Source organism: Selenomonas sp. FC4001, from assembly GCF_000701565.1.
GTDB lineage: Bacteria > Bacillota > Negativicutes > Selenomonadales > Selenomonadaceae > Selenomonas_A > Selenomonas_A ruminantium_B.
On sequence record NZ_JNJF01000004.1, the window covers coordinates 284062 to 341732 of the forward strand.

The 57671-nt window shown below is 50.9% G+C and carries 58 protein-coding genes (2 of these 58 only partly in view); 7 read left to right on the forward strand and 51 right to left on the reverse strand.

Annotated features, from left to right (window positions below; all coding sequences use genetic code 11):
• From T320_RS01410 to T320_RS01490, 17 genes are all read right to left on the reverse strand, one after another.
• Positions 1 to 1016, reverse strand: partial view of a carbon starvation CstA family protein gene (locus tag T320_RS01410; RefSeq protein WP_037352225.1) — the 5' portion only. The gene continues 664 nt to the left of window position 1, outside the view; the window shows 1016 of its 1680 coding nt (coding positions 1-1016); its start codon is at positions 1014 to 1016; its stop codon lies beyond the left edge, outside the window.
• Positions 1017 to 1253: 237 nt separating this feature from the next.
• Positions 1254 to 2438 (reverse strand): pyridoxal phosphate-dependent aminotransferase, encoded by a 1185-nt coding sequence (locus T320_RS01415; RefSeq protein WP_037352228.1) that lies wholly within the window; start codon positions 2436 to 2438, stop codon positions 1254 to 1256.
• 120 nt (positions 2439 to 2558) lie between these two features.
• Positions 2559 to 3050 carry a siroheme decarboxylase subunit beta gene (locus T320_RS01420; protein ID WP_081824742.1) on the reverse strand — a complete coding sequence of 164 codons (492 nt, stop codon included), beginning with the start codon at positions 3048 to 3050 and terminating at the stop codon, positions 2559 to 2561.
• A gap of 13 nt (positions 3051 to 3063) precedes the next feature.
• Positions 3064 to 3522, reverse strand: coding sequence for a siroheme decarboxylase subunit alpha (locus T320_RS01425; protein ID WP_037352231.1), 459 nt, complete (start codon positions 3520 to 3522; stop codon positions 3064 to 3066).
• A 91-nt stretch (positions 3523 to 3613) separates the two neighbouring features.
• On the reverse strand, positions 3614 to 4237 hold the full coding sequence (yihA, locus tag T320_RS01430; RefSeq protein WP_037352234.1) for a ribosome biogenesis GTP-binding protein YihA/YsxC: 624 nt from the start codon (positions 4235 to 4237) through the stop codon (positions 3614 to 3616).
• 679 nt (positions 4238 to 4916) lie between these two features.
• Positions 4917 to 7220 carry an endopeptidase La gene (lon, locus tag T320_RS01435; protein ID WP_037352237.1) on the reverse strand — a complete coding sequence of 768 codons (2304 nt, stop codon included), beginning with the start codon at positions 7218 to 7220 and terminating at the stop codon, positions 4917 to 4919.
• A 73-nt stretch (positions 7221 to 7293) separates the two neighbouring features.
• On the reverse strand, positions 7294 to 8559 hold the full coding sequence (clpX, locus tag T320_RS01440) for an ATP-dependent Clp protease ATP-binding subunit ClpX (protein ID WP_026760609.1): 1266 nt from the start codon (positions 8557 to 8559) through the stop codon (positions 7294 to 7296).
• Positions 8560 to 8570: 11 nt separating this feature from the next.
• Positions 8571 to 9182: an ATP-dependent Clp endopeptidase proteolytic subunit ClpP gene (gene clpP / locus T320_RS01445; protein ID WP_037352243.1), complete on the reverse strand. Its 612-nt coding sequence runs from the start codon at positions 9180 to 9182 to the stop codon at positions 8571 to 8573.
• Between the two features lie 27 nt (positions 9183 to 9209).
• Complete coding sequence (gene tig, locus T320_RS01450; protein ID WP_037352245.1) at positions 9210 to 10496, reverse strand: trigger factor; 1287 nt, start codon at positions 10494 to 10496, stop codon at positions 9210 to 9212.
• Positions 10497 to 10667: 171 nt separating this feature from the next.
• Complete coding sequence (locus T320_RS01455; protein ID WP_037352248.1) at positions 10668 to 11258, reverse strand: GerMN domain-containing protein; 591 nt, start codon at positions 11256 to 11258, stop codon at positions 10668 to 10670.
• A 26-nt stretch (positions 11259 to 11284) separates the two neighbouring features.
• Positions 11285 to 12337, reverse strand: a complete 1053-nt coding sequence (locus T320_RS01460) for an N-acetylmuramoyl-L-alanine amidase family protein (RefSeq protein ID WP_037352251.1) — start codon at positions 12335 to 12337, stop codon at positions 11285 to 11287.
• 18 nt (positions 12338 to 12355) lie between these two features.
• A complete protein-coding gene (locus T320_RS01465; protein WP_037352253.1) occupies positions 12356 to 12556 on the reverse strand; it encodes a DUF3006 domain-containing protein in 201 nt (66 codons plus the stop codon).
• Positions 12553 to 13485, reverse strand: a complete 933-nt coding sequence (locus tag T320_RS01470) for a ComEC/Rec2 family competence protein (protein WP_037352256.1) — start codon at positions 13483 to 13485, stop codon at positions 12553 to 12555. The genes T320_RS01465 and T320_RS01470 overlap by 4 nt, the downstream gene beginning before the upstream one ends.
• Positions 13486 to 13495: 10 nt before the next feature.
• Positions 13496 to 14299: a Cof-type HAD-IIB family hydrolase gene (locus T320_RS01475; protein ID WP_037352259.1), complete on the reverse strand. Its 804-nt coding sequence runs from the start codon at positions 14297 to 14299 to the stop codon at positions 13496 to 13498.
• Between the two features lie 113 nt (positions 14300 to 14412).
• Positions 14413 to 17613 (reverse strand): efflux RND transporter permease subunit, encoded by a 3201-nt coding sequence (locus T320_RS01480; protein ID WP_037352262.1) that lies wholly within the window; start codon positions 17611 to 17613, stop codon positions 14413 to 14415.
• Between the two features lie 13 nt (positions 17614 to 17626).
• Complete coding sequence (locus tag T320_RS01485; protein WP_231465821.1) at positions 17627 to 18823, reverse strand: efflux RND transporter periplasmic adaptor subunit; 1197 nt, start codon at positions 18821 to 18823, stop codon at positions 17627 to 17629.
• Between the two features lie 181 nt (positions 18824 to 19004).
• Entirely contained in the window at positions 19005 to 19286 is a 282-nt protein-coding gene (locus tag T320_RS01490) for a DUF1294 domain-containing protein (RefSeq protein WP_037352265.1), read from the reverse strand.
• Between the two features lie 413 nt (positions 19287 to 19699).
• On the opposite strand from T320_RS01490, the gene T320_RS01495 reads away from it, so the two are divergent.
• From T320_RS01495 to T320_RS01505, 3 genes are all read left to right on the forward strand, one after another.
• Positions 19700 to 19891, forward strand: coding sequence for a hypothetical protein (locus T320_RS01495; protein WP_037352268.1), 192 nt, complete (start codon positions 19700 to 19702; stop codon positions 19889 to 19891).
• Between the two features lie 36 nt (positions 19892 to 19927).
• Entirely contained in the window at positions 19928 to 20095 is a 168-nt protein-coding gene (locus T320_RS14170; RefSeq protein WP_081824743.1) for an N-acetylmuramoyl-L-alanine amidase family protein, read from the forward strand.
• 162 nt (positions 20096 to 20257) lie between these two features.
• The gene (locus tag T320_RS01505) at positions 20258 to 21298 is read left to right on the forward strand and encodes a PDDEXK nuclease domain-containing protein (protein WP_037352270.1); all 1041 of its coding nucleotides are present in this window, start codon (positions 20258 to 20260) and stop codon (positions 21296 to 21298) included.
• Positions 21299 to 21418: 120 nt separating this feature from the next.
• Here T320_RS01505 and argH read toward each other — a convergent pair whose 3' ends face one another.
• The 7 genes from argH to argC all read right to left on the reverse strand — a co-directional run bounded on the left by argH (position 21419) and on the right by argC (position 29500).
• Positions 21419 to 22837, reverse strand: coding sequence for an argininosuccinate lyase (gene argH / locus T320_RS01510; protein WP_037352273.1), 1419 nt, complete (start codon positions 22835 to 22837; stop codon positions 21419 to 21421).
• The gene (locus T320_RS01515) at positions 22834 to 24048 is read right to left on the reverse strand and encodes an argininosuccinate synthase (RefSeq protein WP_026760594.1); all 1215 of its coding nucleotides are present in this window, start codon (positions 24046 to 24048) and stop codon (positions 22834 to 22836) included. Before T320_RS01515 ends, argH begins: the two co-directional genes overlap by 4 nt.
• A 119-nt stretch (positions 24049 to 24167) precedes the next feature.
• Positions 24168 to 25097, reverse strand: coding sequence for an ornithine carbamoyltransferase (argF, locus tag T320_RS01520; protein ID WP_037352276.1), 930 nt, complete (start codon positions 25095 to 25097; stop codon positions 24168 to 24170).
• A gap of 11 nt (positions 25098 to 25108) precedes the next feature.
• Positions 25109 to 26311, reverse strand: coding sequence for an acetylornithine transaminase (locus T320_RS01525; protein WP_037352279.1), 1203 nt, complete (start codon positions 26309 to 26311; stop codon positions 25109 to 25111).
• An 11-nt stretch (positions 26312 to 26322) separates the two neighbouring features.
• Positions 26323 to 27207, reverse strand: a complete 885-nt coding sequence (gene argB, locus T320_RS01530) for an acetylglutamate kinase (protein ID WP_037352282.1) — start codon at positions 27205 to 27207, stop codon at positions 26323 to 26325.
• A gap of 12 nt (positions 27208 to 27219) precedes the next feature.
• Entirely contained in the window at positions 27220 to 28431 is a 1212-nt protein-coding gene (gene argJ, locus T320_RS01535) for a bifunctional glutamate N-acetyltransferase/amino-acid acetyltransferase ArgJ (protein WP_037352285.1), read from the reverse strand.
• 34 nt (positions 28432 to 28465) lie between these two features.
• On the reverse strand, positions 28466 to 29500 hold the full coding sequence (gene argC, locus T320_RS01540) for an N-acetyl-gamma-glutamyl-phosphate reductase (RefSeq protein ID WP_026760589.1): 1035 nt from the start codon (positions 29498 to 29500) through the stop codon (positions 28466 to 28468).
• A gap of 184 nt (positions 29501 to 29684) precedes the next feature.
• On the opposite strand from argC, the gene T320_RS01545 reads away from it, so the two are divergent.
• Positions 29685 to 30527 carry a transglycosylase domain-containing protein gene (locus tag T320_RS01545; protein ID WP_037352288.1) on the forward strand — a complete coding sequence of 281 codons (843 nt, stop codon included), beginning with the start codon at positions 29685 to 29687 and terminating at the stop codon, positions 30525 to 30527.
• A 64-nt stretch (positions 30528 to 30591) separates the two neighbouring features.
• On the opposite strand, the gene T320_RS01550 is transcribed toward T320_RS01545, so the two are convergent.
• From T320_RS01550 to T320_RS01565, 4 genes are all read right to left on the reverse strand, one after another.
• On the reverse strand, positions 30592 to 31158 hold the full coding sequence (locus T320_RS01550; RefSeq protein ID WP_026760587.1) for a hypothetical protein: 567 nt from the start codon (positions 31156 to 31158) through the stop codon (positions 30592 to 30594).
• A 107-nt stretch (positions 31159 to 31265) separates the two neighbouring features.
• A complete protein-coding gene (locus T320_RS01555) occupies positions 31266 to 32144 on the reverse strand; it encodes a diacylglycerol/lipid kinase family protein (RefSeq protein WP_037352290.1) in 879 nt (292 codons plus the stop codon).
• A gap of 3 nt (positions 32145 to 32147) precedes the next feature.
• Entirely contained in the window at positions 32148 to 33824 is a 1677-nt protein-coding gene (locus T320_RS01560; protein WP_037352292.1) for a putative polysaccharide biosynthesis protein, read from the reverse strand.
• A 136-nt stretch (positions 33825 to 33960) separates the two neighbouring features.
• On the reverse strand, positions 33961 to 34221 hold the full coding sequence (locus tag T320_RS01565) for a hypothetical protein (protein WP_026760584.1): 261 nt from the start codon (positions 34219 to 34221) through the stop codon (positions 33961 to 33963).
• Positions 34222 to 34411: 190 nt separating this feature from the next.
• On the opposite strand from T320_RS01565, the gene T320_RS01570 reads away from it, so the two are divergent.
• Positions 34412 to 34801: a hypothetical protein gene (locus T320_RS01570; RefSeq protein ID WP_037352295.1), complete on the forward strand. Its 390-nt coding sequence runs from the start codon at positions 34412 to 34414 to the stop codon at positions 34799 to 34801.
• Positions 34802 to 34852: 51 nt separating this feature from the next.
• Here the strand turns inward: T320_RS01570 and T320_RS01575 are convergent, their stop codons facing one another.
• The 18 genes from T320_RS01575 to ilvN all read right to left on the reverse strand — a co-directional run bounded on the left by T320_RS01575 (position 34853) and on the right by ilvN (position 49224).
• A complete protein-coding gene (locus T320_RS01575) occupies positions 34853 to 35554 on the reverse strand; it encodes an SIMPL domain-containing protein (protein ID WP_037352298.1) in 702 nt (233 codons plus the stop codon).
• Positions 35555 to 35587: 33 nt separating this feature from the next.
• Positions 35588 to 36667, reverse strand: coding sequence for a M24 family metallopeptidase (locus tag T320_RS01580; RefSeq protein WP_037352300.1), 1080 nt, complete (start codon positions 36665 to 36667; stop codon positions 35588 to 35590).
• Positions 36668 to 36690: 23 nt separating this feature from the next.
• Complete coding sequence (aroQ, locus tag T320_RS01585; protein ID WP_026760580.1) at positions 36691 to 37128, reverse strand: type II 3-dehydroquinate dehydratase; 438 nt, start codon at positions 37126 to 37128, stop codon at positions 36691 to 36693.
• A 12-nt stretch (positions 37129 to 37140) separates the two neighbouring features.
• On the reverse strand, positions 37141 to 37422 hold the full coding sequence (locus tag T320_RS01590) for an acylphosphatase (RefSeq protein WP_037352302.1): 282 nt from the start codon (positions 37420 to 37422) through the stop codon (positions 37141 to 37143).
• A 388-nt stretch (positions 37423 to 37810) separates the two neighbouring features.
• Positions 37811 to 39043 (reverse strand): peptidase U32 family protein, encoded by a 1233-nt coding sequence (locus T320_RS01595; RefSeq protein ID WP_037352304.1) that lies wholly within the window; start codon positions 39041 to 39043, stop codon positions 37811 to 37813.
• The gene (locus T320_RS01600; protein ID WP_051608529.1) at positions 39040 to 39639 is read right to left on the reverse strand and encodes an O-methyltransferase; all 600 of its coding nucleotides are present in this window, start codon (positions 39637 to 39639) and stop codon (positions 39040 to 39042) included. Before T320_RS01600 ends, T320_RS01595 begins: the two co-directional genes overlap by 4 nt.
• 92 nt (positions 39640 to 39731) lie before the next feature.
• Entirely contained in the window at positions 39732 to 40865 is a 1134-nt protein-coding gene (mltG, locus tag T320_RS01605) for an endolytic transglycosylase MltG (protein ID WP_037352306.1), read from the reverse strand.
• Between the two features lie 75 nt (positions 40866 to 40940).
• The gene (locus tag T320_RS01610) at positions 40941 to 41270 is read right to left on the reverse strand and encodes a DUF1292 domain-containing protein (RefSeq protein ID WP_026760575.1); all 330 of its coding nucleotides are present in this window, start codon (positions 41268 to 41270) and stop codon (positions 40941 to 40943) included.
• Between the two features lie 45 nt (positions 41271 to 41315).
• Positions 41316 to 41732: a Holliday junction resolvase RuvX gene (ruvX, locus tag T320_RS01615; protein WP_026760574.1), complete on the reverse strand. Its 417-nt coding sequence runs from the start codon at positions 41730 to 41732 to the stop codon at positions 41316 to 41318.
• Positions 41729 to 41983: an IreB family regulatory phosphoprotein gene (locus T320_RS01620; RefSeq protein WP_026760573.1), complete on the reverse strand. Its 255-nt coding sequence runs from the start codon at positions 41981 to 41983 to the stop codon at positions 41729 to 41731. Before T320_RS01620 ends, ruvX begins: the two co-directional genes overlap by 4 nt.
• Before the next feature lie 66 nt (positions 41984 to 42049).
• Positions 42050 to 42532: a hypothetical protein gene (locus T320_RS01625; protein ID WP_026760572.1), complete on the reverse strand. Its 483-nt coding sequence runs from the start codon at positions 42530 to 42532 to the stop codon at positions 42050 to 42052.
• On the reverse strand, positions 42529 to 42942 hold the full coding sequence (locus T320_RS01630) for a UPF0158 family protein (protein ID WP_037352309.1): 414 nt from the start codon (positions 42940 to 42942) through the stop codon (positions 42529 to 42531). The genes T320_RS01625 and T320_RS01630 overlap by 4 nt, the downstream gene beginning before the upstream one ends.
• Positions 42943 to 43071: 129 nt before the next feature.
• Complete coding sequence (gene ilvB / locus T320_RS01635) at positions 43072 to 44736, reverse strand: biosynthetic-type acetolactate synthase large subunit (RefSeq protein WP_037352312.1); 1665 nt, start codon at positions 44734 to 44736, stop codon at positions 43072 to 43074.
• Positions 44737 to 44738: 2 nt separating this feature from the next.
• A complete protein-coding gene (gene leuB / locus T320_RS01640; RefSeq protein WP_037352558.1) occupies positions 44739 to 45806 on the reverse strand; it encodes a 3-isopropylmalate dehydrogenase in 1068 nt (355 codons plus the stop codon).
• Between the two features lie 12 nt (positions 45807 to 45818).
• Entirely contained in the window at positions 45819 to 46307 is a 489-nt protein-coding gene (locus tag T320_RS01645; RefSeq protein ID WP_026765401.1) for a 3-isopropylmalate dehydratase small subunit, read from the reverse strand.
• Positions 46307 to 47569 carry a 3-isopropylmalate dehydratase large subunit gene (leuC, locus tag T320_RS01650; RefSeq protein WP_037352315.1) on the reverse strand — a complete coding sequence of 421 codons (1263 nt, stop codon included), beginning with the start codon at positions 47567 to 47569 and terminating at the stop codon, positions 46307 to 46309. The genes T320_RS01645 and leuC overlap by 1 nt, the downstream gene beginning before the upstream one ends.
• A 127-nt stretch (positions 47570 to 47696) precedes the next feature.
• Positions 47697 to 48713, reverse strand: a complete 1017-nt coding sequence (gene ilvC, locus T320_RS01655; RefSeq protein ID WP_026760566.1) for a ketol-acid reductoisomerase — start codon at positions 48711 to 48713, stop codon at positions 47697 to 47699.
• Positions 48694 to 49224 carry an acetolactate synthase small subunit gene (gene ilvN, locus T320_RS01660; RefSeq protein WP_026760565.1) on the reverse strand — a complete coding sequence of 177 codons (531 nt, stop codon included), beginning with the start codon at positions 49222 to 49224 and terminating at the stop codon, positions 48694 to 48696. The genes ilvC and ilvN overlap by 20 nt, the downstream gene beginning before the upstream one ends.
• A gap of 369 nt (positions 49225 to 49593) precedes the next feature.
• Here ilvN and mutY point away from each other — a divergent pair, with 369 nt between their 5' ends.
• A complete protein-coding gene (gene mutY / locus T320_RS01665) occupies positions 49594 to 50700 on the forward strand; it encodes an A/G-specific adenine glycosylase (RefSeq protein ID WP_037352319.1) in 1107 nt (368 codons plus the stop codon).
• A gap of 95 nt (positions 50701 to 50795) precedes the next feature.
• Positions 50796 to 52838, forward strand: a complete 2043-nt coding sequence (locus tag T320_RS01670) for a methyl-accepting chemotaxis protein (RefSeq protein ID WP_037352322.1) — start codon at positions 50796 to 50798, stop codon at positions 52836 to 52838.
• A 106-nt stretch (positions 52839 to 52944) separates the two neighbouring features.
• Here T320_RS01670 and pyrE read toward each other — a convergent pair whose 3' ends face one another.
• The 5 genes in view from pyrE to carB are tightly spaced (at most 33 nt apart) and all read right to left on the reverse strand, a layout consistent with a single transcriptional unit that may run on beyond the window.
• On the reverse strand, positions 52945 to 53523 hold the full coding sequence (gene pyrE, locus T320_RS01675) for an orotate phosphoribosyltransferase (RefSeq protein WP_037352324.1): 579 nt from the start codon (positions 53521 to 53523) through the stop codon (positions 52945 to 52947).
• Between the two features lie 2 nt (positions 53524 to 53525).
• Positions 53526 to 54242, reverse strand: coding sequence for an orotidine-5'-phosphate decarboxylase (pyrF, locus tag T320_RS01680; protein ID WP_037352326.1), 717 nt, complete (start codon positions 54240 to 54242; stop codon positions 53526 to 53528).
• Positions 54243 to 54275: 33 nt separating this feature from the next.
• Complete coding sequence (locus T320_RS01685) at positions 54276 to 55205, reverse strand: dihydroorotate dehydrogenase (protein ID WP_037352329.1); 930 nt, start codon at positions 55203 to 55205, stop codon at positions 54276 to 54278.
• Entirely contained in the window at positions 55202 to 55969 is a 768-nt protein-coding gene (locus tag T320_RS01690) for a dihydroorotate dehydrogenase electron transfer subunit (protein WP_051608530.1), read from the reverse strand. The genes T320_RS01685 and T320_RS01690 overlap by 4 nt, the downstream gene beginning before the upstream one ends.
• Positions 55962 to 57671, reverse strand: the 3' portion of a protein-coding gene (gene carB / locus T320_RS01695) for a carbamoyl-phosphate synthase large subunit (RefSeq protein ID WP_037352332.1). It continues 1518 nt past the right edge of the window; 1710 of the gene's 3228 nt are visible here — the last part of the coding sequence; its start codon lies off the right edge, out of view; the stop codon is at positions 55962 to 55964. Before carB ends, T320_RS01690 begins: the two co-directional genes overlap by 8 nt.

Here is a 57671-nt window from a genome sequence, read left to right on the forward strand (position 1 = left end):
CCAAGCAAAGACTCAACGAGCATTGCGCCGTAGCCAACAGGCAGCATATCCTTTTCATTGGCAATGGCCTTGGAAGAAGTTCCCGAAGATACCAGACTATGGAAGCCGGAAACAGCACCACAGGCAATCGTGATAAAGAGAATTGGGAACAAGGACTGACCCTTAACCGTAAAGCCCACAAAGGCCGGCATATTAATAACAGGATTGGCCACAAGAACGCCAACCACACCACCGAACACCATGCCCAACAGCAGGAAGGAACTCAAGTAGTCGCGCGGCTCCATCAAAAGCCACATGGGCAGAACCGAAGCGATAAAGCAATAACCAAAGGTCACATAACGCCAGCCCGTGGCATCAAGATATAGCGGAAACTGCATTCCCACAGCAAACATCGCTACAACCAGAACAACTGCCACCAGGAACTTTACGAGGCCACTGGGCTGTACCTTGCGGATAAATACCCCAAAGCCCATTGCAACGACAATGTAGAGCATGGAAATCGTAGCGGCCTGCGCTCCCGGTACATTGAGGGCACCGCTTTTGGTAAAGCCGTTAAAGGTATTGGCCAGAATATCGGCAAAGGCTGCCAGTACGAGCAACGTGAACAACCAGCAGAACAGCAGGAACAACCGGCGGCCCGTGCGGCCTACATACTGTTCAATCAACATGCCCATGCTCTTGCCCTGATTCTTGACCGAAGCATAAAGCGCCGTGAAATCCTGCACCGCACCGAAGAAGATACCGCCAACCAAGAGCCAGAGCATCGCCGGAGCCCAACCGAACATCGCAGCAATAATCGGCCCGGTCACAGGGCCTGCACCAGTAATGGAGGAAAACTGATGCGCAAACACCGTAAACCGCGAAGCCGGAGCAAAATCCCCGCCATCTTCGAGAGCAACCGCCGGCGTCTTGGCCGCAGGGTCAATGCCCCAGGTCTTTACCAGCCATCGTCCATAGAGAAAATAGGCCGCCACAAACGCCACCATGGCGAACCCCACCAACATTAAACCATTCATACATAAGACCTTCTTTCTCCAAGCAATATAATGTATTATTGCAGTTGGATAATTGTACAATGTGTATACTACCACTTTGTAAAGTATGTGTCAACTTGTAAATTTACACATTTTATAAAAAGGCGTGCATTATTTCATCTTTTATTGCATATCATTACACTGAAATTATAATTTTGTCCGCCAAATAAAAACGCCACCGGAATACTCCGATGGCATTTTTACATTTATTTGCTTATCTTATTTGTATTCTGCAGCCAGTTTTTTGAACAGGGGCAGGGATTTTTCGATGGTTTCCGTCTTGATGCAATAGGCGGCGCGGAAGTAGCCGGGGCAGCCGAAGTCGGTGCCGGGCACGAGCAGCAGGTCATATTTCTGTGCTCGTTTGCAGAAGGCATAGTCGTCCTCTTCGAGGCACTTGGGGAAGAGATAAAACGCGCCCTGGGGCTTCACACATTCAAAGCCTGCATCCACGAGGCCCTGATAGAGAAGCTGGCCGTTTTTGACATACGTACTGATGTCCGAAGGCATGTTGGCACAGCGGCCCACCACCAGCTGCCACAGAGAAGGTGCATTGACATGGGTCAGCACTCTGGCAGCACCGGCAATGGCACCATAGACCTTCTCGAAGTTCGCGACGGTGTCCGGCACGACAATATAGCCGATACGCTCACCGGGCAGGGAGAAGGATTTGCTATAGGAGTAGCAGACCAGTGTGTTATCGTAGTATTTCGGAATATACGGCACAGTATATCCTTCAAAGGCAATTTCCCGATAGGGTTCATCCGCGATGATGAAGATGGGATGATGGTATTCCTTTTCCTTGGCCTGCAGAATCTGCGCGAGCTTCTTGATGGTTTCCTCGGAGTATACGGCACCGCTGGGATTGTTGGGGCTGTTGACGATAACGGCTTTGGTATGGTTATTCACTAAGCGTTCAAAGGCCGCAAAGTCAATCTGCCAATCCTCTGGCTGGGCTGGCACAACCACGAGCTTACCGCCAACGGATTCCACAAAAGCCCGGTATTCCGGGAAGAAGGGCGCAAAGGTGATATACTCATCCTCCGGCTGGGACAGCGCTTTGAAGCAAATGGTAATAGAGGCAGCAGCGCCTGCCGTCATAAACAGATTTTTCTCCGTGATATGCATGCCAAAACGGCTGTTAATGCTGTCGGCCAATGCCTTGCGTACCTGCGGATTTCCCGGAGCCACGGTGTAACCATGAATCGCGGATGGTTCTATATTGGTCAGGATATCCACCGCCGCTTCCTTGATAAAGTCCGGCGTGGGCACATTGGGATTGCCCAGACTGAAATCATAGACATTTTCCTCCCCCACTTCGGCAGCCCGTTTTCTGCCGAACTCGAAGATGGTGCGGATGGTGGATTTTTTCGTACCCAGTTCATACATTTTGTTATTGACCATATGGATTACCTCGCTTATAAGTGAAAATTGTATTTATTGACGAAACACTGTTTACATATTAGCATATTTTTATGATAAAATAAAGTAAAAGAGACAAGTTTGGCGCTTGTCTCTTTTACTTTATTCACAAAAATATTTCATCGCCGTCTTTTTCCACTCATGTTTAGAGTAGAGCATCACATGCTTGCTAACGTTACATTCCTGACCTAAATCCCGTACTACCTGCTCACATTCTTCACGGGTGCGGCCATGTACCATGGTATAGAGGTTATAGGGCCAGTTCTCGGCGGTATTTCTATCGTAGCAATGCGTTACGAAGGGGCTGGCGGCCATGTGGCGGGCGATTTCGTCCAGGCGCTGCGCAGGTACTTCCCAAGCCACTAAAACATTGGCCTTAAAGCCCACCTCACGATGGCAGAGCACGGCGCCCATCTTGCGGATTTTTTTCGTCTGCTGCATGGACTTGACCCGTTCCATGAAAATCTCTTCGCTGACTCCTACCTGTTCGGCCAAAGTCTTATAGGGTTCAGCCACCAAAGGGAACTCGCCCTGCAGGGCACGGACAATGCGTTTGTCTAATTCGCTTAATTCATCGATAACTTCTGCTGCCATAAAACTGTCCCCCTTAATGCAATTTGAACTGTACGTTGATTTTGTATTTCTTATTAGCCTTGAGGTTCAGCATATCCTCCACGCCGTTTAAGGACTGCACCTCATCCAAAATCTTGGCTTCGGTTTCAAGATTCGGAGACAGCAGGGTAAACCAGAGATTGTAGCGTCCCTCACGCTCATAGTTATGGGTCGCTCCAGGATAACGGTTAACGGCCTCGGCTACAGTCTGCATTTTGGCAGGGTCAACCTTCAGGGCCACCAACGTGCCCTTATAGCCCAGGTTATTGGAGTCAAAAAACGTGCCGATACGGCGCAGGTATCCCTCTGCTTTCAACTCCTGCACCCGGCTGAGCACCGTCTGCTCATCGGTGCCCAGCTCCTCTGCCAGCTTGGCAAAGGGGTGACTGCATACAGGCAGATTCCCCTGCAGCAAATTCAGCAAATCTTTGTCAAATGCCGTTAATTCCATCATGGTTATCCCTCTCCCCTAAATCGCTATCATGATTCCCGCGTAATACACATTGTTTCTGCGTAATATGAATCCGATTCACATTTCTCTATTATTATTCTAACAAAGAATCACCGATAACGTCAAGTAAATCTGAACGGCCTTCATTTTTTAATGAGGAATACGGCAGTACGGAAATTTCTTTAATGCCAAGCTTGCGTTTGATGGCGGCGATCTTTTTCGCCCGTTCATTCTTGCCAATCTTGTCCACCTTGGTGGCGATAATCAGCACAGGAATGCCATTATCCACCAGCCAGTTGAACATATCGACATCGGATGCCATCGGCTCATGACGGCTGTCAATAAGCTGGCAGACAAAGGTCAGGCGCGGGGAGTTCAGCAGATACTCCTCGATAAATTTCGACCAGATTTTGCGCTTTTCCTTGCCGGTCTTGGCGTAACCATAACCGGGCAGGTCCACGAGGTAAAAGGCCTTGCGTTCCTCGACCTCGGCAATCTTGACACCGACTTCAAAGAAGTTGATGGTCTGTGTCTTGCCGGGCTGGGAGGACACGCGGGCCAAATTATTGACACGGGTCAAAGAATTAATCAACGAGGACTTGCCTACATTGGAACGCCCGATAAAGACGATTTCCGGCAGGTCAGCTTCGGGGTATTGGTCTTGTTTGACCGCAGAAGCCACATACTGTCCTTGCGTGATAATTACTCTATCCTTCATACATTCATCTCCTTTACATATAAATTGCAGTTTGTCGGGGAGTTCAGTTCGTGGTAAAGGTATCTTGTTCATACTTAGTTTGGGGCCAGACGGGGGAGTAATTTTTCTGTTTTCCGCTAAACGACCCCTTCGCAAAGTAGAGCTGTCTAGCTACTCGCGCCGGGCAGGCCAACGGCGCTGCTTTCAGCGTATTTGCTTAGTTGCTTCCTACAGTGGCCGGCCTTCACTGCGTTCAGGCAGTCGCTCCCTACAGAAAAATCACTCCCCCGTCCGACCCAATTTACGGCCTATACTATTGCCACGAACTCGTTGCTCCCGTTACAAGAACATCGATGTACTTGTCGCTTATCATCGAGAAAAATACATTTAATGCAGATGCAACTTAGGGCGGAGGTGGTGATGCTTTTTGCCGTGGAACGACTGTCCGAACGCAGTGAGGACTGGCCCACAAACAGTAGTTCCTAAAAATTGAGCTGAACATACGCGCCGCCGGTCTTGCCCGGCGCAGGTATCTAGAAAAGACCAGACTATTGTTGGTGGGTCATTTAGTGCAACGGCGAAAAGTATTACCACCTCCGCCCCTACTGAGCTGTAACAAAAAATTTCAGCACGTACTAGCAAACTGCAACTTACTTAAAAGCCCGTTGACTTTTCGTCAGCGGACTTTTTAAGGGAAGCACTATTTTAACAATGCTATTTTCAGCACTTCATCCATGGATTCCACAGGTCTGAATTCCAGTTTCTCCCGCACGGTTTCGGGGATATCTTCGATATCCTTTTCGTTGTCCTTGGGCAGAACGATGGTCTTCATGCCTTCGCGGTAAGCGGCGAGCACTTTTTCCTTGAGGCCGCCGATGGGGAGCACATTGCCCCGCAGGGTGATTTCGCCGGTCATGGCTACATCACTTCTGACCTTGCGGCCGGTCAGGGCAGAAATCATGCCCGTAGCCATGGTAATGCCAGCCGAAGGGCCGTCTTTTGGGATGGCTCCTTCGGGCAGATGGATATGGATATCTTCCTTTTCATAGAAGTCATCTGCCAGCTTCAGCTTATCGGAACGGCTGCGTACATAAGTAAGCCCCGCCTGTGCCGATTCCTGCATTACATCGCCAATCTGACCGGTCAGAATCAGCTTGCCCTTGCCTTTGAGCACGGTGACTTCCGTCGGCAGAATCGTGCCACCAACTTCCGTCCAGGCCATACCCGTAACTACGCCGACCTGCGGCTTTTTATTCGCCTTGGTGTCCTGGAACTTGACCTTGCCCAAGAAGTCCGTAAGGTTCTTCTTGGTCACTTTAATCGGTGCTTCTTCGCCCTCTACAATCTTACGGGCCGCCTTGCGGCAGACGCTGCCAATTTCACGTTCGAGTTCACGGACGCCGGATTCACGGGTATAATCGCTGATGATTTTCTGCAATACACCTGCACCAAAGCTGATATCCTTGGCTTTGAGACCATTCTGCGTGCGCTGACGGGCTACGAGGTAGCGCTTGGCAATCTCTAATTTCTCCACTTCCGTATAGCTGGAAAGCTGAATGATTTCCATTCTGTCCCGCAGCGGACGCGGAATATTGCCGAGATTATTGGCCGTCACAATCCAGAATACCTTGGAGAGGTCAAAGGGCAAATCCACAAAGTGGTCGCTAAAGGTGGAATTCTGCGCCGGGTCAAGCACCTCCAAGAGTGCCGCTGACGGGTCGCCATGGTAATCGCCGGAAAGTTTATCCACTTCATCGAGCAGGAACACAGGGTTCTTCTTGCCGACCTTGCGGATGCCTTCAATGATGCGGCCGGGCATAGCTCCCACATAGGTGCGGCGATGACCGCGGATTTCGGCTTCATCACGGACACCGCCTAAGGATGCCCGCACGAATTCACGGCCCGTAGCTCTGGCCACAGAAGTTGCCAGCGAAGTCTTGCCCACGCCCGGAGGACCTACCAGACAGAGAATTGGCGCACTCTTATCCTTGGCCAGCTTATGTACAGACAGATAGTCCAAAATCCTATCCTTGACCTTGGTCAAACCATAGTGGTCTTCATCGAGAATCTTTTTGGCAGCGGCGATATCCACCGTGTCTTCGGATTCCTCATTCCAGGGCAGTTCCAACAAGCAGTCCACATAATTGCGGATAACGCCAGTTTCTGCATGCATGTTGCTCAAGGACTCCAAGCGGTTTAATTCTTTTTCCACCGCTTTTTTGACCTCATCGGGATAATTGCCCTCATTGAGCTTCTTGCGGGCTTCGTCAATCTCGCCCTTATTGCTGTCGCCGAGTTCCTGACGGATGGCTTTAATCTGTTCGCGCAGATAGTAATCCTTTTGGATTTTATCCATCTGCTTGCGCACCTGCTTGCCAATCTTATGCTCCATCTGCAGGATTTCCATTTCCCGCGTCAAGACAGCATAGAGTTTTTCGAGGCGTTCCTTGACATCAATAGCAGCCAGAAGTTCCTGACGGGTTTCCACCTTGAGATTCAGATGGCTGGCAATCAGGTCGGCCAGCCGACCGGCATCATCAATGATGGCCACAGAAACCAATGTCTCGGGCGGAATCTTCTTGGACAGGCGCACCCATTCTTCAAACTGATGCACCACAGCCCGGTTCAAGGCTTCCATGTTCATGGAAGTATCGATTTTATCGGAAAATTCCTCTACCGTAGCGGTATCGTAATTTTCCTCCGCATGGAACTCATGGATAACGGCCCGCCGTTTACCTTCCACCAATACCCGTACCGTATCGCCGGGCAGCTTGATGACCTGACGGATTTCCGCCACGGCTCCCACCGGATACAAATCCTTGAAGGCAAATTCTTCCTGCTCCGCATCGGTCTGCGCCGTCAGGATGATCTCCCGGTTTTCCACCATGGCTTCCTCGATGGCGGCCATGGAACGTGCCCGGGCGACATCGAGATGTATCATCATATAAGGGAATACGACCATGCCTCTTAAAGGCAATAATGGCAAAGTACGAAGTTCAGCCATTTGACTCCCTCCTTTTTCCTAAATATTAAACAAGGCGCTGCCTTAGCAACGCCTTGCCTTACGCCTGCCGTAATCAGGCAGATGCTTCACTGTTCTGCACCTTCTTGTCGATGGTCAGAACAGGGTCTTTTTTGTTGTTCACCGTGTCTTTGGTCACATGGCAGGCCGTGACACCCTCAATGGAGGGAATGTCGTACATGACATTGCACATGATGCCTTCAATAATGGACCGCAGGCCACGGGCGCCAGTCTTGCGCTTCAGGGCTTCCTTGGCGATAAGGCGCAGAGCCTCATCATCAAAGGACAGCTTCACGCCGTCCATCTCCAAGAGCTTGGCATACTGTTTAATCAGCGCGTTCTTCGGCTGGGTCAAAATGCTGACCAGAGCGTCCTCGTCCAAGGATTCCAGCGTTACTACCACTGGCACACGGCCAATGAATTCCGGAATCAGACCATGCTTGAGCAAATCCTCCGGCAGGAGCTTCTTGAGGGTTTCCCCGACATTGCGCTGCTGCTTCTTGGATTTGATATTAGCACCAAAGCCCATCTGCTTCTGGCCGATACGACTTTCGATAACCTTTTCAATGCCATCAAAAGCACCGCCGCAGATAAAGAGAATATTCGTGGTATCAATCTGGATAAGCTCCTGATGGGGGTGCTTGCGCCCGCCCTGTGGCGGAACGGAAGCGACCGTGCCTTCCAGAATCTTCAAAAGGGCCTGCTGTACACCTTCGCCAGATACATCACGGGTGATGGAGGGATTTTCCGACTTGCGGGCAATCTTATCGATTTCATCGATATAGACAATGCCGCGTTCGGCCTTCTCCACATCATAATCAGCGGCTTGAATGAGCTTCAGAAGGATGTTTTCCACATCCTCGCCCACATAACCGGCTTCCGTAAGCGCCGTAGCATCCGCAATGGCAAAGGGTACGTTGAGTATCCGCGCCAAAGTCTGTGCCAGAAGCGTCTTACCGCTGCCTGTGGGACCAAGCATCAGAATGTTGGACTTCTGCAGTTCCACATCATCCGTCTTGCCTGCGCCCATATTAATGCGCTTGTAGTGATTGTACACGGCCACGGCGAGGCTCTTCTTGGCATCGTTCTGACCGATTACATACTGGTCGAGGATTGCACGGATGTCCTTCGGTTTTGGGACGTCCTTGAGCTCTACCTCTGCTTCTTCGCTGAACTCTTCCTCAATGATTTCATTGCAGAGTTCAATGCATTCGTCGCAGATATAGACACCGGGACCTGCAACCAGCTTTCTTACCTGCTCCTGGGTCTTGCCACAAAAAGAGCACTTGAGCTGACCTTTTTCATCCCCAAACTTCAACATGACACCACCCCTCAATCCTTAGCGTCGTTCTTCTTCGTCTTTTTTGGACGGGTAATTACTTCATCCACAATGCCGTAAGCCTTGGCTTCGGCAGCGGTCATGAAATTATCGCGTTCCGTGTCGTTATTGATTTCTTCAGCGGTCTTGCCCGTGGTCTGAACGAAGATATCGTTAATCGTCTCACGGATGCGCTGAATCTCACGGGCCTGAATCTGGATGTCCGTGGACTGGCCCTGAGCACCGCCTAACGGCTGGTGAATCATAACCCGGGCGTTGGGCAGAGCGAAGCGCTTGCCCTTGGCGCCAGCAGTCAGGAGCACAGCTCCCATGCTGGCCGCCTGGCCAATGCAAATGGTGGAAACGTCCGGTTTGATATACTGCATGGTATCATAGATAGCCAAGCCTGCGGTAACTACACCGCCGGGGCTGTTGATGTAGAGGTAGATGTCCTTATCCGGGTCTTCCGACTCCAGGAAGAGCATCTGTGCCACCACAACGTTGGCTACATTATCGTCAATCTGACCACCCAGGAAGATGATTCTGTCCTTGAGCAGGCGGGAATAAATATCATATGCCCGCTCGCCACGGTTAGACTGCTCTACGACCATTGGTACATAACTCATTGGTATACCCCCATATACAGGGAAAAATTAGGCAATGCTGTCGATGATGAACTGTGCCGTCTTCTTGCGAAGTACCGTAGCAGCCAGATCGCCAATGCGTCCCTGCTCCTTAATAATCTTCTGAACCTGCTGCGGCGTTGCACCGTAAGCAGCAGCCATGCCAGCAACTTCAGCATCGAGGTCTTTTGCTTCAACCTTGATGTCTTCAGCCTTAGCAACTTCTTCCAGCATGAGATCCGTGCGAACGTTCTTTTCAGCCGTTTCGCGGTAATCTTCACGAATCTTGTTGATGTCCGTGCCAGCGTACTGGAGGTAAGCATCAAAGCTCATGCCCTGCTGTTCGAGGCGCATAGCCATTTCGCGAATCATGCCTTCTACGCGGTTGTCAATCATGACAGCCGGAATGTCAACGGTGATGTTGCTCGTAGCCATGTCGATAGCAGCAGCCTTCTGGTCGTTTTCAGCCTTGCGAGCTGCGTTTTCTTCGAGGTTCTTGCGAACATCAGCCTTGAGTTCTTCAAGAGTTTCGAACTTGCTGACTTTCTTAGCCAGTTCGTCATCCATAGCCGGCAGTTCTTTCTGCTTGATGCTGCGGATGGTGCACTTGAACATAGCAGCCTTGCCAGCCAGTTCCTTAGCATGGTATTCTTCCGGGAACGTTACGTTGACTTCTTTTTCTTCGCCAATCTTAGCGCCGATGAGCTGATCTTCAAAGCCCGGAATGAAGCTGCCGGAACCAATCTGCAGCGGGTAATCCTGGCCCTTGCCGCCTTCGAATGCTTCGCCATCTACGAAACCTTCGAAATCAAGCGTCGTGAAGTCGCCATCTTTAACAGCGGAACCTTCCGGAGCGTCAACCATCTTGCCCTGACGATCCTGGAAAGTCTTGAGCTGCTTTTCAACGTCTTCGTCGGTTACAGCTTCAACCTTCTTTTCAACCTTTAGGCCCTTGTATTCGCCCAGTTTAACTTCCGGACGCGGGGTAACCGTAGCCTTGAATACGAGATCCTTGCCATCTTCGAGAGTTTCGATGTCGATCTGCGGACGGCTAACCGGCTCAATCTTCTGTTCTTCGAGAGCATCAGCAAAAGCCTTCGGGCCTACGATATCGAAAGCTTCCTGCATGATAGCATCCATGCCCACGTTGCGCTCGATGATCTTGCGCGGAGCCTTGCCCTTGCGGAAACCCGGAATATTTACACGGTTGCTGAGACGCTTTACAGCCTTTTCTACTGCCTTGGAAACTTCCGCAGCTTCAACCTCAACCGTCAGAGTAACCTGCTGGTTTTCACCATTTTCAACCGTAACTTTCATTGTCTGAAACGACCTCCTGTAATTATCTGAATCAAGGTATGGCCGTTTTTTGCGTACTCTACCGCAAATATGCCATACTCTTGCTATATTATCACAGAACGCGAACAAACACAAGGTTTTATCCACGTTCCAGAGAGTATTTCTTATAAAAAAGTCAAAAAAGCAATGCGCTTATTTGATTAGGTTATCCATGCGTTCCACGGGCTTGGTCAAATCCAAATGGCCGGAGATGGATTCAATCTTCTTGCCCTCCACCAGCAGCTGAACTTTCTTGATTTCGCTAAACTCCGTCAGCGTGTTGACGATGGAACCCACCAGCATTTCTTCCCCAGTGGAACCGCCGATGAATTTCTTGATTAAGTTATCGTCAAAATCGACAAAGGCGGTATCGCCCTGCACCTTGACGCTCTTGATTTTGGCCTGCTTGGGCACGATGGTGGCTAGACCTTTTTCCTTGGTGCCATCGAGCAAGGCTTTGAGCGCAGCGGTGTACTTGTCATCACTGCCGACCTTAACCGTCTTTTTCACGGCCTGCAGTTTCATCCCCTGCTCATCGGGATAGTAGACCTTGATGGTCAGCTTACCCTTAGCTGCCTTCTCCTTTTCCTTGTTCGGCAAAGCATTGGGGGCACTTCCCTTATCGGCGGTGATGGTGGTCTTGTTGTCATCCCCACCAACATTATTCTTATTATCGCTGCAGCCTGCAGCTGCCAGCAAAGTCAAAGCCAGCACCATCAGCAGCAGATAACGCAATTTCTTCATGATCTCACCTCATCTATTATCAGGCCTTAGCCCTTGAAATAACGGGCAATGCCCCGCACAATGGCATTGGCCAGTTTCGTCTGATAAGCATCGCTGCGCAGCAGCTTTTCCTCTCTGTAATTGGTCACAAAGCCCAATTCCAGTAAAGTGGCCGGCATACTGGTATGGCGCAGCACATAGTAGTTGGCGGTTTTGACACCGCGGTTAAAGAGACCGCCAGCTTTTGCCAATTCCTCATTGATGAAATTGGCCGCCTCATAGCCCTTTTGAGAACCTGCACAATAGTAAGTCTCCATGCCATTAGCAGCAGGATTGGAAAAAGCATTGCAATGAATGGAAACAAATAAAGCGGCACGCGGGTCGCGGTTGCCCACATTGCAGCGGGCCTGCAGTTCCTGTTTGTCCGTGGCGTTGGGTGCATACACATCCACATCACGGCTGCGGGTCATAATCACCCGGGCACCAGAACTAGCGAGTAAACTTTCCACCTTCTTGCTCACCGCCAGGCAGACATCCTTTTCCTTGACGCCCGTCGGCCCGATGGCCCCAGTATCGCTGCCCCCATGGCCGGGGTCAATCACGATGGTCTTTCCCTTGATGCCGGGAACAGCATCCATAGCCGCGCCGTTTTCAAAGATTTCTACAATGATGCGGGCCGGCTTATTGAGCCGCCGTTCAGCAGGCGCCGTAGTAACACGGTAATTGCCGTCAACCGGCGTATTCACGCAGTCAATAATCACCTGCGTGCTGCCTTCAACCTCCATGATTTTCACATGCTTAGCCAGGTCGTTATTCAGCTTCACCTGTTCCTTGACCTTGCCCCGGCGCGTTTCCGGCAGAGTAATCACTACCTGCTTGCGCAGGAGGGAATCCTTAACGGTATACTTGGGTTCCTCTCCTGTCATACCTATTTCGATACGCAGGGCGCTTGCACCTGCTATTTTTACCTTACTGGTCTGAAAATAATTTAATTCGTGGCTCTGGCTGGAACGGGCTTCTGCCATCTGCGGCAGCCACAGACCACAAATAAATGCCATGAGTACGCCCACCAAACTTGCCCAGCGGAATACGTTATTCATTAATACAGCCTCCTACCATCAATCCCGAAGGAGCTCCAATGCCTCTTCCTCAGCCTTTTTATTGGCTTCTTCATCCAAGGCGATATCCAAAGTGATATAATCTCCCTCATCTACATCATCCGGCAGAAACTCCCGGGGAAAATTCACCTTTTTCATGCTCTCCCCTAACAAGAGTACTGCCAGCTCGCCTTCGTAGCGGTCAATATATGCAGAAATCATTGTGCATCCCCCGTTTCCGGCACAATACTGTAGGCCTTGCCATCCGTTTTCACCGTGATGGTGCCATTCTTGTCCGTCTCAAAAATTTTCAGCTTCATCATCTGATAGCGCTTCATGGTCTGCGCATGGGGATGGCCGTAGTCATTGCCAGCCCCGCAGGAAATCAGTACAGCTTCCGGGCTCACGGCCTTCAGGAACGCTGCCGAAGAGGATGTCTTGCTGCCATGATGGCCGGCTTTGAGTATCTTGCTTTTCAGATTATTGCCATAGGCATGAACCATAGGCTCTTCTTCCGCCTTTTCCGCATCACCGGTAAACATCATGGTAAAGTCACCAAAAATCAACTGGCCGACTATGGATTCATTATTGGGGTCATGTCCCTCCGTGGTCTTGCTGCCCTTTTCCACCACAGTTTTTTCAGGGGCAAACACCTTGAACTTCACGCCGCCGCCAAAGTCTAACTCATCCCCGGCAGTTAAGCCGTGACGCTTGATGTTCTTCTGCTTCAAAAGCTTCATGTAGCGGGTGTAAATCTTGGACTTGGAGGGCATGCCGTTATCGTAGACCTCACCGACCTCGTAATCCTTCAGCACCACACCTTCCACACCGCCGATATGGTCCGCATGGGGATGGGTCAGAATCAGTTTATCAATGCGCTTGATGCCCGCCTTCTTGAGCTCGGCCCGGAGTTTTTCCTGCTCATCCAAGTCACTGGTATCGATGAGCACCGTCTGCTCCGGCGTTTCAATCAGGATGGCATCCCCCTGCCCCACATTGAGCATCTTAACGGTCATTTCCTTGGCCGTTTCTGCAGGAGCACTCTGACTGGCCGCCCCGCTGTTATGTTCAGCCGCCTTGCTGCCACAGCCCGTCAAGAGCAGGCTGATGGTAAGCAAAGCCATCATTACAATGCTTAATTTTTTCTTCAACCGTATCACCTCAAATGCGTTTCAAAATGTAGCGATAAATGCCCTCCGCTACACCGTCTTCATCCACCGTGGGCAGAATGTATTCCGCGAGCGCCTTGAGCTCCGGCCTTGCATTGCCCATGACCAGCGGATGGCCCACGGTACTCATCATTTCCAAATCGTTCAGGCCATCGCCAAAGGCGTAACTGGCATCTATGGGAATGTTCATGTAGTGCAGCGCCTGCTGAATCCCTGTAGCCTTGGAAATATCTGCCGAATAAAGCTCCATGTATTTGCGCAAGGTTGGGTCGATAAGCCCCGTTACCCCATGCCAGGACAAAAGCTTTTCAAAAACGCCATTCGCCCCCGGCGTATCACAGAGAAATTCCAGCTTGGCTGCCTTGACTTCTGACAGGTCAAAATCCCGGATGAATTTATTGACGTCAATGTCAATATTGCGATAGACATTTTCAAGTCCCTTGAAATTCTCGCGCAGATAAACATAGGGATGGCTTTCCAAAATATATTCCAGCCCATGCGACTCGGCCAGTGCTACCATCTCCTTAACCGTCGCGAAGGGCATATCCTGACGAAAAATGATTTCCCCATCCAGAATCACCACAGCGCCATTCATCAGCACGAAGCCATCGAAGAGGCCTTCCTGAGTCAGCTCATCACTGAGATATGCCCAAGGCCGCCCCGAGGCGATGAATGTATGATGCCCTGCCGCCCGCAGTTCGCGGATGGCTTTCTTCACCGGCAGGGATATGCTTGTTTTTTTATGATGAATGTTAATCAGTGTGCCGTCTATGTCAAAAAATATTGCTTTGGTCACGAAAAAAACCTCAATCTTTAATAACTAATGAGAAAACTTCTTCTCCTCATGTTACTAAAAATCGAGGTCTCTTTCAAGTGATTTTAGCGTATATTGGCGTATTTGTGACAAAATCAGGCTTTTGCCTGCGGCGTTTCCTCCGCTGTCGGAGCATCCACCGATTTCTTACCGCTAAGTTTCATCGCCACCCATACAACCACAACATAGAGTACGGGAATCAGGAAAATTCCCAAACAGGTTGCAAAGAGCATACCGCCGACAACAGCCGTACCCATGCTGTTTCTGGCAGCTGCACCTGCGCCATGTGCCATGGCCAACGGCAAGCAGCCGATGATAAAGGCCAGCGAAGTCATGATGATTGGTCGGAGGCGCAAGCCTGCGGCTTCAATAGCTGCCTTCACCGGTTCCATGCCCTGGTCCACACGGACTTTCGCAAATTCCACGATAAGGATGGCATTCTTGGCTGCCAGCCCCATAATCATGATGACACCAATCTGCATGTAGACGGTGTTTTGCAGGCCCGGGTTAAACTTGCCGAAGCTGAGTTCAAGCATCAGCAGGGCCAGCTGTACAAAGAAGGCACCGAAAAGTCCTGTAGGAATTGTCATCAGCACAGCAAAGGGAACGCTCCAGCTTTCATAGAGCGCAGCCAGACACAGGAAAACAAATACCAGCGCCAAGCCCATAACCTGCCCCGTGGAGCTTGCGGATTTCTTTTCTTCACGGCTCTGACCGGACCATTCGATGTTAAAACCGGCAGGAGCGGTCTGCTTCACCACTTCTTCCATGGCGGCAATGGCCTGACCGGAACTGTACCCGTCACCTACACTCCCCTGAATGCTGATGCTGCGTGTACCGTTAAAGCGGGAAATGATCGAAGTAGATGTGGAAAGTTTCGGCGTGAGCAGGCTGTCCAAGGGAACCATATTGCCTTCGTTATTGCGGACATAATTGAACTTCAAAGCTTCCTTCTCACTGCGATACTGCGCATCCGACTGCATGATAACCTTATAGTTGCGGCCGAACTGCATGAAGTCGTTAATCTGACTGCCGCCATAGTTTACCTGCAACGCGGTGAATACATCGGAAAGATTTACACCCAGCTGTTTTACCTTCTCGCGGTTCACATCAAACTTGCAGATAGGCGAAGCGATGGAATAGGTCGTATAGACATTGGAAAGTTCCGGCCGCTTGTTGGCTGCTGCCAAAATTTCCTTGGTGATGGTCTCAAGTTCCTTATCGGTATGACCGGTCATATCCAAAAGTTCCATGCTCCAGCCGCCGACCATGCCAAGGCCGGGCAGGGACGGCGTTGGGAAGGCCATAAGCTGGGCCTCGGGATGTTTTGCGTGCAGTTCATTGGCCTTGTTGACAATGGAGAAAATGCTAAGGTCGGAAGTGGTCCGCTTGCTCCAGGAATCAAGGCTGATAAAGAAGGTTCCGGCATTGGCCTTATTACCATTGGACAGTACATCGTAACCGGCGATTTTCATGACGTTCTTGACACCGGGAATCTCGCTGAACTCACCGCTCAGCGCATCCATGGTTTCCAAGGTGCGATTCAAAGAGGTGCCCTCCGGCATGGTAACCGAAGCGAGGAAATATCCCTGATCTTCGTCCGGCACGAAGGTTGAGGGCAAAAGTTTGAAGCACAGCCCGGCGAGAACGCAGATTACCAGCAGGGAGGCCACACTGACCTTGGCATGGCCGATAAACCAGCTCACCTTTCCTACATAACGGTTCTGCGTGCGGTCAAACCAGTTGTTAAAGCCATCAAAGAAACGGTCCAGAATATTTTTCTTTTTATTGGGGTCATGGGGCTTCATCAACAATGCACATAACGCCGGTGTCAGCGTCAGGGCAATAAAGGCCGACAGCGCCATGGATACGGCAATGGTCAGGGCAAACTGACGATAGAGCACGCCGGTTGTGCCGCCCAGGAAGGCGCAGGGAATGAATACGGCGGACAAGACAAAGGCAATAGCCACAACAGGCCCCTGCACTTCGTCCATGGCGACTTCGGTTGCCTCCACCGGACCTAAGCCGTCTTTTTTCATATGGGATTCCACGTTTTCGATTACGACGATGGCATCATCGACTACCAGACCGATAGCCAGTACCATGGCAAAGAGCGTCAGGGTGTTGATACTGAATCCCAGCGCCACAAAGCTGGCAAAGGTGCCGATAAGGGATACGGGGATAGCCAGCACCGGAATAAGCGTGGCCCGCCAGCTCTGCAAAAAGAGGAACACGATGAGGATAACCAGCATCAGGGCTTCCTTAAAAGTATTGATTACTTCCGTGACGGATTCGTTGATATACTCCGTACTGTCGATAACGGGGATAAATACCAAATCATCGGGGAAGTTTTGCGCGGCTTCATCCAATACCTTTTTGACTTCACTGATGGTTTCCACGGCATTGGCATCATCCGTCAGCTTGACACCAAATCCGGCACAGGGAGCACCATTGGCATCGGCAACCATGTTCGTGGACTTGGCACCTGTTTCTATACGGGCAACATCCCGGAGAAATACATAGGAGCCGTCTGGTTTGGCTTTTAAGATGACATTGCCAAATTCCTGCGGTGTGGTAAGGCGTCCCTGTACGCTGCCTGTATACTGCTTTTCCTGATTGGCCGGGGTGGGCATCTGACCGATAGTACCGGCCGGAGCCTGTACATTCTGTTCTTTAATGGCAGCCTCAACGTCTCCGACCGTCAGCCCTAAATCCGACAGGCGGTCAGGGTTAAGCCAGATACGCATGGCATAATCCGAGCCAAAGGTGCTGACATCACCTACGCCCTTAATGCGTTTGAGGGCATCAATGATGTAGATGCTCGCATAATTCATGATAAAGGTGCGCTTAAATGTCCCGTTGGGCGAATAAAGCGCAAACATATAGGACATATCGCTGGATGCCTTTTTGGTCGTAACGCCCACAGCCTGCACATCGGCAGGCAGGTTGGCGGTGGCAATGGAAACATTATTCTGCACCAGAACCGAATCCATATCGCCGTTGGTGCCCAGCTCAAATTTTACATCCAGGTTGTACATACCTGTATCATCGGAACTGGAGTTCATATAGGCCATGCCCTGTGTGCCGTTGACCTGCTGCTCGATGACCTGGGCCACCGTCTGGTTAATGACGCTGGCGTTGGCCCCCGTATAAATGGTGCTTACGTTGACCGTAGGCTGTGTAATCTGTGGATACTGGGCCACAGGCAGACTCAGGCCGGAAAGTACACCCAAAATGACGATGATGATGGATATGACAATGGCGAAGATGGGACGATGAATAAAGAATCGTGACACTTTCCTCGCCTCCTTACGATTTATCGGTAATCTCTTTTGATTCCGTAATTGAGAAGCCCATTTCATCAGGCGTTACCATCGTAACGTCAATGCCCTGACCAGCCTGCAGATTGGTCAGACCTTCTACGATGACAACATCTGACGGTTCAAGACCTTTTTCAATAATGTAATAGCTGCCTACTTTTTCACCAACCTTTACATTCTTGGAGATGGATTTTCCATTCTCACCAACAACCAGCACAAAAGATTCATCCAAGAGCTGCTGTACAGCACGCTGCGGAACCAGCATGGCATTCATCGACTTGGTTCCCACGAGACGTACCTGCACAAACATCCCCGGCAGCAAAATCCCCTGCGGGTTGGCAATCGTGGCCCGAATGGTCAGGGAACCTGCATTGGTGGACAGAGCTCTGTCTGCAGCAATGATATCCCCAATATACGGATAGTCCTTGCCATTACTCAGGCTGATTTTTATTCTGGGCATCGGCGTGTTGTCGTTACGAATATCGACCCCTGTTTCCATAGCTTCAGCCAACAGGTTGAGGTATTCGGTTTCACTGACGCTGAACTGCACGTTGATGGGGTCCATCGTACCGACGGTCACCAGCGTGGTCGTACCTGCTGTCGCATACGTTCCCACGGCCACATCATCCACAGATACACGGCCGCTCATCGGTGCGTAAACAATCGTATCGTCGAGATTTTCCTGTGCCTTGCGCACGGCAGCCCGCTCAGCGGCAACGGTTGCCATATAACCTTCCACATCGGCCCGCTTATTGGTCAGAGTCTGTTCCGAAACAGCCCGGTCCTTCCACAACGTTTCATAACGCCCCAGTTCCTCCTGGGCATTACGCAGATTGGACTCGGCTTTACTGAGTTCTGCCTGTGCAGAAATTACAGCCGTTTCATACTGCCGGGAATCCAGCTTATAAAGCGGCTGGCCGGCGTAAACAAAATCGCCGCCACTGAAATATTTTTCCAGGATACTGCCAGAAACACGGGCATGTACCTGTACTTCCTCTTTGCCCTGCAAATGACCGGGATAAGAATAAGCTATCGGTGTATCCTGCTGGATTACCTTCATAGCTTTCACTGGCGTATTCTTCTGCTCGGCCTGTTCCTGTTGGCCGCACCCGGAAAAAATGATGCTCGTTCCCAGGATAATGGTACTTATGATTGCTGCTGTCTTTCTTCCTAAAAATCCTGCCACTTCATATTCCCCCTCATTTACATCTAATTACGACTTGTTTATATTTTCATAATATTCTACATGGAGAAAATTTCCCCTTCTAAATTTCAAAAAGGCCTAAAAAGCAGTTGACAAGTCAACCACCTCTTAGGCCTTTCTATTGTTACATCTCCGCCCTTGCAGGGCATACTTTCCCGCTGGTTTATTTCGGTATGTGCAAATACACCAGTCCAACTATTTGCAATACCATTATCAACGGCACGCCGTATTTAAACTTCAAATGCAACGTCTTATGATGGAACAGCCGCATGGCTGCAAGAGCCCCTATGCTTCCGCCCACTGCCGCAATGAGTAAAAGTGTCAGCTCCGGTACCCGCCACCATTTACGGATGGCGCACAGCTTATCCCAAGCGTAGAATATAACCGCTGCAACATTTATGATTGCAAAATACCATATCGCTACACTATGCCAGTTAATATCCATTTTCTGTTCCCTCCCAGTACATTTGACATGTCAAATTTTATCCGCAAACAGATTGACAAACATATCCCGCGTTACCTTATCCAGCCTCCCATTTCAAGTAAAATAAAACCGGGCGGAAGGTATACGCCAGCCCTAAGGGCGGCATATGTATCATAAACAGGAACCTTCTATGCCCGGAAATATTGCTATGCAAATCATCCATGCCTATTTTAACACCTATTGCTATGTATTACCACCTATTTTCTGACATGTCAAATTTTATACACAATCAAGCGGAACCCGCGGCGGTATCCGCCCCGTCTGCCAGTGCACCACCACCACTTATAAGCGCTGTGCGTGGGAAGCCCTCCATAAAGAGGAAACGCCCTGTCTGCAGGCCCGGTAAGCCCCCTGCGGAGGTACAGGAAGCGATTATGCCACGGGTGACAGGCGATTTTCCCGACCTTGACAGCTGGCTGCTGGAACTGAGTGACCGACTGGGCGATTGTGTGGACGTGAGTCAGTCTTTGTTGGATGCGCAAGAGTATATCGTATTTGCGGAAGACTACGGCGAAGATTCTTACACCGTCAGGCAAACCGAAGATGGCGGCATAAGTGTGGAATAGGAGTCGTTGTGATGAAGGTCTTTATCAATCCCGGACATGCGGCAGGAGGAACACCTCTGCGTCCTGCGTGAAACCTATATGCCTGCCACGCTCGTGGAGCTGGGCTTTATCGACAGCGAGGATGTACAGCTCTTAAAAGAACATCAGGAAGATATGGCGCGGGCCGTGGCTCGTGGGGTGACGGATTATTGGCGAGATATTTGACCAATAAGTTTAGCACAGGTTTGAGATTTTAACATTCCTGTGCTAAACTGTAACTTGTCACAAGCGTTAAAAAGCGTATAGCGCAACAATAGATTCAAGGAGCAATAATTATGAGTACGGAGAATACTTTTGCTAATCTGGTCACCAGCACACGGCAAGTACATGAAGTTACTGCCTATTGCCCAGTTTCTAGCCATCAATCAGTCGTTGACGGCTAGAAACTGGGCAATAGGCTGCTATATCGTGGAATATGAGCAAAAAGGAAACGACCGTGCTCAATATGGGGCTAAATTACTGGAAAAATTGGCTGGAAAACTGGCCATCAAAGGCCTTGATCGCTCCATGCTTAACCTGTGCCGCCTTTTTTACCTGCGATATACCAATCTGGGAGAGGCTGTTGCCCAAAGACTACAAAAAATCAGTAATATTCAGATTCCCTTGCTAAAATCCTCCCAATCTGAGATTTGTGATTCAGTGAATCACAAATTGGCTACTGAGCCGGAAATGTTGCTCAGCCACCTTTCCTTTACCCATATCCGTGAGATAATGCCCATTGAAGATGACTTCGAGCGTTTCTTTTACGAAACCGAATGCATCAAATGTGGCTGGAGTGTCAGGGAACTGCGGCGACAAATTTCCACCAACTTGTATTTGCGGGCCGGTGCCAGTAAAAAGCCAGAATTATTGCTCCAGCCTGGTTCTGGTGCTCTTACGGTCAAAGAACCTTTTGCCCTGGAATTTTTGGGACTGGAAGCCAGAGATGCCATTTCCGAATCCGACCTGGAAAATTCATTGATTAATCATCTGGAAGAATTCCTCCTGGAACTGGGCAAGGGCTTTTGCTTTGAAGCACGGCAAAAGCGTCTGGTTATTGATGACAATTACTATTTCCCAGATTTGGTGTTCTATAATCGCCTGCTCCATTGCAATGTCATTATCGAGCTGAAAAATGACGAGTTCCGCCATGAGTATCTTGGCCAGCTCAATGCCTATGTAGCTTATTATAAAGAAAATGAAATGACAGCAGGAGACAATCCCCCTATTGGAATACTTCTGTGTACAAAAAAAGGGCCAAAGATGGTGGAATACGCACTATCCGGCATGGACAATCAGCTGTTTGTTTCTACTTATATGCTGCAACTGCCCAATAAGACGATACTGGAAAAATTCTTGTTGGACGAAATTGAAGAGATGAATAAATAAAGCAACATTTTGCCTGTGGGCGGATTTGACATGTCAATTCTGCCCACTTTTCTTTTTTCCTAAATAAAAATGGCCTGCCACATTGTGACAGACCATTTTTAGTGTCTATACCAAACCAGCTTATATTTGTTGACTGGTCAAATTCGTATTGGTCTTTTTTTCAGCGTCGATAAGTTCCTGTGCGGCGGTCAGCTGCAGTTTGACCTGCTCCGTTGACGTACCGCCCAAGGAAATGCGCTGGTTGACGCAGGTCTCAGGCTTCAAGGCTTCGGCAATGTCGGCCTCAAAGAGCGGCGAGAGTTCCTGCAGTTCCGACAGGGTCATATCGGCAAGATATTTGCCCTCGGCAATGCATTTGTGCACGGCCGTACCGGATACCGCATGGGCCTGACGGAAAGGCATGCCCTTCTTTACCAGATAATCAGCAAGGTCGGTCGCATTGGAGAAGTCCTCCTCCACCGCCTTGCGCATAACATCTTTCTTGACCTTCATGCCACGGATAAGCTGGGCATAGACACCCAGACTGAATTTCACCGTGTCGATGGCGTCAAAGATGCCTTCCTTGTCCTCCTGCAGGTCTTTGTTATAGGCCAGCGGCAGGCCTTTGACCGTGGTGAGCATGGCCATCAGGTGACCGATTACCCGGCCCGTCTTGCCGCGCACGAGTTCGGAAACATCCGGATTCTTCTTCTGCGGCATCATGGACGAACCTGTGCAATGGGCATCATCGAGTTCCACGAAGGAAAACTCACGGCTGCACCAGAGAATGGTTTCTTCCGACAAGCGGGAAAGATGCACCATCAAGATGCTGGCCGCCGACAGGAATTCCATGATGTAGTCACGGTCACTGACCGCATCCAGACTGTTCGAGTAAATCTGCTCGAAGTTCAGCTGCTTGGCCACAAGCTCCCGGTCAATCGGGAAGGTTGTTCCGGCAAGAGCGCCCGCGCCAAGCGGCATGATATCCGCCCGCTGGTAAACGCCGCTGAATCGTGCATAGTCACGGGAAAGCATACCGAAGTAGGCCATCAGGTGATGCGCAAAGAGAATCGGCTGTGCCCGCTGCAAATGCGTGTAACCGGGCATAATCACATCCTGATTTTTCTTCGCCGTTTCGAGCAAGGCTTCCTGCAGATTGATGATTTCCTTCTGCACAGCCACTACTTCACGGCGGATGTACATATGCGTATCGAGTGCCACCTGGTCATTGCGGCTGCGGGCAGTATGGAGCCGCCCGCCAGCTTCGCCAATGGCCTCGGTCAGCCGCTTTTCGATATTCATATGGATATCTTCCAAATCCACCGAGAAGTCAAACTCCCCGGCTTCAATCTGCGCTTCGATATCCTTTAAGCCCTGCAGAATGGCTCCGCAATCATCATCGGAGATAATGCCGCATTTAGCCAGCATGATGGCATGGGCAATGGAACCGGCAATATCTTCGTGATACATGCGTTTGTCAAAGTTTATGGAGGCCTGGAATTCGTTGACCATTTCATCTACGGTCTTGGTGAAACGGCCTCCCCACATGGCCTCACTCATTTCCCCGTCTTCTCCTGCATCAGGGCACGAACTTTGAGCGGCAGGCCGAACAGGTTGATAAAGCCCGTAGCATCAGCCTGATTGTACACATCATCATGTTCAAAGGTTACAAATTCCTGGCTGTAGAGAGAATACGGGGAAGTTGCACCTGCAGAAATGATATTGCCCTTGTAGAGTTTGAGTTTAACCTGACCGGTAACGGTCTGCTGCGTGCTGTTTACGAATGCATCCAGCGCTTCACGCAGTTGGCAGAACCACATGCCATCATAGACGAGTTCCGCATAGCGGATGCCAACCTGCTGTTTGTAATGGTAGGTGCTGCGATCAAGGCAGAGGTATTCCAGTTCGCGATGTGCATAATAGAGCAGAGAGCCGCCCGGATTTTCATACACGCCGCGGGACTTCATGCCCACCAGACGGTTTTCGCAGATATCCACGATGCCCACACCATTGCGCGCACCGATTTCGTTGAGTTCGGTCAGCAGTTCCACAGCGCCGAGTTTCTTGCCGTTGACAGCAACCGGTTCGCCCTTTTCAAAGTCGATGGTCACATATTCCGGTTTATCCGGAGCATCCTGCGGAGCCTTGGAAATCAGGAACATGCTGTCTTTCGGTTCATTGGCCGGGTCTTCAAGGTCTGCGCCTTCATGGGACAAATGCCAGATGTTTCTGTCCATTGAATAGGTCTTGTTATCCGTAGCAATGGGGATATCATGCTTCTTGGCATATTCGATTTCGGCAGAACGGGAATCGAGGTCCCATTCACGCCACGGAGCAATCAGCGTGATGTTCGGTGCCAGAGCCTTAACGGTCAGTTCGAAACGAACCTGGTCATTGCCCTTGCCGGTAGCGCCGTGAGCAATAGCATCCGCGCCTTCCTGCTTAGCGATTTCCACCAGCTTCTTGGCAATAATCGGACGGGCAAAGGACGTACCGAGCAGGTACTTGTCTTCATAAACAGCACCGGCTTTGAGCGTCGGCCATACATATTCCTTGAGGAATTCTTCCTTGAGGTCAGCGATATATACCTTGGAAGCACCGGATTTCAGCGCCTTGTCATGCACGGCATCCAGTTCATCGCCCTGACCTACGTCAGCGCAGCAGGCGATAACTTCGCAGCCATCATAATTTTCCTTGAGCCAGGGAATGATAACGGAGGTATCGAGACCACCGGAGTAAGCCAGAACTACTTTTTTAATCTGTTTAGCCATAATAGAACTTCCTTTCTATTGTAAAAATATTACACCTCATCCGTCAGCCCTTCAGGCTGCCACCGCTCGGGGTGTCCACCGGACACCCGCGGCAGAGCCGCCCCCAAAGGGGAAGGCTCTTAACCCATTGTCAGTGCCATAATGGCTTTTTGGGTATGGAGGCGGTTTTCTGCTTCATCAAAAATCACATGGGCATTGGCCTCTAAGACTTCCTCGGTGATTTCCTCACCGCGGTATGCCGGCAGGCAGTGCATTACGATGGCCCGCTTGTCGGCATGTGCCATAAGCTCCTTGTTGACCTGATAGGGGGCAAAGATTTTCTTGCGGGCATCGTGTTCATCTTCCTGTCCCATGCTGGCCCAGGTATCCGTAACCACGATATCGGCACCCTTGACCGCTTCTACCGGGTCGGTTACGAGTTCAATGCTGGCACCCGTGAGTTTGGCATCTTCTTTTGCCTGCTTGGTCACCGTGGCATCCGGCTTGTAATCTGCCGGCGTAGCAGCCACAAAGGTCATACTGGCCTTGGCACAGCCATACATGTAGGAGTTGGTCATATTGTTGCCGTCGCCCACATAAGCCATTTTGAGGCCCTTGAGGTTCTTGCCCTTATGCTCCTGAATGGTTAAGAGGTCGGTGAGCACCTGACAAGGATGGAGTAAATCCGTCAGGGCATTGATGACCGGAATATCGGCGTATTTGGCCAGTTCTTCCACACGGTCATGCCCATAGGTACGAATCATAATGCCGTCCAGATAGCGCGACAACACGCGTGCCGTATCCTTAATGGGTTCGCCGCGTCCCAGCTGCAAATCGCGGTTCGAGAGGAACAGTGCCTGCCCGCCGAGCTGGTACATGCCAACTTCAAACGAAACTCTGGTGCGAGTAGAAGACTTTTCAAAAATCATCCCCAGGGTCTTGCCCTTTAAGAGATGATGTTCGATGCCTGCCTTCTGCTTGGCCTTGAGTTCATGGGCCAGCGCCAGAATCTCCTGTACTTCATCCACGGATAAATCGTGGATGGACAACATATCGCGTCCTTTTAACATCCAAAGCCCCCTTATTCGGCGTATTTGCCGATAACTTCGTCCATTACAGCAAATGCTTCATCAATCTGCGCTGTGGTGATGATGAGCGGCGGGATAAAGCGCAGCACCTTGCCCGCCGTACAGTTGATAATCAGCCCCTTGGCCAGACAGTCATTGACGATATCCCGGCCATGGTCGGAACTTATCAGTTCAGCGCCCAAAATCAAGCCTTCACCACGCACATCTACAATAAATTTTGGATATTTTTTCGCTAATTCCTGCAATTTATCCTTAAAATATTTGCCTACAGCCTGAATATTTTTCAAAAATTCATCTTTGGGTACCGTATCGAGTACCACATTGGCCGCCGCACATGCCAGCGGATTACCGCCGAAGGTCGTACCATGGTCACCGGGCTTAAAGGCCGCTGCTACCTTGTCGGTGACGATAAAGGCACCGATGGGCACACCGCCTGCTAAACCTTTAGCCAGCGTTACGATATCGGGCTTGATGCCGTAATTCTCATAGGCAAAGAACTTGCCGCTGCGGCCAATGCCTGCCTGTATTTCATCGAGAATCAGCAGGGCGCCATGCTTATCGCAGAGTTCCCGGACCTGTTTGAGGTAGTCCGCATTCGGTGTATGAACACCGCCCTCGCCCTGAATGGTTTCGAGCATTACCGCCGCCGTCTTGTCGCTGATTTTGCTTTCTAGTTCGGCGATATCGTTGTAATGCACATAGGTGAAACCTGCAGGCAGCGGCCCCAAACCTTCATGGTAATGCGTCTGGCCCGTAGCCGTCAGCGTAGCCAAAGTACGGCCATGGAAGCTGTCCCAGGCGGAGATGATTTCCGTCTTTTCAGGATTGATGCTGTAACCATACTTGCGGGCAATCTTGATGGCCCCTTCGTTGGCTTCCGCGCCGGAGTTGGCGAAGAACGCCTTATCGAGGCCGCTGAGCTTCACGAGCTTAGCCGCCGCATCTGCCTGCGGCTGGGTGTAGTAGAGATTGGAGCAGTGAATGAGTTTTCCTGCCTGCTCCGTCACCGCCTGCACCAAGGCCTTGTTGTTATGGCCCAGCACATTTACGGCAATGCCGCCCAAGAAATCCAGATATTTCTTGCCGTTTATATCCCAAACCTCGGCCCCTTCACCGTGGTCAAGGACGATTTTATAGCGATTAAAAACCGGCAGATAGCTTTGCTGGTCCTCCGCAAAAATTTCCTGTTCCTGCATATTGTGCCCCCTTACCGCACCACCTGGGTGCCAATGCCCCGGGAGGTAAAGATTTCCAAGATAATGGAGTGTGCGAGCCGCCCGTCAATGATATGTGTCTTGCCCGCGCCCTGCTCCAAAGCCGTCAGGCAGGCTTCCACTTTGGGAATCATGCCCCCGGCGATAATGCCTTCTTTGATGTACTGCTTAGCCTCGGGCAGATGCAAGGTGGAGATGAAACTTGACTTGTCATTGAAGTCCTTGTAAATCCCCTCGATATCCGTCAAAAGCAGCAGTTTTTCTGCCTGCAAGGCACCGGCAATCTCTGCCGCCACATAATCGGCGTTGATGTTGTAACTCTCGCCGTTATCGCCTACACCAATGGGCGCGATAATGGGCACATAGCCCTGCTTCAACAGGTCTTCGAGAATCCCTGTGTCCACCTGCTCCACTTCGCCGACATAGCCGATATCCACCTTTTTGGTGTCCTCGCCTTCATAAACCGTGGCCAGCTTCTTGCGGGCTTTAATCAGCCCCGCATCCTTACCGCTTAATCCCACGGCCCTTACGCCGCGGCGGTTCAGGAGATTGACAATCTCGGAATTGACCTTGCCGTCGAGCACCATTTCCGCAATCTCAATGGTTTCTTCATCGGTGACTCTAAGCCCCGCCACAAAATCCGATTCCTTGCCGACCTTTTTGAGGAAGCCCGTGATATCCGGGCCGCCACCATGAACGATGACGGGACGGATACCGACATATTTCATCAGGGCGATATCCTGCATGACCTTTTCCTTGAGGTCATCATTAATCATGGCATTGCCGCCGTATTTAATGACGATGGTCTTGCCGTAGAACTGCTGGATATAAGGCAGGGCCTCCACCAAAATGGCGGCTTTGTCTTCTGCTGTAAACATCAGCCTGCCTCCTTAGGTGTGGTATTCCCCGTTAATCTTCACGTATTCATAGGAGAAGTCACAGCTCCAGATATCAGCTTTGGCATCGCCTTCGCCCATATCAATACCGATAACGATATCATGGGCCTCCATGACCTTCCGCAGTTCCGCTTCATCATAAGCTGCGCCTACGCCATTGGCATAAACGGTAATGTCACCGAACTTCACGACAGTCTTATTCGGGTCCATCGGTACGCCGGCATAACCTACGGCACAGATTACGCGCCCCCAGTTGGGGTCTTCACCAAAGAATGCTGTCTTTACAAGCGGGCTCTTGGCAACACTCATGCCAATGGTCTTGGCTTCGGCAAAGTTTCTTGCGCCCGTTACGGAAATGGTCAGGAACTTGGTAGCACCTTCACCGTCAGCCGCAATCTTCTTAGACAGTTCCTGGCAGATATTCTGCAGAGTGGCCTTAAAGAGCTTGTAATCCTCGTTTTCCTCGGTGATTTTCGCATTGCCTGCGGCACCGTTAGCCAGCACGATAACCATATCATTGGTGCTCATATCGCCGTCAATGGAAATCATATTGAAGGAAACTTCAACGATTTCCGACAAGGCCTTCTGCAGGAGTTTGCTGTCAATGGCCGCATCCGTCGTGATAAAGCAGAGCATGGTAGCCATATTTGGCTGAATCATGCCCGAACCCTTGGCGATAGCACCGAAACGTACTTCCTTGCCGCCGAGCGTGATTTCCGTAGCGCAGGACTTGGAATATGTATCCGTGGTGATGATGGCCTTACCGGCGTTCTCACTGCCTTCGGTGGACAGTTCCTTAACCGCCTGCTTGATGCCCGTTTCCATCTTGTCCATCGGCAGGTTAACGCCGATAACACCGGTGGATGCCACCACGACATCATCCGCCTTGCAGCCTAAAGCCGTTGCCGTGATATCCTGCATAGCTGCCGCATCGTTTTCACCCTGCTCACCCGTGCAGGCATTAGCACAGCCGGCATTAGCCGTGATGGCATGTGCCATGCCCGTAGCTACAACCTTCTTGGAGGCGCGTACCGGCGCCGATGCTACTGCATTCTGCGTAAAGGTACCGGCTACTGCCGCTTCCTGTTCCGTGTAAATTACGGCAACATCGAGATTGCCGCTTTTCTTTATACCAGCCTTGACACCGGCAGCCTGAAAGCCCTGCGGGTAAGTAACCCCGGCTTTTTTATGTGCATCACTAAACATATAGTTTCCTCCTCAGAGTTGTTTTTCGTTTTTATTAGGGATAAAGGGGGACGAAATCGAGTCCCATACGTTCTTCAAAACCGCAGGCGATATTGAAATTCTGTACCGCCTGTCCCGCAGCGCCCTTCACAAGATTATCAATGGCCGAGAGCACAATCACGCGGCCTGTGCGTTCATCCACATGCCAGGCGATATCACAGAAGTTGGAGCCGCGCACTTCCTTGGTGGAAGGATATGCCCCTTCGCCCAATAAGCGGATAAAGTATTCCTTGCCGTAGAGCTTTGCAAAAGCGGCACTGACCAAATCCGCAGTTACGCCCTCTTTGAGGTTAGCGTAGCAGGTGGAAAGAATTCCGCGGGACATCGGCACGAGATGCGGTGTGAAGTTCAAGAGAACCTTTTCCCCCGAAATATCGGCCAGTGCCTGTTCAATCTCCGGCGTATGTCGGTGCTTGGCCACATTGTAAGCCCGGAAGTTATCGTAGAGCTCCGGGAAATGATTGGCCTGCTTAGCTCCGCGCCCTGCCCCCGATACACCGGACTTGGCATCGACGATAATCGTGTTTACATCGATAAGATGCTGCTTAGCAAGCGGCGCGAGTGCTAAGATGCTGGCAGTGGTAAAGCAGCCGGCATTGCCAATAATCTTAGCATTTTTTATCTGCTCCCGATAAAGTTCAGCCAGGCCGTAAACACGTTCTGCTTCCTGATGAGTATGCGGAACATGATACCAGGCTTCGTACACTTCCGTATCCGCGAAGCGGTAATCCGCGCCCAGGTCGATAATCCGCACCGGCATCCCCGCAAGTGCACGCCCTACTTCCATGGCATGACCATGCGGCAGACCGATAAAGACAAAATCGCTGTCCCGGCCAATGCGCTCGATGTCCTTCATGGACTCCAGCTCCATATCGTAAAGCCCCCGCAAATGCGGATAAAGGCTGGCAATTTTTTCGCCCGTATGACTTTCCGAAGTGATGTGTACCACTTCCGCCTGCGGATGCTGATAGAGCAGCCGCAGAAGTTCGGCTCCGGCATAACCGGTAGCACCGATAACGCTGACCTTCATGGGGATTCCTCCTCTAGTATCAATTTGACTTGTCAAAATGGATTTATCGTCCGTCAAATTTGACATGTCAACTGTACTCTGTAAACTATGTTTATAATTATACATCTATGTTGCATAAAATTGCAACCCCTATTCATAAAAAAACATGATATAATTGAATAAGCTATTATTTAAGGAGCCTATTATGAAAAAACATAAAAAACGACGAATTTACAGAAAATTATTCCGCTTCATCTTCTTTCTAGGCCTGGTCTTCTTTATCGCCTTCTTTCTGGCGGGCGGCACCTCTTTCTTTTCTCCCCGTACCTGGCAGAATGTCGGTGAGTTTCTGCCGAAGCTCGAAGCCATTCAGCCTGCCAATCAGCAAGATGACAGCCCCAAGGAAATATCGACCATCGACCGGCTCAGCCGCATCATTTTCCTCAAACGTGCAGTAGATGCCCGTATCGACAAGGAACATTATGTAAAGCTCCGGGATATTCCCGAGGATATGCAAAACGCCATCATCGCCGTGGAAGACAACCGCTTTTACAGTCATTACGGTTTTGATGTGCAGGGCATCATGCGGGCCACGCTCGTCAATCTCCAATACGGTGAAGTCACCGAAGGAGCCAGCACCATCACCCAGCAGCTGGTCAAGAACCTCTTTCTCTCCCATGAGCAATCCTTCGGCCGCAAAGCAGAAGAACTTTTGCTCTCATTGGATATGGAAGCCAACTACAGCAAGAGCGAAATTTTGGAACTCTACCTCAACACCATTTACTACGGTTCGAACTACTACGGCATCGGCCCCGCTGCCCTTGGGTATTTTGACAAGAAGCCCAGCGAGCTGAAACTGCCGGAAGCTGCCATGCTGGCTGGCACGCCCAATGCTCCTTCTCTTTATTCCCCCTATGTAGACTTTATGCTGGCCAAGAAGCGGCAATTTGTGGTGATTGATGCCATGGTGCGTTATGGTTATATTGACGAAGCCACCGCCGAGTCAGCAAAAATCAAGCCCATCTATCTGGCAAAACCTGCCCAATAAATTGCTTTTCGCATAAGAAAAAGGAGACAGGACCCCCTTTCACAGGGAGCCTGTCTCCTTTATTTTATTTCTTTTTGTTTTTGTTTTTGAGCTGTTCATCAGCAGAACGGTCAAAGTGTTTGTAGAACTGTTCTGCGAGGTTGTTGAACGTTGCCACCGAATCGGGTTCACCCTTGTTGGCAATAATCTCATAGGTATAGAGAAGTTCGTTGCTGCCAGCTTTGAATACATCAAAGAAGAAGGTCGTGCGGCTGTTGTTAGCCACCGTCAGCACAACATATGCATCGGCATAGTTAGCCACGTTTTCCTTATAAGTCTTGGCAGCCTGACGGCGGTCAAGAGCTTTGATGTCCACATTGGTAGCCGTCTTAATCCCTTCAGCTACAGCATCATAGGAAATTACATAGCTGCGGGATACCCGGCTGGCATCCGACACAATCTGCGTCAGCATTTCCTTGTTGGGAGCCTTTTCATCCACCGGCGCATACAGCGGTGCAGCCACTGCAATGCGTTTTACCGAGGTAATATCAGCACCTTCCTGCATAGTTACCTTGTCAGCATTGGCAAAGGCTACCTGAGCACTGAGCACAACCATGCAGACAACGAGCAACATTTGAACAATTTTTTTCATGGATTGTTTCCCTCCACCCATATAAAATTTCGCGAAAAATCGCACCTTTCTTATTGTACACCATTTTTAGCCGTTCCGCTAGTGGTTAATCGCGTTTTCCCGCAATCTTAGCAATAAATCGCAATAGCCTGGGGAATGGTTTCAATATGCAAAGGCAGCATGGGCCCCACTTCTCCATCCAAATCGCTCTGGAGTTCGCCAGTTGTTTCAATCTGGAAATTCCGGGCCTGCAGGTGCAGAACGCAGTCCTTTTCCGACACGGGCTTGCCGGCTACCAAATCCGCTGTAACGGCCATGAGTTTATGCACGCCGCATTTCTTAATGGCCAGCAGGTCCAGCTTGCCATCATCCACCGCGAGCTTCTCGGCCACGTTTTTCATACTTCCTACCACGCCGCTGTTAATGACGACAAAGAGGAAGGCTTCAATCTCATGCTTTTCGCCATCGGCGGTAATGGTCAGAGGCACAGCCCGGAACTTGGGAATTTCGCCAATCCCCTTGAGATAATAGGCCATCTTGCCCAGAGCATTCTTGAGGCGTCTGTCCACTTCATGGGCAATGGAGGTCATCATGCCGGCGCTGGCTACGTTGATAAAGTACTTGTCTCCGACCTTGCCCACGTCCATGCGGCGGCAGGAGCCTGCGGCAATCTTATCAAAGTAGGCTTCCATATCCTCATTGATTTGCAGATAGGTGGCAAAGTCATTGGAAGTGCCGCTGCCGATAATGCCCAGCGGCAAATCGATGTTATTTTTCACCAACAGGTTGACACATTCATGGACAGTGCCATCGCCGCCTGCAGCCAGAACCCCTTCAGGTTTTACTTCCCGCAGGAATTCTACAAAATCTTCATTGCCTTCCCGCTTTGTGCGATAGAGCAAGAGCAGGATGCCCCGCCGCTGAAAGGCTTCCACAATCCAGTCCAGTTTATTCTTGAAAGCTGCATGCCCGGAAACCGGGTTATAGAACAGCACCAGCTTTTGCAATGTTTACGCCTCCTGTTTTTCCTCTGCCTTGAACACGCCAATCTTGCGCAGGAACTTGATGCCCACACGGCCAATCATAGGCATGCGCTGCAAATCGTCCTCTTTAAGGCCGCCGATAACGAGCATTACGGCAATGTAGACCGCGCAGCCGAAGAACACGGCGCCAAAGGTGGAAATAGCGCCCATCTGCCACCAGGCCATGGTGAAGTCATAGAAGAAGTAGACCGCCACCGCCATGATGGCTGCAGCCACAATGGTTTTCAGGAGCTGAGGAATCTCCATGCGGTAGCCGATAAACTTATAGATGAAAATCAGATTGATGATGGCGGCAACACCCATATCCGCCGCCGTTGCCCAGGCTGCACCCATGATGCCCAGCCAGGGAATAGCCGTAAGTTCCCAGTTGAGAACAACCTTAGCCACTGCTGCCAGAATCATATTGACCATGGGGATGGTCGGATGCCCCAACCCCTGCAGGATGCCCGTAGACACCTGATGCAGGCCCAAGAGGATAATGCTCACGGCCGAAATCATAACCGCAGGGCCAGCGCCCGGCGCATTGTAGATAAGGGCGGAAATCGGCGTAGCCAGCACAAAGACGATGACAAAAGCCGGGAAGCAGACGAAGTTCGAGATACGCACCGACGCCGCCGTCTGATTATATACGCGCTTCATGTCCTTGAGCGCCCGCGCCTCCGAAATGGCCGGCACAATACTCATGGCCATGGAAGCCGTGATGATGCAGGACAGATTGACCAAGGGCACCGCCATACCAGTCAGATAACCGAAGAGCTCTGTAGCTTCATTGACGCTGTAGCCAGCCACTTCCAAGCGCTGCGGCACAATCATAAGGTCCAGATTGGATACAACCGGCAGCATGATGCTGGCCGCCGATACCGGCAGGGACAGCTTGAAGATGCGCTTGATGATAGACCAGGCAGACTCTGCTTCCGTTCCCGGCAAAGGCTGCAAATTGGAACCATAATCCCGCTCAATATCCTTGTCCAGCTTCCAGTGGTAATATATGAGCACCATAAGACCAGTCACGGCACCGGCCAAAGCACCCAAGGATGCACCGGCAGATGCGTAATCAAGGCCCCAGGGCAGCAAGAGTTCTGCCAGAAGAATCATGGTGATAACCCGGAAAATCTGCTCCACAATCTGCGAAACAGCCGTCGGGGTCATACGCTGCCAGCCCTGCAAGTAACCGCGGGAGCTGGCCAAGAATGTCACGAAGAACACCGTCGGTGCCAGCACCACAATGGACTTATACGCACGGGCATCGCGGACAAACTGCCAGTCAATGAGCCAGTCTGCCGCAAAATAGGTCATGAAAGAGAAGAACAGGCCCGTCACGAGCATCAGTGCCATGGAGATATGGAACACCCGCTTGGCCCCGTAAATATCCTTTAATGCCACCCGTTCCGCCGTGATGATGGAGATAGCCACCGGCACACCGGCCTGGGAAACCGTCATGGCGAAGAAATAAATCGGAAACGCCATCTGGTAAAGACCGATACCTTCACCGCCCAAGATTCGGGAAACAAAAATCCAGTTCAAGGAACCGATGACCTTGACCACAAAGCCCGCCACCGTCAGGATAAAAGTTCCTTTCAGAAAGGACTCTCCCTTGCTGGATTTATTTTCAGTTGTTACTTCCTGCTTACTAATGAGAAACACCGCCTATATATCACAGGCACAGCCCAGCCATGCCACAAATAATCTGCTATCCTATCTTAATATAAAAAAGGACGCAACGTATGAATTATACCACACATTGCGTCCCTTATCCATAGTGAAGCAAAATGAATATGAATTAAGCGTGAGCCAGCTCGTCGTTGTCGTCGTAAACCGGCGATTCAGCGCCCATCAGCTCGCTGAAGTCGATGTTCAGAGCCTTGCCTTCGTTCAGCGTGCGAATCTTGCCTGCTACTTCAGCATCTGCCACAAAGGGACGGCACTCATAAAGACTTGCTTCCATACCAGCAGTTTCCGGTACATAGAAGCCCAGACGGTCAGCTACCGTCTTAAAAGCATAGAAACGCTCAGCCAGGTCACACCATTCAAGATTTTTCATTGTTAAAACTCTCCTTACTAATCCCTAAAACCTTACAGTAAAAAAATTATATTTTATCCCAACCCGTTTTCCTCCCACAGAAAACGAGATGTCAGTAATCATAACAGTTTTCTTTCGTGTTGTCAAACCCTCGTATTTTCCCCTGAGCTGTGCTAAACTAGCATAGAGAGAAATTAACGAGGTGATAGCCATGTCATACTTTTTTATTCTGCTGATAGCTATATTATCCATTATCTTCCTGCTGGAAATGCGCCACAGCCTGCGCCGTTCCAACATGAACAGCCACCTGATTGAAAAGTACCGGGATGACCTGCAGAATAAGGAACTGCTGGAAGAAATCTACGCCTACTGCCAGCAGGATTACAAACTGCGTCGCATCATAGAGAAGCACAATATTACTTATGATGATATAGAAAAAATATATCAAAAACTGCTGCTCTGGGGAAACTTTCACAAGGGCCGCCGCTTCGTCCCCATCACTTCTTTCCTATATGTATGCACACTGAATTACCTTGGCCAGCATAAAAATGATGATGCAAAAGAACTCACGATGAAGTGCATGAATTACCTGCATATTTGACATGTCAAAAAAGCCGTTAAGGTTCATCTTGGTGACCTTAACGGCTTTTGTTTATTTGCTCAACAGATATTCAATATGTACCCGGGCATTAAAATCCAATGTTCCTGGCTCAATATTCGTAGCTGCGGCTTTGGAAGCCAACAGCATATTTCTGTCATAGGAACGGGCTTCTATATAATCCGTACTCTCCGAGACGTTCTTGATGCCTACAATATGACGACCAAGGCCCTGGGCGATGATATCCGCCTTGTCCCGTGCATCGGCGATAGCAGCACCTAATGCTTCCTTGCGGGCGGCACTCTGATTGCTCAGAGAAAACTGCAGAGAATTGACTTCATTGGCTCCGGCATTCAGCGCCGCATCAATAATTCTGCCCGCTTTGGCAATGTCGCGGATATTGACCCGCAGGGAATGACTGGCCGTGTAGCTGCTGATTTCCCGGCCGCGCTTTTCCGCATTGCTGTAGTTGGGATGGAAGGAATATTGCTGACTCTTGATATCAGCGCCAGCCACGCCCATCTGCTTCAACGCCTGCGTAATGGCCATGGATTTCTGGGCGTTTTCCGCCTGCGCCTGATTGGCACTGCGGGCCTGGGATGTTACCCCCAAAGTCAGCACCGCCTGGTCAGGCACAACCGCCGCACTGCCCTGCCCGTCCACAGACAGCACGGGCAGTTCCTCTGCAGCCAAAGCCACCGGCGAACAAAAAAGTGCCAACGCCAATAGCGCCGTAAATAACTTAGCTAATTTCATGGAAACAACCTCCCATATAGGAAAATCTTTCACTTAACGTACACCAAGTTCAATAAGTTCCTTCGGTGCCTTGGTCAAGGGCTCACAGCCTGTTTCCGTTACGAGCACCGTATCTTCAATGCGCAGACCGCCCCAGCCCGGCAGATATACGCCCGGTTCATCCGTTACCAGCATTCCCGGCTGCAAAGCTTCACAGGTGCTCTTTAAGGACAGACGCGGTTCTTCATGGATTTCCAGACCAAGGCTATGACCCAAGCCATGGCCAAAATACTGCGCCAAGTCATACTTCGCCAGATTTGCCTGCACCGCTTCGTGAACAGATTTCCCCGATACGCCCGGCTTAATCTTGCTCAAGCCCAGCAGCTGGGATTCCAAAACAGCCTTATAAATCTTGCGCTGTTTTTCATCCGCCTTGCCCATGCAGATGGTACGCGTGATATCCGAAGCATAACCGCCAAAGAACGCACCAAAGTCCATGGTGACAAACTCGCCTTCGTTGATGACCTTGTCCGTAGCAATGCCATGCGGCAAGCTGCCACGCACGCCAGAGGCCATAATGGTCGTGAAGGACGGACCTTCCGAGCCGTTTTCACGCATGCAGTTTTCCAGATGCGCCGCCGCCTGCACTTCCGTCATACCCGGACGGATATACGTCAGCATATCGGCAAAAGCAATGTCCACAATCTCGCAAGCCTTGCGGATATTTTCAATTTCCTCTGCGTCCTTAATCTGGCGCAGGGTATCCAGCTTCAACGGCGTATTGAATTCACAGCCATCCAGCAGCTCGCCCAGTTTGGCATAGTAATCATAAATAATGGCATTGCCTTCAAAGCCAACTTTCTTGGCGCCAATCTTCTTCACGCATTCGGCAGTCTTAGCCAGCAAACCATCCTTCTGTTCCACAATCTCAAAAAGCGGCGCCTGCTGACCAGCCTGCTCCGTATAACGGCTGTCCGTAATCAGCATGGCATCGTTCATACCAATAACCAACGTGGTATCATCACCACGGAAGCCGCTGAAATAATGCAGATTTACATACTTCGTAATGATTACTGCGTCCAAACCTTTTTCAGCTAATACAGCGCGTAACGCCTGCAAACGACTTTCCTTCATAAATGGGTCAACTCCTGATAAACTTATTTCTTCAATTTATAGATAATGGCTTCGAGCGCTGCCAAATAGCTTTCTACGCCCAGTCCACATATCTGTCCCATAGCGACAGGTGCCAGCACCGAATTATGCCGGAACTCCTCCCGCTTGTGGATATTGGAGATATGCACCTCAATAAGCGGCACTTCCACTGCCGCAATCGCATCCCGCAGGGCAATGCTGTAATGGGTAAACGCCGCCGCATTAAAGATGATGTAATCATACACGCCGCGCGCCGCCTGAATCTTGTCCACCAACACGCCCTCGTGATTGGACTGGAAACAGTCAACTTCAATACCTGCCTCCTGCCCCCGCTTTTGCAGCATTTCTTCAATGTCCTGCAAAGTGGTGCTGCCGTAAATCTCCGGCTCACGCGTTCCTAAAAGATTAAGATTCGGCCCATTTAATACCAATACTTTGTGCATCTGTCCGCCCCCTTAGTAGTGAATTTCAAAACGCTGTTCCATAGCGATAACATCGCGAACTTCCAAGCCAAAACTCTGCACCTTGATAAAGTAATTACCCTCGCGGATAATAGCCTCCAAACGGTCAATAGCCGCCTGCGGCCCCTGCAGTTCCATGGTTACTGTGCCATCGGACATATTCTTCACCCAGCCGGTAATGCCAAGATTCATTGCATTCTGCTGCACAAACATCCGAAAACCCACTCCCTGCACCGTTCCTGTAGCCGTGCCAAAATAACGAACTAAATCTGCCATGATAATTACCTCCTCCAAGCTGCAACATTACAAATCTCAAGCTATATTGTACTATTTTCGTAAACGAATGTAAACTATCAGATTATGATGGGGGAACACCTCATCCACCGCGTTGCGGTCCCCCTTCCCCTCAAGGGGAAGACTTTTCGTTTATTGCCTACAAATAATGTTGGCAATAAGCGCGGCGGGGGCAGTTGGCAGCGGCAGCGTTGGCAGGGAGCGTTAAGAACTTGTTTTTTGCCATACCGCTGCCCTATCGCGAAAAGCATATTGTTTGAGCAACGCGAATTTTTGCTTTTCACGATACTTAATTAAAGGCAAAAGACAAGTTTAGCTCCCTGCCTTAGCGGACGATGGCAACTGTCCCCGCCGCGCGCCTTCAACGGTACTACTTAGCAATAATATCCCGCCGCAAGATTGTGTACTCTTCTACCGGCTGTTCCATCTTCATCCGTATAATCTGCTGTGGATGCGGAGCCACCGAGATTTCCTCATTCGTCTCATTATCAATCATCGAGGTAATCTTCTGCCGATAAAGCGGCCCTGTCGGCTGGAAGACTTCAATCTCCTGCCCCACCTTCATATTGTTGCGCTGTTCCACGACAGCGTAACCGGTCGCCGCATCATAAGAGCGCACCAGCCCCACGAAATCCGAAGTCTGGTCATAGGACGTCTTGCCGTAAATCTGGTCATCCGCATCGGGCTGATGATAGTAGAATCCCGTAGTATAAGCCCGATGGGAAACCTTTTCAAGCTCGTCCATCCATTCCTTTTTGACCGTAAAATTCTCCGTGTCAGCAAAGTAGCTGTCAATAGCCAAACGATAAGCCTTCGTGACACTGGCGGCATAATGGACACTCTTCATACGGCCTTCGATTTTGAGGCTGTCCACGCCGCTTTCGATTACGTCTTTGATATGCGGCATCAGGCACATATCCTTGGAGTTCATGATATACGTGCCCCGGTCATCTTCCTCAATGGGGAAGTATTTGCCCGGACGGGTTTCCTCGACCAGCGCATACTTCCAGCGGCAGGACTGGGCACAGCTACCGCGGTTGGAATCGCGGCCCGTAAAGTAATTGGACAGCAGGCAGCGGCCGGAATAGGAAATACACATGGCCCCATGCATAAACATTTCCAAATCCACATCACATTTCTCGCGGATTTCGCGAATTTCGTTAAGGCTCATTTCGCGAGCCAGCACAACGCGTTTAGCCCCCAAATCCTTCCAGGCATTAACCGTCGCCCAGTTGGTATTGTTCGCCTGCGTGCTGATGTGGAGTTCCATATTCGGAATCAGCTTGCGGCAAAGCATAAATACGCCCAAATCGGCCACAAGCAGGGCATCTACGTTAATTTCCTGCAAATAGCGCAGATAATCCGGCAGTTTTTCCATATCGCTGTTATGCGGGAAGATATTGACCGTCACATAGACCTTCTTACCGCGCGCATGGGCAAAGTCCACAGCTTCCTTCAGTTCCTCATAGGTGAAATTGCCGCCAAAGGCACGCAAGCCAAAGGCCTTGCCGCCTAAGTAGACCGCATCGGCACCATAGAGAACTGCCATTTTCATCTTTTCCAAATTCCCGGCAGGTGCCAGGAGTTCAGGTTTCTTTATCATGTATCCAATCTCCTCGTGACGGCGAGACCATCGCCGTTTTCCAGTATTTCCGTTACATAGGGCGGCTGGCTGACCAGCTCAATATACTCCCGCAGGCGTTTGACAATCGTCTTAAACCGCCGGGGCGTGGGCACATCGCCCTTGACATAGCCGCGAAACAGCACATTATCCGCCAGAATCACCGCCTTATCGGCGAGCATTGGCTGTATCTTGTGGAAATAGTCCACATACTGACCTTTCGCCGCGTCAATAAACACAAAGTCAAATTTTTGACCGGTCAATTGCAGCTTTAATAGATTTTCTGCCGCGTCACCGCCCATAATATGAATCCGGTCAGCGTATGCTGACCGGTCAATATAGCCCTGTGCCGTCTTTATCCGTTCGTCACTGAGTTCTAATGTCGTGATTTCAATATCTGCGGCACCATTTTTCGCCATGAGCAGGCTTGAATAGCCGATGGCTGTGCCGATTTCGAGTACACGATGGGGCTTTGCCTCCTGCACAACCTGCAGAAAGGCCTGCCGCCCGCGTTCATTGATAATGGGAACATGATGGAGAGCCGCGTAGCCCTCCATCTCCCGTAATAATTCGTCCAAGTTCCTTCCACCTCATCCGTCAGCACTTCGTGCTGACACAGCCCTGGGAGTCCACTGGACTCCCGCGATTTCTCGCCCCCTCAAGGGGAAGGCTATCTAACCTGTTCTACAATCTGCTGATGTTCAGCGTAGGTTTTTGAGTAATGATTATGACCTTTTCGGTCCGCCACAAAGTAGAGATAATCCGTATCGGCAGGATAGAGTACCGCCTCGATAGCTGCCATGCCCGGGCTGGCAATCGGTCCGGGGGGCAGGCCCTTAATCTGATACGTATTGTAAGGAGACTCAATCTTCGTATCCTTGATGCTCACATCCTCTTTGGGCGCATCCAAGAGATACTGAATCGTGGTATCCGTCTGCAAGGGCATGCCGATTTTCAGCCGCTTGAAGAACACCTGCGCGATAATGGGCCGGTCTTCTTCGTACATGGCTTCCTTTTCCACCAGTGAGGCCAGCGTAATCAGCTCATGGATGGAGAGGTTCATCTCCGCCGCCCGCTTCCGCATTTTGGGCGTCAGCCGGTTATCCATATCCTCGGCCATCATCTTGAGTATTCCATCCACCGACGGGTCATCATGGAGCACATAGGTATCGGGGAATAAAAAGCCCTCGCAGGCATAACGAATATCTTTGTCCCGCTTGATATAGCTATAAGGGGCAAAATCCTTGGCCTTGCGCAAGAATTCATCCTCGTCCACCAAACCTTCATCACTGAGGCGCTTGGCGATTTCCTTGACCCCGAACCCTTCGGGAATGGTGAACTTAACCTGGGTTGTTTCTCCGTTCACCAGCTTATTGATGATTTCCTCCGGCGGCGTGTTGGGCTTGAAAGCATAGGTGCCCGTCTTAAACTTATCTGCCGCATCGCTTTTCTTCACCTGCAGCCAGAAAGCTTTTTTGTTGGTGATAATGCCATGCTTCAAGAGCTCATCGGTGATGTCACTGGCACTCATGCCCTTTTTGACCGAAAGGAAAATGGTCTGATTGGGGTCCAGATTCTTAGGCGCCGCCTTATCCGCCGTCCCCAAAGACAAAAACACGCCCAAAGCGATAACCACCACAAAAGCGGCCCCGATGGCCGTCCAATATTTCCAGGTCAGGCTCTTGAAAAAAGTCGTGCCCTTCTTCATGCCGTCATTGATATTTCCCAGGCTGACATCTTCACCGTTCAGCCATTTTCCCAGCTTATCCTTTAACTCCCCGATTTTGGCAAGCAAATCCCCCACGCCAACATCTCCTGTCTTCTATTTTTGGCAAAATAAAAACTGCCATCCGCAAACTGAATGGCAGTTCCTACCTATTTACTCTTGTTCCGATTCTTCAACCAGAGCATCGTAGGCTTTCTGTACCGCCTCGAATTCCTCATCGGTGGGCTCCACGTACTCGTCTTCGCCGTCAGCACCCTTGACGATTTTGGCGATGATGACATCTTCTTCCTCATCTTCACAGCCACAGCCGCAACCGCAGTGGTCATGACCATCTTCGTCGTTATGAATGCCAATTAAGAGAGCGTATTTCTCGTCGCCTACGGGGATAATCATTTCTTCCTCGTAATAGTATTCGTTGCCATCCTCATCGGTCATGACAACAACAACGCCTTCTTCTTCCTGCATATCTTCTTTTTTAGCCATTTGATTCACCTCGATAATTTATTCAATAATTCATTCTATCCTATCTTAATGAAGACTGTCAAGCCAGCCCTGCAAGATAAATACCGCCGCCATCTTGTCGATGACCTTGCGCCGCTTCTTGCGGGACACGTCCGCTTCAATAAGAGAACGGGTGGCCGCCACAGTGGAAAGACGCTCATCCCAGAAATGCACCGGCAAATCCGGGTGACGCTTGGAAACCTCTGCCATAAAATCCTTCACAATCTGGCAGCGTTCCCCTTCCGTGCCGTTCATATTCTTGGGATAGCCGGATACGAGCTCATCCACTTCGTACTGCGCAATGAGTTCATCGAGGCGGTTGAGGTCATCTTCCAGTTCTCCCCGGCGGATGGTCTCCACGCCCTGAGCCGTGAGGCCCAGCAAATCACTTACGGCAATCCCCACCGTACGGTCACCAATGTCTAAGGACATATATCGTTTCATGCTTTAAGTTTCTCCAAATAGGAACGTACCAGTTCCTCCAACAATTCATCTCGTTCCAGCTTGCGGATAAGGCTCCGGGCCTCCTTGTAGCTGGTCACATAGGCCGGGTCGCCGGACAGCAGGTAGCCTACCAGCTGATTGACGGGGTTATAGCCCTTTTCTTCCATGGCGGCACTGGCCTGACGGATTATCGTCTCGGCTTTGTTTTCCTCGCCGCCCATCTTAAACATCATAGTTTCTTCACTAACCATGAGAATCCCCCCTGATATGTTTACTATCTTATATGATACCACATTTCAGCCATAATTCCTACTAATTTAGTACGGAAACACCGTCCAAAGTACCAAAAGAACCCCTAAAATCAATTTGCCGCCAATGGCAATCAAGGTCAGGATATTCCAACCGGAGGTCAGGTCGTCAATGCTTTCCGTCAAAATGGCAGACACATCGGCGCCTTCCGCCCGCAGCCCCCTGTAACGGTAAATATTATGCGCCAAGTCCCCGGTCAAAGCCGCAATGGAAATATAGAATACGGCCAGCTGCCAGGGACGAAACTCCACATACTGATAAGCAAGAAAAAGTCCCACGCAGTCAAAGACCAGCAGCAATGCCCCAATCATGATGAACATGCGGCTGATAAATTCCCCGGAAAACATCTTGCCCATGGCTTCCAGTTCATCCCGCTGTTCCTTCTGCACTTCATCATCCTCGGCAGAACCCAGCCGGTCCATCACCATCTTCAAAGAAGCAATGGAAGTCATCAGCCAGAAAATCCCGTAACATTGTACCATTACTGTCATTGTTCCTCATACTCCAAATCATTTTCTTCGCAGTAGTCCCGAGCCACATTGAGGAAGTATTCCTGCTGAAACTTCTCCCAGGCCGGCTTTAACAACAGATGTTTAATCTGCTGACGGAATTTTATCTGAGCACCAGACTTCTGCAGAATTTCCTGCAGGCGCTCCTTCACATCCTCCCGCTGGGCAGCGGCGAAAGTTTCCATCAGATTGTGTTCCTCGCTGTCCACGGCATTGGGCAGTGGAATGTAATGCTCCCAATCGTCCTCAATCTCAAAGACATGATTAAGGGCTTCCTCCTCACCCAAATCATCCTGCATGAGGATGATTCTGCCGCTTTCAATATCGATATAGCCCTGGTGCATGTCCGACTGGGCGAGCGCCTTGGCCAGTTCCTGTAAATTTACTTTCATGCTCTGTTGTACCTCCGCTTGTCATGTATGTATATTTTCCATCATTTTGCCTAAAAAAGCAAGAGCCGTCAAAGAAAGCACATTAAAAAGAGGAACCTGCCGTTTAAGCGGCAAGCTCCTCTTGGAGACTTACTTAAATTCTACAAACTCATCAATGCGCGCCCCGCCCTTTATCATAGGCTCTACGAAGCTGCGCCATACATTGAGCACGATGACCCGCGGATGGTCTTTGTCCTCCAAAGCTCGGTTCAGGGCTTCGGCAAATTCCTCCTGAGTGGAAACCGTTTCTGCCTTGATGCCAAAACTTCCGGCATAGGCGGCATAATCCATCTGATAGTCAAATTCACAGGCGATATATCTTTCCTTATACATGACCTTCTGCAACTGGCGAATCATGCCCAAGCTGGTGTTGTTGACAATCAGCGAAATCACCGGCAGCTGCAGGCGGGCGATGGTATAAAACTCATTACCCGTCATCTTGATGCCGCCGTCACCGGCCACATGGATAACGCGACGGCTCGCGCCATAGTACATCTGCGCCCCCATCGCCGCCGGCAGGCCAAAGCCCATCGTGCCAAGGCCGCCCGAAGTCAGCCAGGTGCGCGGTTCTTCAATGCGCAAATGCAGAGCCGCCCACATCTGATGCTGACCTACATCAGTTGCAAAGGCATAGGGCTTGCCCTTGGTGTTTTTTGCCACCTGATGCAAAGCCCAGGGAACCGTCAGCCGGTTCACATGGTAGTCATAATCATAAGTTTCCTGCCAGCCCTGAATCTGCTGCCACCATTCGTCCAAATTGCCCGTGGCCTCCTGCTTCATCAACAGGTTCAAAATAACCTTCATATCGCCAGCCAGCCCCAGGCTGTTGCCGATGTTCTTATCAATTTCCGCAGGGTCAATATCGATATGGATAAATTTCGTATCCTGCGTGTACTTCTTGACATTGCCGGTCTGTCGGTCGCCGAAGCGGCTGCCAATGGCAATGATTAAATCTGCCGCCGCAATGGCGTGATTGGCGGCCTTTTCGCCATGCATCCCGGCAAAGCCCAAGGACTGCGGATGTTCTCTAGGAATTGCCCCCAGGCCCATCAAAGTATGGGCCACCGGCAGATGGTACTTTTCCACAAAGGCTGTAACTTCAGCCGTGGTTCCAGCCGAAATCACGCCGCCACCGACAATGACCACCGGTTTCTGTGCCTTGACGATTTCCTGCGCGGCTTCGGCTGCACAAATCAGGAAATCTGCATCAGGCTTGCCCGCTTTTTTCGGTTGTTCAACAACATCCTTCCAGGTGACTTCCTCGAAGAACAAATCCCGCGGCACATCCACAAGCACGGGGCCGGGCCGGCCCTTTTTCGCCAAGGCAAAGGCTTCTCTTATCGTGTCCACCAGAATCTTGGCGTCCTTTACCTTGTAGTTATGCTTGGTAATCGGCATGGTCACGTCGAGAATATCCGTTTCCTGAAAGGCGTCGCGGCCCAATAGCGCCGTGTCCACCTGTCCGGTAATCGCCACCACGGGAATGGAATCCATAAAGGCCGTGGCCAGACCTGTCACAAGATTCGTGGCCCCCGGACCGGAAGTTGCGATACAGACGCCAACTTTTCCCGAAGCACGGGCATAGCCGTCAGCGGCGTGGGCGGCATTTTGCTCGTGGGTCACGAGAACCTGCTTTATCTCCTTGCTATCATATAAAGCGTCGTATAAAGGCAGAATCATCCCCCCGGGATAGCCAAACACCGTATCGACGCCCTGTTCTTTTAAACATGCTACGACTGCCTGTGCTCCGTTCATAATTACACCCTCTCGCTGATGATTTTGGTCATTTCAGAAGTATTGACCTTGGTAAAGCCGTCCTTCCACAAATCCGGCGTGCGATAACCTTCGGCAAGCGCCTTGTCCACAGCTGCTTCAATGGCATCGGCTGCGGCTTCCTCATGCAGGGAATACCTGAGCAGCATGGCCGCCGACAGAATCGTGCCAATCGGATTGGCAATGCCCTTGCCCGCAATATCCGGCGCGCTGCCATGAATCGGCTCGTAAAGACTCGTACATTCGCCGATGGAGGCCGAAGGCAGCATGCCGATGGAACCGCCGACCACAGCCGCTTCATCGGAAAGAATATCGCCAAAGAGATTGCCCGTCACGATAACATCAAACTGCGTCGGCTTTACGGCAATCTGCATAGCGCAGTTATCCACATAGAGATTGTTGCACTCCACTTCCGGATAATCCTTGGCTACTTTTTCGACCGTTCTGCGCCAGAGGCGGGAAGTAGCCAGCACATTTGACTTGTCAACGGACGTCACCTTGCCGCGGCGCAGCTTGGCCGTTTCAAAGGCGAGTTTGGCAATGCGCTCCACTTCGGGTACGGAATAGTTTTCCAAATCCCAGGCACGCTCTGCACCATTATGCTGTTCAGATTCGCACTTCTCACCAAAATAAATACCGCCGATAAGTTCGCGGACGATAACAAGGTCAGCCCCGCGCACGAGTTCCGGCTTTAACGGCGAATACTCAATCAGGGCATCGGCTACCTTGACCGGACGCAGATTGGCATAAAGCCCCAATTCCTTGCGCAAGCCCAAAATGGCCTTTTCCGGGCGCTTAGCCGGGTCTACCTTATCCCATTTGTCGCCGCCCACAGCGCCGAACAGTACGCCGTCTGACGCCTTGCAGGCATCAATGGTTTCCTGCGGCAAGGGCGTGCCGAATTTATCATAAGCCGTTCCGCCGGCATCATGGTAAGCAAAGCTAAGTCCTAAACCGAATTTCTTATCGGCAGCTTTCAGCACTTCCACTGCACCATCGGTGATTTCCTTGCCAATGCCGTCACCGGGAATAACCGTAATATTATATGCCATAAGTAACCACACTTACCCTTTCTTCTTGATGTATTCAATCAGACCGCCCGCTTCGGCAATCTCCTGCACAAAGCCCGGCAGGGGATGGGCATGGAACACATCACCCGTGGTGAGATTCTTGATTTCGCCCGTCGTCACATCCACCTGCAGTTTATCATCGGCATGGATTTTTTCCACATCATCACCGATTTCGAGCAGCGGCAGGCCGATATTGATGCCATTGCGGTAGAAAATCCGCGCAAAGCTGGCCGCAATGACCACAGGAATCCCACTGGCCTTGATGGCTACCGGCGCATGCTCGCGTGAGGAGCCGCAGCCAAAGTTGCGGCCGCCCACCATGATATCGCCTTCCTGTACGTTACCCGCAAAACTTTCGTCAATATCCACCATGCAGTGGCTGGCCAGTTCCTTGGGGTCAAAAGTATTCAAGTATCTTGCCGGGATAATGACGTCCGTATCAATATTATCCCCATAACGCCAAACTTTTCCTTCTAACTTCATCACTGTACCTCCTCTGCCGTGGCAATTCTGCCCAAGATTGCACTTGCCGCCGCCACATGAGGGCCAGCTAAGTAAACTTCACTATCCACATGACCCATGCGGCCACGGAAATTGCGGTTGGTAGTGGAAACGCATTTCTCACCAGCCGCCATAATTCCCATATAACCGCCCAGGCACGGCCCGCAGGTTGGTGTGGAAACCGCACAGTCCGCGTCAATAAAGATATCAATATAGCCACGCTTCATGGCTTCTTTATATACGGCAGGGCTGCCCGGAATTACGATGCAGCGCACACCATCTGCTACCTTATGCCCTTTGAATACTTCCGCGGCAATCTGCAAATCTTCCAGACGGCCATTGGTGCAGGAACCGATAATCACCTGCTGAATGGCAATCGGCTCTTTGATATCCTCAACCCGCTTGGTATTGCCCGGCAGATGCGGGAAGGCCACAACCGGTTTCAAAGTTGACAAGTCAATTTTCACGACCTGACAGTAAACGGCGTCATCATCAGCAGCCACCGGCTCAAACGGTTTCTTTACGCGTTCTTTGACATATTCCGCCGTGATTTCATCATAGGGGAAGATACCTGCCTTGCCGCCGGCCTCAATCGCCATATTGGAAATCGTAAGCCTGTCCGTCATGGTCAGCGATTTCACGCCTTCGCCGGCAAATTCCAACGACTTATAAAGCGCACCATCCACGCCAATCTGACCGATAAGCGTCAGGATAACATCCTTGCCGCTGATACCGGCAGGCTTCGAGCCCGTAAGTTCAACCTTAATGGCCTGCGGCACCTTGAACCAGGCTTCGCCCGTGGCCATGGCCGCCCCCAAATCCGTGGAGCCCACGCCCGTGGCAAAACCGTTGACTGCGCCATAGGTGCAGGTATGGGAATCCGCGCCAATGGTCAGCATGCCCGGCGCCACAATACCCTGTTCCGGCAGGATAACATGCTCAATGCCCACACGCCCCTGCTCGAAGTAATGCACAATCTTATGCTTGACGGCAAAATCCCGCACGATTTTCGCCAGTTCTGCGGACTTGATATCCTTTGCCGGCTGGAAATGGTCGGGCACCAAAGCGATTTTTTCATTATCAAAAACCGGACGGCCAATACTTTCAAAGATTTTGATGGACGGCGGCGCCGTAATATCGTTGGCCAGCACCATATCCAGTTTACAGGTCACAAGCTGTCCCGCTTCCACGCGCTCCAGCCCTGCATGTTTGGCGAGAATCTTCTCGCTCATCGTCATACCCATGCTCTCACTCTCCCGTTATCTACAAGAAAAGCCTTCCCGTTAGGTGGAAGGGGAAGGCTTCTCACAACTGTTTAATTAAAACATTCGACTTAAATGGACATATTCCTGCTAAAACAGAGGTTTTGACTTAGTCTTTGGACAGGTCAGCTGCATCTCTGAGCCAGGGCATCATATTGCGGAGCTCCTTACCGACCTTTTCAATCTGATGTTCCGAATGGAGACGGCGCTGAGCCATGAAGTTAGCACGGCCAGCAGCACGGTTTTCGAGCAGCCAGTTGCGGGCGAAGGTACCATCCTGAATTTCTTTCAGAACTTTCTTCATTTCCTTCTTGGTTTCTTCCGTGATGATGCGCGGGCCTACCATGTAGTCACCGTATTCAGCCGTATCGGAGATGGACTTGCGCATCTTCGTGAAGCCGCCTTCATAGCAGAGGTCAACGATGAGCTTCATTTCATGGAAGCATTCAAAATATGCCATTTCGGGCGGATAACCTGCTTCAACGAGAACTTCAAAGCCCGTCTGCATCAGCTGGCAAACACCGCCGCAGAGAACAGCCTGCTCACCGAAGAGGTCTTCTTCCGTTTCATCGCGGAAGGTCGTCTGCAGAACACCGGAACGCGTAGCGCCCAGACCTTTGGCATAAGCCAGCGCGATGTCAAAGCACTTGCCGGAAGCATCCTGATGAACAGCGAACACAGCCGGAACACCGGAACCTTCCGTATAAGTACGGCGAACGAGATGACCGGGGCCTTTCGGAGCCACCATGAACACGTCCACATTAGCGGGCGGAACAATCTGCTGATAATGAATGTTAAAGCCATGAGCGAAAGCAAGAGCACTGCCATCTTTCAGATTCGGAGCAATCTCATTCTTGTAGACATCAGACTGCTTCTCATCCGGAATCAGGATCATGGTAATGTCTGCTTCTTTAACTGCATCAGCTACATTCTTGACAGTCAGACCATGTTCTTCGGCAACCTTTTTGGACTTGGAACCTTCATAAAGGCCAACTACGACATCCACGCCGCTTTCCTTGAGGTTCAGGGCATGTGCATGACCCTGGCTGCCATAGCCAATGATTGCAACTTTTTTCCCATTCAGAACTTCCCAATTCGCATCCTGATCATAATAAGTTTTTGCCATAGTACTCTCTCTCCTCACAATGTTCATAAATTGTATGTTCACCGCGTTCCAGCGCGATAAGACCGGTGCGAATGACCTCAGCGATACCGTACGGCTTAATGAGATTCAAGAAAGCCGTCACCTTGTCATCACTGCCTGTCAGTTCGAAAATGACCATGGAACTGTCCACATCCACAACATGGGCACGGAAAAGTTCCGCCATCTTCAGAACATCCAGACGATTCGTGTCATTTGCCTTGACCTTAATCAACGTCATCCCCCGGCAGACTGCGTTTTTCTCATCCAGCCGCTGTACGGCCTGCACCACGGGCATTTTCTCGAGCTGCTTGATGATCTGCTCAATGAGATCTTCATCGCCGTGAATCACCACCGTGATGCGCGAATACCCTTCTTTCTCCGTCACGCCAACTGCGAGACTGTCGATATTGAATTCGCGTCTGGAAAACATACTTACAACCCGGACCAGCACACCAGTCTGATTTTCCACAAACACAGACAAGACATGTTTCATCCTGCAATCCCCCTCTGGAATCGTACATCACACGCAAACATCATAACACAATTACCGTGTACATTCAACATGTAATGTTGTAAATATGTATACATTATTGCGCGAATTAAGTTTTTTGTCAACAGTATTATGTAACTTTTTTAATCATTTTTGTCGTTTTTTTGCATTTTGTTCCACCATAAGCAAACATAGGCTAAAAGTAATCATGTATATATTACACCTTTGTCCACACCGAGAGATTAAAAAGATTTTCTTGTTACTTTTTTCCGAAAATTAATGTCAAATACTGTATCTTGCAGAAATTGCGGCCCATATGATAAAATTAGCCCCATTATTAGAAGATTTTCGCACTGCAGAAAGGACCTTATCTTGCGTCAAAAAATAAACATCCCTCATCAGGAAATCATCCCCGCTATCCTGCAGGAGCTGCCAGGCTGGTACCGCCAACAAGCCGGTGACAGGGAACTACCCTGGCGTACCTCTCCCACACCTTACCATACCTGGCTGTCAGAAATCATGCTGCAGCAGACCAGAGCTACCGCCGTAATTCCCTATTATGAACGCTTTCTTGAAGCACTCCCCACCATTGAAGCTCTGGCCCATGTTGATGATGAATGGCTTATGAAACTTTGGCAGGGACTAGGCTACTACTCACGGGCAAGGAATCTCAAGAAAGCTGCGATCATCATCACCGAAGATTATGATGGTAAACTCCCTGATGATTTCAGCGCACTGCTGAAACTACCCGGCATTGGCCGTTACACGGCCAGCGCCATCGGCTCCATTGCCTTTGGCCAGCCCTGGCCCGCAGTGGATGGCAATGTGCTGCGAGTGCTTTCCCGCGCGCTGGCCTCATCCGCCGATATCGCCCTTCCCGCCGTCAAGACCGCCATGGAACAGGCCCTTGCCCCACATTATCCGGGAGGAAAGACCGCCAGTGACCTCAATCAGGCCTTTATGGATTTAGGCGCCACCATCTGCCTGCCGAACAGTGCTCCCCATTGCGTTCGCTGTCCCTTGGAAAAAATCTGTCTGGCTCATGCCGAAGGCTTAGAACTGGAACTTCCCCTAAAAAGTTCACCCCGCCAGCGACGTCTGGAAAAACACACCATTCTCCTGCTTAAACAAGGCAACGCCATCGCCCTCCATCAACGTCCTTCCAAGGGCCTGCTCGCGGGACTCTGGGAATTTCCCAATCTGCCGGGCAAATTGTCCACGAGGGATGTGAAAACATGGCTGCAGGAACACGGACTGCTGGCAAAAAAATTGCAAGCCCTGCCCGCCGCCAAACATGTTTTCTCTCATGTGGAATGGCAGCTTTCCGGCTGGCTGGTGGAGCTTGTTCCCGCCTCTGGCCTTTCAGCAGCAGAAGACAAACTGCCCTTCAACTGGGTCACCCCAGAGGAACTTGCCGAAAGATACAGTCTGCCCTCGGCCTTTCAATATTATTTCCCATATATTTATAGAAAAAAATAATAAAAAGAAGGAATTTCCTGCCGGAACACGAATAAAATCAACAAATGGATTAGATGTATATGGGATACTGATAAATTTTTGAGAGGTGTTTGTTCATGTTCAAAATCTTTGAAGAGCCCAAGCGTGCCGAAGCCGCAACTCCAACGCCCGTTTCTCCGGCAGTAACCGAACTTTCCGATATCAAGACTGCCTATCTTGCCAAGAGTGAACTCACCGCCCTGCGGCTGAAGGAACTCGTAGATGTAGCTGAAGGTGCCGCTCTGGTCTTGGGCTTCGTTTCCCCGGACCTGGATGTACCGGAAGTTGCCCGGCTTATCAAAGCCGAAATTCCTTCCAGTACAAAACTTTTGCTGATGACTACCTCCGGTGAACTCTGCCGGGCTCCCGGCAGTCAGACGCTCTACTGCGATGCTGCAGAGCACCGGGGAAAGGTCCTCCTGCAGTCTTTCTCCAAACGCATGATTGCCAATATGTACACCATGCATATTCCTCTGCCGGACAGCGACCTGCGCAGCGGCAATGTAGAAATGACGGTCAATGACCGCGTAGAGGCCATCCGCCGGGAAATCGACAAGCATCGCATCCCCTTCCGCTTGAGCGTTGGCCATTCATTCGCCATGGTTTACATTGATGGCGTAACGAGTTGCGAATCGTTCGTTTCGCAGGCTATGTTTGATTCGGGCAAGTTCCCCATTCCCTTTATCGGCGGCAGCTCTGCCGGTAATCTGGACTTTGCCCATACCTATATCTATGACGACAACCAGTGTCTGGAAAATCATGCAGTCATCGTTCTCGTACGTCTGCATAACGAATACCGCTATGGTATCTTCAAATCGCAAGCTGTGGAACGCACGGACGCTTCCGTGGTTGTTGGTACTGCCAACAGCGCCCTGCGTTATGTGGAAACGGTCGAAGGGCCTGACGGCGAAGTTCCCATTATCGACGCCCTCAAGAATTATTTCCATGTAAATACCACTGCTGAAGTACAGGCACGGATGCAGGATTACACCTTCGCCACAGATGTTCATGGCGAGGACTTCGTCCGTACCCTCTCGGGATTTGATGAAGCCAACAACCGCATCAACTTCTTCTGCGATGTAGTGACTGGCGAGCGTCTCCATTTGATGAAACGTGTATCCCTGTCCAACACCCTTTCGCGTGATTTGCGGGAATACAACAAGAATAAACCGGCTCCTCTGGGCGGCATCTTAAATGACTGTATCCTGCGCCGCCTTGGCTATCCGGATGAAATCAAACATATCGATGAATTCAAGGACCTTCCCGTTGCCGGTTTCTCCAGCTTTGGTGAAATTGCAGGGCTGCACATGAATGAAACCCTCACGGCTATCTTCTTCTATCATGTACCCACCGGCACGACCTTTGCCGATGAATACATCGATAATTTTGCCCGTATCTATGCAAACTGCAACGCATTCTTCTTCAACCGCATCATCGACCGTCAGAAACATATGGACAAGCTGAAGGATAACCTTATCACCATGTTCCATGATTATCAGTCCAAGATGCCGGATATCGTCAAGACCATCATGCGCATGTCCACTGATGTTGACCAGATTCAGAATGCGATTCAGCAGCTCTCCGGCGGTATTGATGAGCAGAACGGACTCTTTAATCAGCTGACGGAACGCAACCGGGAAATTACCCCGAAACTGGATATGCTCTCTCAGAGCACCCAGAAAATCAATGATGTCATGAAGCTCATTAACGAGATTGCCGCTCAGACCAACCTGCTGTCCCTCAACGCAGCAATTGAAGCTGCCCGTGCAGGTGAGGCAGGCCGTGGCTTCTCAGTCGTAGCGCAGGAAGTCCGAAAACTGGCAGAAAACACCCAGACCAATGTCCATGTATCGGATGATGCCATCAGTTCGCTTATCCATGATGTCAATGAAATCAACAAGATTTTGGCTGACAACAAGGACTTTGAAGAGCGCATCAACGATTTCGATGCCAACTTTGCTAGACAAATGAAGGAACTGCACAAAAACCTCAACGAAGGTATCAGTCATATTCAGAAATCCACCCAGTCCATCAAGGCTCTGGAATCCATCAATGAACGCACCAGCCTTGAAATGGAAAAACTCACCACTACCATTCACAACATTCAGATGGGTATCTGACCACCTTGGCAAATTATAAAGAACAGCAAACAGAAAAGAGAGAAGCAGATGCACGGCGCATCTGCTTCTCTCTTTGTGTTTTAGGGCATTTAATGCAGTTTCTGTATTATTTTTTTCCTGTGCTGCCTCTCTTGGTCATAGCCAGGCCCTGCTTGCACATAGGACATTCTTCAGGCTTGTAGGTTTCTACATTCATATGCAGAAGTGCCGTGCAGGGAACATCGCCGAAATTGGCTTTGCCGCCACTGCGGTCTACAAGCATGCTTACGGCTACGGGGATACCGCCATGGGCCTTTACCACTTCGATGACTTCCTTGATGGAGCCGCCAGTCGTCACAATGTCTTCCACAATCAGGCAGCGTTCGCCTTCATGCAGGGAAAAACCGCGACGGAAGGTCATCTTGCCATCCACGCGCTCGGTGAAGATGGCACGGGTTCCCAGAGCCTTGCCGGTTTCATGGGCCAGCAGGATACCGCCGGTCATCGGGCCGACTACCGTTTCAATATTGGCGTCCTTGAATTTTTCAGCCATGGCCTGACAGAGTTTTTCCGTGTACTTCGGCTGCTGCAGCACATTGAACTTTTCCACATAATGCGGGCTGTGCAGGCCAGAGGTCAAAAGGAAATGGCCATCCATAATTGCACCGGTTTCAATCAGTAATTCTTTTACTTCCTGTTCAGTCATCTTTATTTTACTTTCTCCATTTCTTCTAAAATCTTCAAAGCGGCAGTTTTCGGGTCAGCCGAAGCATAGATGGGACGGCCAATCACCAGATGGGTAGAACCATCCTTCAAGGCGTTGAACGGCGTAGCAATCCGGCTCTGGTCATTGACATCGCTGCCCGCAGGACGGATGCCCGGGGTGACAATCAGAAAATCATCGCCGCAGGCTTCTCTTATCAAGGCAGCTTCCTGCGCTGAGGCCACCACACCATCAAGACCGGCTTTCTTGGCCAGCTTGGCATAACGCACCACAGCACTCTTAATCTGAAGGGCCTGCCCTAAGCCCTCCCAGTCCTCCTGATTGATACTGGTCAGAACCGTAACGGCAATGAGTTTCGGGCAGGCAATGCCCATTTTCTCGGCTTCGGCGTGCATGCGCTCTGCCGCTGTCTTCATCATGGTATAGCCGCCGCTCGCATGCACATTGAGCATCGTTGCCCCCAAGCGCATCAGCGAGCAGATACCGCCCGCCGCCGTATTGGGAATATCGTGAAGTTTGAGGTCAAGGAAAACATCTTTTCCCTGCTCTCTGAGCCAGGTTACTACCTGAGCGCCTACACTGTAAAAGAGCTCCATGCCTACCTTGTAATAGGACACACTGTCTCCTAATGTCGTTACCAGCCGTTCCACATCATCCATCGTGTGGACGTCAAGTGCTGCAATCAAGCGTTCATCTGCCATAACCTGGGCCTCCTGTATACTGTAAAATTTTAATTAAAGTGCTGCACCGATAATATCCTGTACCGATTCCAAATGGCGCTGTGCCAGATAGTCACTAATGCCATCGCAGATTTTCATGGTCACCGTCGGGTCATTGAAATTGGCTGTGCCCACCGCCACGGCGCTAGCTCCGGCCAGCAGGAATTCGATGGCATCTTCCGCACAGCTGATGCCGCCCATACCGATAAGCGGTACCTTTACGGCTTTGGCTACCTGATAGACCATGCGCAGAGCCACCGGCTTCACGCAGGGGCCGGACAGTCCGCCTGTGACATTGCCGAGGGTCGGCTTTTGCGTATGAATATTGATTTCCATGCCCAGCAAGGTATTAATCAGAGAGATAATATCTGCCCCTGCATCTTCCACCGCTTTAGCCATGGTGACAATATCCGTCACATTGGGCGACAGCTTCAAGATGACCGGCTTCTTCGTATAGGCCTTGGCCTCTTTGACCACCGCTGCGGCAGCCTTGGGGTCAGTGCCGAACACAATGCCGCCCTCCTTGACATTGGGACAGGAAACATTGAGTTCAATGGCCGCGACTCCGGGCACATCGAGCATTTCCGCCAAAATGCCATATTCTTCCACGGTACTGCCTGAGATATTCACGATTACATTCATATTGTAATTCGCGAGCCGAGGCAGAGTTTCCTGCAGGAAAACATCCACACCGGGATTTTCGAGGCCAATGCAGTTGAGCATGCCCATGGGCGTTTCCGTAATACGCACGCCCTCATTGCCACGCCGTGGCTTTAAGGTCGTGCCCTTGACCATGACGCCGCCGAGCCTTGAAAGGTCAACGAATTCGGCAAATTCCTCACCGAAGCCGAAGGTTCCCGAGGCGGTCAGCACCGGCGTATTCATATAGATGCCCGCAAGATTCGTATGCAGGCGTTTATCTGCCATATTGATTGCTCTGCTCATGCGAGGTCAAACACCTCCTCTGCCCAGAATACCGGGCCATCCTTGCAGACTTTCTTGCGCTCACCGCTGGTCGTATCAATCGAGCAGGACAGGCAGGCGCCCAGGCCGCAACCCATGCGCTTTTCGAGCGATACCTGACAGGGAATATTATATTCATGGGCGATTTTCGCAATGCCCTTCATCATGATTTCCGGGCCGCAGGCGATGACCAAATCATAATCGCCCTTCTGCAGCAGTTCCGGCAACAGAGTTGTGGTAAAGCCCTTGGTACCGCAGGAACCATCATCGGTCGTGCAGAAAATCTCCTGCACATGGGGCGTGTAGATTTCCTGCCAGAAAAGCTCCCGCTCGCAGCGGCCGCCCATCAATACATCTGCCTTGCCCTGTGCATGTTCGGCGTAAAAGAGCAACGGAGACAGGCCCATGCCGCCGCCCACCAAAAGGGGGCGTTTAGCCTTACAGCTAAAGCCGTGGCCGAGCGGCCCCAGCACATTGATAACCGTGCCTGCCGTAAGTTGTGAGAGGGCTTTAGTGCCCTTGCCCACTACCCGGTAGATAAACGCCACCGTGCCTTTTTGCAGGCTGACTTCGGCAATCCCCACGGGGCGGCGCAGGGTAAAAGCGCCGCCGGGAATCTGCAGCTGGACAAATTGTCCCGGCTCTGCTTCCCGCGCAATTTCCCGCGCCTCTACTTCCATGCGCCATACATCTTTCGCCAGTTCATGCTGGTCAATGATTTCGCCATCTACAGCCACCTTAGGCAAGGTCGTCACCGCCTCCCACATAATCCTGAATGGCCAGCGAGTAGACCAGACGGCGTTCGCGCATAAAGGAGAGCACCCGCATAACTTCCCAGGCCGTATCCAGCGAGGTCAGGCAAGCAATGCCATGTTCCACCGTCGCGCGGCGGATTTTGAAACCGTCCTTCAATGAATGCTTGCCCTGGGTCAGTGTATTGATGACCATATGAATCTTGCCCGTCTTGATTTTTTCGATGATGTCGGAGCTGCGTTCATGTACCTTGCCCACGACTTCCACATCAATGCCCATGGACTTGATGGCCTTGGCCGTACCTTCCGTAGCGGCAATCTGGAAGTCCAAATCTGCAAAGGCCTTGGCCAGTTGCTTCATTTCTTCCTTATCCTTGTCGGCTACCGTAAAGAGCACACAGCCCTTGGTCGGCACGTTGATGCCGGAGCCGACAATCGCCTTGTAGAGGGCGCGGGCATAGTGATAGTCAATACCCATGACCTCACCCGTGGATTTCATTTCAGGGCCGAGGGCGATATCCACATCCGTCATCTTGGCGAAGGAGAACACCGGCGCTTTTACGGCCACATAGGGTTTGGGCGGTACCAGACCCGTGCGTTCACTGACTTCTTTAAGCGATGCGCCCAGCGCAATGCGGGTGGCCAGATTGACCATCTTCACATCTGTAACCTTCGAGAGGAAGGGAACCGTACGGCTGGAACGCGGATTTACTTCGATAATGAATACTTCGTCGTTGACGACTACGAACTGGATGTTCAGAAGGCCCTTGACATGGAGCGCTACTGCGAGCCGCTTGGTGTAGTCGATAATGGTGTACAGCACCTTGGAAGACAGCGTGCGAGGCGGATATACGGCGATACTGTCGCCGGAGTGCACGCCAGCGCGTTCCACATGTTCCATAATGCCCGGAATCAGCACATTCATGCCGTCGGAAATGGCGTCAACTTCCACTTCCGTACCCTGCATATAGCGGTCAACCAGCACCGGATGGTCAGGTGTTACCTTTACGGCGCGGCTCATGTAGTCACGCAGTTCGGCTTCGTTGTAGACGATTTCCATTGCCCGGCCGCCTAATACATAGGACGGACGTACCATAACCGGATAGCCGATACGCTCAGCCCCGCTGATGGCATCTTCGAGGTTCGTCACACTGATGCCCTGCGGACGGGGAATCTGCGTCTGGGTCAGCACTTCATCAAAGCGTTCACGATCTTCAGCTCTATCAATATCGTCTACGGAAGTACCGAATACCTTGACACCCGCCTTCTGCAGGGAGGCCGCCAGATTGATGGCCGTCTGCCCGCCGAACTGGACGATAACACCTTCCGGCTTTTCCTTGTCGATGATGTTGAGCACATCTTCCGTGGTCAGCGGTTCAAAGTACAGGCGGTCGGAGATATCAAAGTCCGTGGATACGGTTTCCGGGTTGTTGTTGATGATGATGGCTTCAATGCCCATTTCCTTGAGCGCCCATACGGAGTGTACCGAGCAGTAGTCAAATTCCACACCCTGTCCGATGCGGATAGGCCCGGAGCCCAGCACGATGACCTTGCGCTTGTTCGATACCGTGACTTCATCCTGCTCTGCGCGGAAGGTGGAGTAATAGTACGGCGTTGCGGCTTCAAATTCAGCCGCACAGGTATCGACCATCTTATAGCAGGGCATTACCCCCATGCTCTTGCGCGTGGTGCGGAT

What these genes read in the sequence shown, in the direction of transcription:
- argH (WP_037352273.1), bottom strand. Translation starts at nt 22,837, where the DNA reads ATGAGTGAGGCCATGTGGGGAGGCCGTTTCACCAAGACCGTAGATGAA.
- T320_RS01495 (WP_037352268.1), top strand. Translation starts at nt 19,700, where the DNA reads ATGCCACGGGTGACAGGCGATTTTCCCGACCTTGACAGCTGGCTGCTG.
- T320_RS01545 (WP_037352288.1), top strand. Translation starts at nt 29,685, where the DNA reads ATGAAAAAACATAAAAAACGACGAATTTACAGAAAATTATTCCGCTTC.
- ruvX (WP_026760574.1), bottom strand. Translation starts at nt 41,732, where the DNA reads ATGAAACGATATATGTCCTTAGACATTGGTGACCGTACGGTGGGGATT.
- T320_RS01610 (WP_026760575.1), bottom strand. Translation starts at nt 41,270, where the DNA reads ATGGCTAAAAAAGAAGATATGCAGGAAGAAGAAGGCGTTGTTGTTGTC.
- yihA (WP_037352234.1), bottom strand. Translation starts at nt 4,237, where the DNA reads ATGAAGGATAGAGTAATTATCACGCAAGGACAGTATGTGGCTTCTGCG.
- T320_RS14170 (WP_081824743.1), top strand. Translation starts at nt 19,928, where the DNA reads ATGCGGCAGGAGGAACACCTCTGCGTCCTGCGTGAAACCTATATGCCT.
- pyrE (WP_037352324.1), bottom strand. Translation starts at nt 53,523, where the DNA reads ATGACTGAACAGGAAGTAAAAGAATTACTGATTGAAACCGGTGCAATT.
- T320_RS01515 (WP_026760594.1), bottom strand. Translation starts at nt 24,048, where the DNA reads ATGGCTAAACAGATTAAAAAAGTAGTTCTGGCTTACTCCGGTGGTCTC.
- ilvC (WP_026760566.1), bottom strand. Translation starts at nt 48,713, where the DNA reads ATGGCAAAAACTTATTATGATCAGGATGCGAATTGGGAAGTTCTGAAT.
- leuC (WP_037352315.1), bottom strand. Translation starts at nt 47,569, where the DNA reads ATGGGTATGACGATGAGCGAGAAGATTCTCGCCAAACATGCAGGGCTG.
- pyrF (WP_037352326.1), bottom strand. Translation starts at nt 54,242, where the DNA reads ATGGCAGATGAACGCTTGATTGCAGCACTTGACGTCCACACGATGGAT.
- T320_RS01595 (WP_037352304.1), bottom strand. Translation starts at nt 39,043, where the DNA reads ATGATAAAGAAACCTGAACTCCTGGCACCTGCCGGGAATTTGGAAAAG.
- T320_RS01570 (WP_037352295.1), top strand. Translation starts at nt 34,412, where the DNA reads ATGTCATACTTTTTTATTCTGCTGATAGCTATATTATCCATTATCTTC.
- lon (WP_037352237.1), bottom strand. Translation starts at nt 7,220, where the DNA reads ATGGCTGAACTTCGTACTTTGCCATTATTGCCTTTAAGAGGCATGGTC.
- tig (WP_037352245.1), bottom strand. Translation starts at nt 10,496, where the DNA reads ATGAAAGTTACGGTTGAAAATGGTGAAAACCAGCAGGTTACTCTGACG.
- T320_RS01625 (WP_026760572.1), bottom strand. Translation starts at nt 42,532, where the DNA reads ATGACAGTAATGGTACAATGTTACGGGATTTTCTGGCTGATGACTTCC.
- argJ (WP_037352285.1), bottom strand. Translation starts at nt 28,431, where the DNA reads ATGTTTAGTGATGCACATAAAAAAGCCGGGGTTACTTACCCGCAGGGC.
- ilvB (WP_037352312.1), bottom strand. Translation starts at nt 44,736, where the DNA reads ATGAACGGAGCACAGGCAGTCGTAGCATGTTTAAAAGAACAGGGCGTC.
- T320_RS01525 (WP_037352279.1), bottom strand. Translation starts at nt 26,311, where the DNA reads ATGCAGGAACAGGAAATTTTTGCGGAGGACCAGCAAAGCTATCTGCCG.
- argB (WP_037352282.1), bottom strand. Translation starts at nt 27,207, where the DNA reads ATGTTTACAGCAGAAGACAAAGCCGCCATTTTGGTGGAGGCCCTGCCT.
- T320_RS01590 (WP_037352302.1), bottom strand. Translation starts at nt 37,422, where the DNA reads ATGGCAGATTTAGTTCGTTATTTTGGCACGGCTACAGGAACGGTGCAG.
- ilvN (WP_026760565.1), bottom strand. Translation starts at nt 49,224, where the DNA reads ATGAAACATGTCTTGTCTGTGTTTGTGGAAAATCAGACTGGTGTGCTG.
- T320_RS01580 (WP_037352300.1), bottom strand. Translation starts at nt 36,667, where the DNA reads ATGAAGGAAAGTCGTTTGCAGGCGTTACGCGCTGTATTAGCTGAAAAA.
- clpP (WP_037352243.1), bottom strand. Translation starts at nt 9,182, where the DNA reads ATGAGTTATGTACCAATGGTCGTAGAGCAGTCTAACCGTGGCGAGCGG.
- T320_RS01415 (WP_037352228.1), bottom strand. Translation starts at nt 2,438, where the DNA reads ATGGTCAATAACAAAATGTATGAACTGGGTACGAAAAAATCCACCATC.
- T320_RS01575 (WP_037352298.1), bottom strand. Translation starts at nt 35,554, where the DNA reads ATGAAATTAGCTAAGTTATTTACGGCGCTATTGGCGTTGGCACTTTTT.
- T320_RS01425 (WP_037352231.1), bottom strand. Translation starts at nt 3,522, where the DNA reads ATGATGGAATTAACGGCATTTGACAAAGATTTGCTGAATTTGCTGCAG.
- T320_RS01455 (WP_037352248.1), bottom strand. Translation starts at nt 11,258, where the DNA reads ATGAAGAAATTGCGTTATCTGCTGCTGATGGTGCTGGCTTTGACTTTG.
- T320_RS01490 (WP_037352265.1), bottom strand. Translation starts at nt 19,286, where the DNA reads ATGGATATTAACTGGCATAGTGTAGCGATATGGTATTTTGCAATCATA.
- aroQ (WP_026760580.1), bottom strand. Translation starts at nt 37,128, where the DNA reads ATGCACAAAGTATTGGTATTAAATGGGCCGAATCTTAATCTTTTAGGA.
- argF (WP_037352276.1), bottom strand. Translation starts at nt 25,097, where the DNA reads ATGTTAAAAGGACGCGATATGTTGTCCATCCACGATTTATCCGTGGAT.
- T320_RS01550 (WP_026760587.1), bottom strand. Translation starts at nt 31,158, where the DNA reads ATGAAAAAAATTGTTCAAATGTTGCTCGTTGTCTGCATGGTTGTGCTC.
- T320_RS01460 (WP_037352251.1), bottom strand. Translation starts at nt 12,337, where the DNA reads ATGAATAACGTATTCCGCTGGGCAAGTTTGGTGGGCGTACTCATGGCA.
- leuB (WP_037352558.1), bottom strand. Translation starts at nt 45,806, where the DNA reads ATGGCATATAATATTACGGTTATTCCCGGTGACGGCATTGGCAAGGAA.
- argC (WP_026760589.1), bottom strand. Translation starts at nt 29,500, where the DNA reads ATGAAGGTCAGCGTTATCGGTGCTACCGGTTATGCCGGAGCCGAACTT.
- clpX (WP_026760609.1), bottom strand. Translation starts at nt 8,559, where the DNA reads ATGTTGAAGTTTGGGGATGAAAAAGGTCAGCTCAAGTGCTCTTTTTGT.
- T320_RS01505 (WP_037352270.1), top strand. Translation starts at nt 20,258, where the DNA reads ATGAAGTTACTGCCTATTGCCCAGTTTCTAGCCATCAATCAGTCGTTG.
- T320_RS01670 (WP_037352322.1), top strand. Translation starts at nt 50,796, where the DNA reads ATGTTCAAAATCTTTGAAGAGCCCAAGCGTGCCGAAGCCGCAACTCCA.
- T320_RS01630 (WP_037352309.1), bottom strand. Translation starts at nt 42,942, where the DNA reads ATGAAAGTAAATTTACAGGAACTGGCCAAGGCGCTCGCCCAGTCGGAC.
- T320_RS01420 (WP_081824742.1), bottom strand. Translation starts at nt 3,050, where the DNA reads ATGGCAGCAGAAGTTATCGATGAATTAAGCGAATTAGACAAACGCATT.
- T320_RS01465 (WP_037352253.1), bottom strand. Translation starts at nt 12,556, where the DNA reads ATGATTTCTGCATATATTGACCGCTACGAAGGCGAGCTGGCAGTACTC.
- T320_RS01645 (WP_026765401.1), bottom strand. Translation starts at nt 46,307, where the DNA reads ATGAAGTTAGAAGGAAAAGTTTGGCGTTATGGGGATAATATTGATACG.
- T320_RS01620 (WP_026760573.1), bottom strand. Translation starts at nt 41,983, where the DNA reads ATGGTTAGTGAAGAAACTATGATGTTTAAGATGGGCGGCGAGGAAAAC.
- T320_RS01685 (WP_037352329.1), bottom strand. Translation starts at nt 55,205, where the DNA reads ATGAGCAGAGCAATCAATATGGCAGATAAACGCCTGCATACGAATCTT.
- T320_RS01565 (WP_026760584.1), bottom strand. Translation starts at nt 34,221, where the DNA reads ATGAAAAATCTTGAATGGTGTGACCTGGCTGAGCGTTTCTATGCTTTT.